This window comes from Roseateles rivi, assembly GCF_043555845.1.
Classification (GTDB): domain Bacteria; phylum Pseudomonadota; class Gammaproteobacteria; order Burkholderiales; family Burkholderiaceae_C; genus Roseateles; species Roseateles rivi.
Map to the genome: position 1 here is coordinate 1 of NZ_JBIGHZ010000004.1, position 56563 is coordinate 56563.

Annotated in this window: 50 protein-coding genes and 4 tRNA genes; 46 read left to right on the top strand and 8 right to left on the bottom strand. The window is 63.2% G+C overall.

From position 1 onward, the window contains the following. Positions 1-116: 116 nt before the first annotated feature. The 15 genes from gph to ACG0Z6_RS10240 all read left to right on the top strand — a co-directional run bounded on the left by gph (position 117) and on the right by ACG0Z6_RS10240 (position 15574). Positions 117-881, top strand: a complete 765-nt coding sequence (gene gph / locus ACG0Z6_RS10170) for a phosphoglycolate phosphatase (protein ID WP_394461015.1) — start codon at positions 117-119, stop codon at positions 879-881. 313 nt (positions 882-1194) lie between these two features. After that, positions 1195-2685 (top strand): anthranilate synthase component I, encoded by a 1491-nt coding sequence (gene trpE, locus ACG0Z6_RS10175; RefSeq protein ID WP_394461017.1) that lies wholly within the window; start codon positions 1195-1197, stop codon positions 2683-2685. A gap of 11 nt (positions 2686-2696) precedes the next feature. Beyond that, complete coding sequence (locus tag ACG0Z6_RS10180) at positions 2697-3281, top strand: anthranilate synthase component II (protein WP_394461019.1); 585 nt, start codon at positions 2697-2699, stop codon at positions 3279-3281. A 35-nt stretch (positions 3282-3316) separates the two neighbouring features. After that, a complete protein-coding gene (gene trpD, locus ACG0Z6_RS10185; protein WP_394461021.1) occupies positions 3317-4342 on the top strand; it encodes an anthranilate phosphoribosyltransferase in 1026 nt (341 codons plus the stop codon). An 11-nt stretch (positions 4343-4353) separates the two neighbouring features. Further along, positions 4354-5142, top strand: coding sequence for an indole-3-glycerol phosphate synthase TrpC (gene trpC, locus ACG0Z6_RS10190; RefSeq protein ID WP_394461023.1), 789 nt, complete (start codon positions 4354-4356; stop codon positions 5140-5142). A gap of 11 nt (positions 5143-5153) precedes the next feature. Beyond that, complete coding sequence (locus tag ACG0Z6_RS10195; RefSeq protein ID WP_394461025.1) at positions 5154-5930, top strand: uracil-DNA glycosylase; 777 nt, start codon at positions 5154-5156, stop codon at positions 5928-5930. A 95-nt stretch (positions 5931-6025) separates the two neighbouring features. Further along, entirely contained in the window at positions 6026-6979 is a 954-nt protein-coding gene (locus tag ACG0Z6_RS10200; protein ID WP_394461027.1) for a glucosamine kinase nucleotide-binding domain-containing protein, read from the top strand. Further along, positions 6979-7725: a GntR family transcriptional regulator gene (locus ACG0Z6_RS10205; protein ID WP_394461029.1), complete on the top strand. Its 747-nt coding sequence runs from the start codon at positions 6979-6981 to the stop codon at positions 7723-7725. Before ACG0Z6_RS10200 ends, ACG0Z6_RS10205 begins: the two co-directional genes overlap by 1 nt. A 12-nt stretch (positions 7726-7737) precedes the next feature. Next, positions 7738-8871 (top strand): N-acetylglucosamine-6-phosphate deacetylase, encoded by a 1134-nt coding sequence (gene nagA / locus ACG0Z6_RS10210; protein ID WP_394461031.1) that lies wholly within the window; start codon positions 7738-7740, stop codon positions 8869-8871. Continuing rightward, entirely contained in the window at positions 8849-9871 is a 1023-nt protein-coding gene (locus ACG0Z6_RS10215) for an SIS domain-containing protein (RefSeq protein WP_394461033.1), read from the top strand. The genes nagA and ACG0Z6_RS10215 overlap by 23 nt, the downstream gene beginning before the upstream one ends. A gap of 59 nt (positions 9872-9930) precedes the next feature. Further along, positions 9931-11412 carry a beta-N-acetylhexosaminidase gene (gene nagZ / locus ACG0Z6_RS10220; protein WP_394461035.1) on the top strand — a complete coding sequence of 494 codons (1482 nt, stop codon included), beginning with the start codon at positions 9931-9933 and terminating at the stop codon, positions 11410-11412. A gap of 13 nt (positions 11413-11425) precedes the next feature. Next, complete coding sequence (locus ACG0Z6_RS10225; protein ID WP_394461038.1) at positions 11426-12727, top strand: MFS transporter; 1302 nt, start codon at positions 11426-11428, stop codon at positions 12725-12727. Positions 12728-12745: 18 nt separating this feature from the next. Next, positions 12746-13702: a glycoside hydrolase family 16 protein gene (locus ACG0Z6_RS10230; protein WP_394461040.1), complete on the top strand. Its 957-nt coding sequence runs from the start codon at positions 12746-12748 to the stop codon at positions 13700-13702. Positions 13703-13779: 77 nt separating this feature from the next. Beyond that, positions 13780-14844, top strand: coding sequence for an acyltransferase family protein (locus tag ACG0Z6_RS10235; protein WP_394461042.1), 1065 nt, complete (start codon positions 13780-13782; stop codon positions 14842-14844). A gap of 22 nt (positions 14845-14866) precedes the next feature. Further along, positions 14867-15574, top strand: a complete 708-nt coding sequence (locus ACG0Z6_RS10240) for a DUF6445 family protein (protein WP_394461044.1) — start codon at positions 14867-14869, stop codon at positions 15572-15574. A gap of 109 nt (positions 15575-15683) precedes the next feature. Here ACG0Z6_RS10240 and ACG0Z6_RS10245 read toward each other — a convergent pair whose 3' ends face one another. Beyond that, complete coding sequence (locus tag ACG0Z6_RS10245) at positions 15684-18359, bottom strand: TonB-dependent receptor (protein WP_394461047.1); 2676 nt, start codon at positions 18357-18359, stop codon at positions 15684-15686. A gap of 438 nt (positions 18360-18797) precedes the next feature. On the opposite strand from ACG0Z6_RS10245, the gene ACG0Z6_RS10250 reads away from it, so the two are divergent. The 13 genes from ACG0Z6_RS10250 to rpoC all read left to right on the top strand — a co-directional run bounded on the left by ACG0Z6_RS10250 (position 18798) and on the right by rpoC (position 32993). Beyond that, positions 18798-18883, top strand: a tRNA-Tyr gene (locus ACG0Z6_RS10250). A gap of 49 nt (positions 18884-18932) precedes the next feature. Beyond that, positions 18933-19006: transfer RNA gene (locus ACG0Z6_RS10255), tRNA-Gly, on the top strand. Positions 19007-19075: 69 nt separating this feature from the next. Next, positions 19076-19150 (top strand) — tRNA-Thr (locus ACG0Z6_RS10260). A 51-nt stretch (positions 19151-19201) separates the two neighbouring features. Then, positions 19202-20392 carry an elongation factor Tu gene (tuf, locus tag ACG0Z6_RS10265; protein WP_394461049.1) on the top strand — a complete coding sequence of 397 codons (1191 nt, stop codon included), beginning with the start codon at positions 19202-19204 and terminating at the stop codon, positions 20390-20392. 18 nt (positions 20393-20410) lie between these two features. Next, positions 20411-20486, top strand: a tRNA-Trp gene (locus tag ACG0Z6_RS10270). Positions 20487-20611: 125 nt separating this feature from the next. Continuing rightward, positions 20612-20995 carry a preprotein translocase subunit SecE gene (secE, locus tag ACG0Z6_RS10275; protein ID WP_394461051.1) on the top strand — a complete coding sequence of 128 codons (384 nt, stop codon included), beginning with the start codon at positions 20612-20614 and terminating at the stop codon, positions 20993-20995. Between the two features lie 39 nt (positions 20996-21034). Further along, a complete protein-coding gene (gene nusG, locus ACG0Z6_RS10280) occupies positions 21035-21613 on the top strand; it encodes a transcription termination/antitermination protein NusG (protein WP_394461053.1) in 579 nt (192 codons plus the stop codon). Positions 21614-21900: 287 nt separating this feature from the next. Continuing rightward, positions 21901-22332, top strand: a complete 432-nt coding sequence (gene rplK, locus ACG0Z6_RS10285) for a 50S ribosomal protein L11 (RefSeq protein WP_394461055.1) — start codon at positions 21901-21903, stop codon at positions 22330-22332. 1 nt (position 22333) lies between these two features. Beyond that, positions 22334-23041, top strand: coding sequence for a 50S ribosomal protein L1 (rplA, locus tag ACG0Z6_RS10290; protein WP_394461057.1), 708 nt, complete (start codon positions 22334-22336; stop codon positions 23039-23041). 275 nt (positions 23042-23316) lie between these two features. Next, positions 23317-23835, top strand: coding sequence for a 50S ribosomal protein L10 (rplJ, locus tag ACG0Z6_RS10295; protein ID WP_394461059.1), 519 nt, complete (start codon positions 23317-23319; stop codon positions 23833-23835). Positions 23836-23886: 51 nt separating this feature from the next. Beyond that, complete coding sequence (gene rplL, locus ACG0Z6_RS10300; RefSeq protein WP_394461061.1) at positions 23887-24267, top strand: 50S ribosomal protein L7/L12; 381 nt, start codon at positions 23887-23889, stop codon at positions 24265-24267. A 356-nt stretch (positions 24268-24623) separates the two neighbouring features. After that, positions 24624-28745 (top strand): DNA-directed RNA polymerase subunit beta, encoded by a 4122-nt coding sequence (gene rpoB / locus ACG0Z6_RS10305; protein ID WP_394461063.1) that lies wholly within the window; start codon positions 24624-24626, stop codon positions 28743-28745. A 21-nt stretch (positions 28746-28766) separates the two neighbouring features. Then, on the top strand, positions 28767-32993 hold the full coding sequence (gene rpoC / locus ACG0Z6_RS10310; protein ID WP_394461065.1) for a DNA-directed RNA polymerase subunit beta': 4227 nt from the start codon (positions 28767-28769) through the stop codon (positions 32991-32993). A gap of 147 nt (positions 32994-33140) precedes the next feature. Here the strand turns inward: rpoC and ACG0Z6_RS10315 are convergent, their stop codons facing one another. The 6 genes from ACG0Z6_RS10315 to ACG0Z6_RS10340 all read right to left on the bottom strand — a co-directional run bounded on the left by ACG0Z6_RS10315 (position 33141) and on the right by ACG0Z6_RS10340 (position 37592). After that, entirely contained in the window at positions 33141-34391 is a 1251-nt protein-coding gene (locus ACG0Z6_RS10315; RefSeq protein ID WP_394461067.1) for a UxaA family hydrolase, read from the bottom strand. Beyond that, positions 34388-34717 carry a UxaA family hydrolase gene (locus ACG0Z6_RS10320; protein ID WP_394461069.1) on the bottom strand — a complete coding sequence of 110 codons (330 nt, stop codon included), beginning with the start codon at positions 34715-34717 and terminating at the stop codon, positions 34388-34390. Before ACG0Z6_RS10320 ends, ACG0Z6_RS10315 begins: the two co-directional genes overlap by 4 nt. Next, entirely contained in the window at positions 34714-35577 is an 864-nt protein-coding gene (locus ACG0Z6_RS10325) for a fumarylacetoacetate hydrolase family protein (protein ID WP_394461071.1), read from the bottom strand. Before ACG0Z6_RS10325 ends, ACG0Z6_RS10320 begins: the two co-directional genes overlap by 4 nt. Before the next feature lie 63 nt (positions 35578-35640). Continuing rightward, positions 35641-35970 (bottom strand): L-rhamnose mutarotase, encoded by a 330-nt coding sequence (locus ACG0Z6_RS10330; RefSeq protein WP_394461073.1) that lies wholly within the window; start codon positions 35968-35970, stop codon positions 35641-35643. Positions 35971-35994: 24 nt separating this feature from the next. After that, positions 35995-37137 (bottom strand): mandelate racemase/muconate lactonizing enzyme family protein, encoded by a 1143-nt coding sequence (locus ACG0Z6_RS10335; protein ID WP_394461075.1) that lies wholly within the window; start codon positions 37135-37137, stop codon positions 35995-35997. After that, on the bottom strand, positions 37134-37592 hold the full coding sequence (locus ACG0Z6_RS10340; RefSeq protein ID WP_394461077.1) for a MaoC family dehydratase: 459 nt from the start codon (positions 37590-37592) through the stop codon (positions 37134-37136). The genes ACG0Z6_RS10335 and ACG0Z6_RS10340 overlap by 4 nt, the downstream gene beginning before the upstream one ends. Positions 37593-37749: 157 nt before the next feature. Between ACG0Z6_RS10340 and ACG0Z6_RS10345 the strand changes: the two genes are divergently transcribed. The 13 genes from ACG0Z6_RS10345 (at position 37750) to ACG0Z6_RS10405 (ending at position 50779) form a co-directional block, all read left to right on the top strand. Next, entirely contained in the window at positions 37750-39006 is a 1257-nt protein-coding gene (locus ACG0Z6_RS10345; RefSeq protein ID WP_394461079.1) for a type 2 periplasmic-binding domain-containing protein, read from the top strand. Next, entirely contained in the window at positions 38999-40201 is a 1203-nt protein-coding gene (locus ACG0Z6_RS10350; RefSeq protein ID WP_394461081.1) for a CaiB/BaiF CoA transferase family protein, read from the top strand. The genes ACG0Z6_RS10345 and ACG0Z6_RS10350 overlap by 8 nt, the downstream gene beginning before the upstream one ends. Further along, positions 40198-40743, top strand: a complete 546-nt coding sequence (locus tag ACG0Z6_RS10355; RefSeq protein ID WP_394461083.1) for a MaoC family dehydratase — start codon at positions 40198-40200, stop codon at positions 40741-40743. The genes ACG0Z6_RS10350 and ACG0Z6_RS10355 overlap by 4 nt, the downstream gene beginning before the upstream one ends. After that, positions 40736-41611 carry an amidohydrolase family protein gene (locus ACG0Z6_RS10360; protein WP_394461085.1) on the top strand — a complete coding sequence of 292 codons (876 nt, stop codon included), beginning with the start codon at positions 40736-40738 and terminating at the stop codon, positions 41609-41611. The genes ACG0Z6_RS10355 and ACG0Z6_RS10360 overlap by 8 nt, the downstream gene beginning before the upstream one ends. Next, entirely contained in the window at positions 41608-42684 is a 1077-nt protein-coding gene (locus ACG0Z6_RS10365) for a Gfo/Idh/MocA family protein (protein WP_394461086.1), read from the top strand. The genes ACG0Z6_RS10360 and ACG0Z6_RS10365 overlap by 4 nt, the downstream gene beginning before the upstream one ends. A gap of 197 nt (positions 42685-42881) precedes the next feature. Further along, complete coding sequence (locus tag ACG0Z6_RS10370) at positions 42882-43946, top strand: porin (protein WP_394461088.1); 1065 nt, start codon at positions 42882-42884, stop codon at positions 43944-43946. Positions 43947-44136: 190 nt separating this feature from the next. Further along, positions 44137-45183: an ABC transporter ATP-binding protein gene (locus ACG0Z6_RS10375; protein ID WP_394461089.1), complete on the top strand. Its 1047-nt coding sequence runs from the start codon at positions 44137-44139 to the stop codon at positions 45181-45183. A 57-nt stretch (positions 45184-45240) separates the two neighbouring features. Then, positions 45241-46566 carry an ABC transporter substrate-binding protein gene (locus ACG0Z6_RS10380; protein WP_394461091.1) on the top strand — a complete coding sequence of 442 codons (1326 nt, stop codon included), beginning with the start codon at positions 45241-45243 and terminating at the stop codon, positions 46564-46566. A gap of 102 nt (positions 46567-46668) precedes the next feature. Further along, complete coding sequence (locus ACG0Z6_RS10385) at positions 46669-47547, top strand: carbohydrate ABC transporter permease (protein ID WP_394461093.1); 879 nt, start codon at positions 46669-46671, stop codon at positions 47545-47547. 23 nt (positions 47548-47570) lie between these two features. Next, a complete protein-coding gene (locus ACG0Z6_RS10390) occupies positions 47571-48413 on the top strand; it encodes a carbohydrate ABC transporter permease (protein ID WP_394461095.1) in 843 nt (280 codons plus the stop codon). 21 nt (positions 48414-48434) lie between these two features. Next, a complete protein-coding gene (locus tag ACG0Z6_RS10395; protein ID WP_394461097.1) occupies positions 48435-49199 on the top strand; it encodes an SDR family oxidoreductase in 765 nt (254 codons plus the stop codon). Between the two features lie 17 nt (positions 49200-49216). Continuing rightward, positions 49217-49876, top strand: a complete 660-nt coding sequence (locus ACG0Z6_RS10400) for an RraA family protein (protein ID WP_394461099.1) — start codon at positions 49217-49219, stop codon at positions 49874-49876. Positions 49877-49948: 72 nt separating this feature from the next. Further along, entirely contained in the window at positions 49949-50779 is an 831-nt protein-coding gene (locus ACG0Z6_RS10405; protein WP_394461101.1) for an IclR family transcriptional regulator, read from the top strand. On the opposite strand, the gene ACG0Z6_RS10410 is transcribed toward ACG0Z6_RS10405, so the two are convergent. Continuing rightward, a complete protein-coding gene (locus ACG0Z6_RS10410; RefSeq protein WP_394461102.1) occupies positions 50746-51210 on the bottom strand; it encodes a PIN domain-containing protein in 465 nt (154 codons plus the stop codon). The two genes, ACG0Z6_RS10405 and ACG0Z6_RS10410, sit on opposite strands and share 34 nt — an antisense overlap. A gap of 275 nt (positions 51211-51485) precedes the next feature. Between ACG0Z6_RS10410 and rpsL the strand changes: the two genes are divergently transcribed. From rpsL to rpsJ, 5 genes are all read left to right on the top strand, one after another. Further along, positions 51486-51863: a 30S ribosomal protein S12 gene (gene rpsL, locus ACG0Z6_RS10415; RefSeq protein WP_058933591.1), complete on the top strand. Its 378-nt coding sequence runs from the start codon at positions 51486-51488 to the stop codon at positions 51861-51863. Between the two features lie 172 nt (positions 51864-52035). Next, entirely contained in the window at positions 52036-52506 is a 471-nt protein-coding gene (gene rpsG / locus ACG0Z6_RS10420; protein WP_394461104.1) for a 30S ribosomal protein S7, read from the top strand. 70 nt (positions 52507-52576) lie between these two features. Continuing rightward, positions 52577-54679 (top strand): elongation factor G, encoded by a 2103-nt coding sequence (fusA, locus tag ACG0Z6_RS10425; protein ID WP_394461106.1) that lies wholly within the window; start codon positions 52577-52579, stop codon positions 54677-54679. A 149-nt stretch (positions 54680-54828) separates the two neighbouring features. Then, positions 54829-56019 carry an elongation factor Tu gene (gene tuf / locus ACG0Z6_RS10430; RefSeq protein WP_394461049.1) on the top strand — a complete coding sequence of 397 codons (1191 nt, stop codon included), beginning with the start codon at positions 54829-54831 and terminating at the stop codon, positions 56017-56019. Between the two features lie 88 nt (positions 56020-56107). Then, on the top strand, positions 56108-56419 hold the full coding sequence (gene rpsJ / locus ACG0Z6_RS10435; protein ID WP_127682645.1) for a 30S ribosomal protein S10: 312 nt from the start codon (positions 56108-56110) through the stop codon (positions 56417-56419). The last annotated feature ends 144 nt before the right edge of the window (positions 56420-56563 follow it).

The following is a 56563-nucleotide window of genomic DNA, read 5'->3' on the forward strand; positions in this document are numbered from 1 at the left end:
ATCCCGAACAGGACCGTGAAACGACTCAGCGCCGATGATAGTGCGGATTCCCGTGTGAAAGTAGGTCATCGTCAGGCTAATATCCCCAAACGCCCGGTCTAATACGATCGGGCGTTTTGCTTTTGGGGGTTAAATTTGTGGGCGGCAAAGGTCATCAAGGAATTGGCATGACGAGGCTCTGTTCCCCTGCAGTTTTTTCGTTGGCGTCGCCACGGGCCTTGTTGTTTGACCTCGACGGCACCCTGGTCGATACATTGGGTGATTTTTGCGCCGTGCTGGATGCGGCGTTTACCGAATGTGGCTGGCCCACGCCTTCTCGCGCGTTCGTTGCCGCGACGATTGGCAAGGGCGGCGAGCACTTGATTCGAAGTGCCCTGACCCATCAGGGCATCCCGCAGGATGCCTATGCGATGGCGGCGGAGGCGTATCAGCGGCATTACGAGCACCTCAACGGCACGCATTCGCAGGTGTTCCCTGGTGTCTCTGAAGCCTTGGCGGGCCTGCATCAGCGTGGCCTGCCTCTTGTTTGTTTGACCAACAAGCCACAGGCGTTTGCTCGAACCTTGTTGGACCGCAAGGGTTTGCTGGCGTGCTTTTCAGCCGTATGGGGCGGCGATAGCTTTGAGCGCAAAAAGCCCGACCCGCTGCCCATTGTGCGCAGCGCTGAGTTGTTGGGCTTGCGTGCGCAGCAGGTTTGGATGATTGGGGACTCCCGCAATGATGCACAGGCAGCGCGGGCGGCTGGAGCGCCTGTGATGCTTGTGGCTTATGGCTACAACCATGGCGAACCGGTGGAGCAAGCAGGAGCCGACGCCGTGCTGGAGAGTTTGCTTGAGTTGCCACCCATGCTGGACGAGGCTGCGGCTCGCGAAGCGGGTTGAGCACGCATTCAGGCGGTGTGCGGCACAAGGGGGCTGGTACACTGCCTTAGTTATGTTCATCGCACGCAAGCACATCAAAGGGTCTCACGACCGGGGAGCCTGGCCCTGGCGACCCCTGCCCGACTTCGACTGAAGCCGCTTGTTGCTTGCATGGCGCGCTAACTTTGCGCGCCACCCCAGTTGCACCACAGCCAGATTGCCGCAATGGCAGCGCAAGATCGTGTGGTGCATTCTCAGACGCAACAAGCGATTTGATACCTGCGCCGCCGGTGACGCCTCAACGGTGCGCGCCCGGGCCTCTGGGAATGACAGCGTGATCACATCAACCGAATTTGAACGACTGGCTGCGGCTGGACACAACCGCATTGCCATGGTCAGCGAGGCCTTTGCTGATCTTGAAACCCCTTTGTCGCTCTACCTCAAGCTCTGCACGGGAGATGGGCAAGAGGCTGCGCGCTACAGCTTTTTGCTGGAGTCCGTCCTCGGTGGTGAGCGCTTCGGGCGTTACAGCTTTATCGGCTTGCCTGCCCGCACGGTATTGCGCGCGCATGGCCACCACATAGAGGTGCAGCGTGATGGGCAGACCATCGAGCGCCATGAGGGCAACCCGCTGAGCTTTGTAGAGGCCTACCAGCAGCGCTTCAAAGTGGCGCTGCAGCCAGGCTTGCCGCGCTTCTGCGGTGGGCTTGCGGGCTACTTTGGCTACGACGCGGTGCGTTACATCGAGCCGCGCTTGGCGGCTGGGCATAAAGACGGCGGACTCAATACCCCTGACGTGATGCTGCTGCAGTGCGAAGAGCTTGCGGTGATCGACAACCTCTCGGGGCGTCTCTACCTCATCGTCTATGTGGACCCGCATCAGCCCGATGCTTACGGCTGGGGCCAGCAGCGCTTGGCGCAATTGCGTGCCAAGCTCAATCGCAGCGTCAGCGCGCCTGAGGTCAAGCCCAGTGCTGCGCACCCGGTACAACGCGACTTTGCCAAGGCCGACTACCTGGACGCCGTGCTGCGTGCCAAGGAGTACATCGCGGCTGGCGATTTGATGCAGGTGCAGGTGGGCCAACGTTTGCACAAGCGCTTCACGGCATCGCCCTTGAGCCTCTACCGCGCGCTGCGTTCGCTCAACCCCAGCCCGTACATGTATTTCTACGACATGGGTGACTTCCAAATCGTCGGAGCATCGCCGGAGATTTTGGTGCGCCAGGAGCGTGCTGCGCAGTCTCGCAAAATCACCATCCGTCCGCTGGCGGGCACGCGCCCGCGTGGAGCTACGTCTGAGCAAGACTTAGCCCTGGAGGCGGAGCTCAAAGCCGACCCGAAAGAGCGGGCCGAGCACTTGATGCTCATTGACTTGGCGCGCAACGACATCGGGCGCATTGCCAAGACGGGTACGGTGAAGGTCACCGATGCTTTTGTGGTGGAGCGCTATTCGCATGTGATGCACATCGTCAGCAACGTCGAAGGCGAGCTGCGCGATGGCATGAGCAGCCTCGACGTGCTGCGCGCCACATTCCCCGCGGGCACGCTCACCGGCGCGCCCAAGATCCGCGCCATGGAGCTGATTGATGAGCTCGAGCCGGTCAAGCGGGGCATCTACGGCGGTGCCTGTGGCTATTTGAGTTTTGCCGGGGATATGGACTTGGCCATTTCCATCCGGACCGGTGTGGTGCAAAACCAGACGCTGTATGTGCAGGCCGCCGCCGGTGTGGTGGCGGACTCGGTGCCCGAGCTGGAATGGCAAGAGACCGAGCACAAAGCCCGCGCGCTGCTGCGTGCGGCCGAATTGGTTGAAGCTGGTTTTTGAAGGAGGCTGCCATGCTGCTGATGATTGACAACTACGACAGCTTCACATTCAACCTGGTGCAGTATTTTGGCGAGCTGGGTGCCGAAGTCAAAGTGGTGCGCAACGACGAGATCAGCGTGGCCGAAATCGCCGCGCTCAACCCTGATCACATCGTGCTCTCGCCCGGCCCTTGCACGCCTGCTGAGGCTGGTGTGTGTGTGGAGGCCATCGCGCATTTCGCGGGCAAGAAGCCGCTGCTGGGCGTGTGCCTGGGCCACCAAAGCATGGGCGCGGCCCTGGGCGGGCGCATTGTGCGCGCACGCACGCAAATGCATGGCAAGGCCAGCACCATCAGTACCGATCAGCGTGGTGTGTTCAAGGGCTTGCCGCGCGATTTCAGCGTCATCCGCTACCACTCGCTGGTGATTGAAGAAGCCAGCCTCCCCGCAGTGCTGGAAGTCAGTGCGCGCAGCGAGGACGGCGAGATCATGGGCGTGCGCCACCGTGAGTTGGCGGGCACGGCCACACCGCTCGAAGGCGTGCAGTTCCACCCCGAGTCCATCCTGTCTGAGCACGGCCACGCCATGCTCAAGAACTTCCTTGAACTGGCGCACTGACGCCTCCCCATCCTCACCACTGCAGGAGTGCTGCCATGTCCATCACTGACTCAGAAGCGCTGACCCGTTGTATTGAGCACCGCGAGATCTTCCACGACGAGATGCTCACGCTGATGCGCCGCATCATGAGCGCTGAGATGAGCCCGGTGATGGCGGCTGCCCTGCTCATGGGGCTGCGGGTCAAGAAGGAAACGGTGGGCGAAATCAGTGCCGCCGCCACCGTGATGCGGGAGTTCTCCGTCAAAGTCGAACTGCCGCCGCTGCCGCACTTGGTGGATGTGGTGGGCACAGGCGGTGATGGGGCTCACACCTTCAACATCTCGACCTGCTCGATGTTTGTGGCTGCGGCCTGCGGTGCGCAGGTGGCCAAGCATGGCAACCGCAGTGTGTCGAGCAAGACCGGCAGTGCGGATGTGCTGGAGGCGCTGGGCGCCAACATCATGCTGAACCCTGCGCAGGTGGCCCGTTGCGTTGCCAGCGCGGGCATCGGATTTATGTTCGCGCCCAACCACCACCCGGCCATGAAGAATATTGCGCCCGTGCGCAAAGAGCTGGGCGTGCGCACGGTGTTCAACATCCTGGGTCCGCTGACCAATCCAGCGGGTGCGCCCAACATCCTGATGGGCGTGTTCCATCCGGACTTGGTGGGCATTCAGGTGCGGGTGCTGCAGCGCTTGGGTGCGCAGCATGCGCTGGTGGTGTATGGGCGCGATGGCATGGACGAAATCTCGCTGGGGGCTTCGACCTTGGTGGGTGAGCTGCGCAACGGCGAGGTGCGTGAGTACGAAATTCACCCCGAAGACTTCGGTCTGGCCATGGCCAGCAACCGCAGTCTCAAGGTCGATGGGCCTGAGCAAAGCCGCGCCATGCTGCACGCCGTGCTGAACAACGAAGCTGGTCCGGCGCGCGACATCGTGGCGCTCAATGCCGGGGCTACGCTCTATGCGGCCAATGTGGCGCCGTCCATTGCTGAGGGCTTGGCACTGGCACAGCAGGCTCTGGCAACGGGGGCGGCGCGCGCCAAGCTCGAACAGTTCGTGGCCGCCACACACCAAAGCTGAAAGCCTTGTCCATGTCAGACATCCTGAATCGCATCAACGCCGTCAAGCGCGAAGAGGTGGCTGCGGCGCGCGCCAAGCGCTCCTTGGAGTCCCTGCGCGCTGAGGCTGAGGCCCGTCGCGACACACGCGGCTTTGCCGCCGCCATGCGCAGCCACATGGCTGCTGGGCGCAGCGCGGTGATTGCCGAAATCAAAAAGGCCAGCCCCAGCAAAGGCGTGCTGCGCGAGGACTTCCAGCCCGCGCAGATTGCGCAGTCCTACGCTCAGCACGGCGCGGCCTGTCTGTCGGTGTTGACCGACGAGCCTTTCTTTCAAGGCAGTGCGCTGTATCTGGAACAGGCGCGCGCTGCCTGCGATGTGCCTGTGCTGCGCAAAGACTTTTTGGTGGATCTCTACCAGGTCTATCAAGCCCGTGTGATGGGCGCTGACGCCGTGCTGCTCATCGCCGCCAGCCTGGACGACGGGCTGATGGCCGAGCTCGAAGCCTGCGCCATGGAGCTGGGCATGGACGTGCTGGTGGAGGTGCATGACGCCGCGGAGCTGCAGCGCGCATTGCGCCTGCGCACGCCGCTGGTGGGTATCAACAACCGCAATTTGCGCAGCTTTGAGGTGAGCTTGGACACCACGCTGGCGCTGCGGGCCGAAGTGCCTGCGGACCGCGTGCTGGTGACCGAGTCCGGCATTCTCAGCGCGGCCGATGTGGCCCGCATGCGCAGCGCCGATGTGCACGCATTCCTCGTTGGCGAGGCCTTTATGCGTGCGCCCAACCCCGGCGAGGCCTTGGCCGCGCTGTTTGCCTGAGCGCTGCCGACATGACCACGGAGCCGCACCAGCAAGCTTTGTGGGGCGATGCCGCCCACGCGCTGCAGCAGCCCATAGACCAGGTGCTGGCGCAAGCGCTGAGCGACCCTGCGCTGGACGCTGCTTGGCGTGCGCCGCTACAGCGCTGGTGTGATGGCGCAGCGGGGCAGGCGTTGCTTGCCCATGTGCGGGCGCGTCAACAAGCGGGTGCCACCATCTACCCGGTCGACCCTTTCAGGGCCGTGCGGATGACGCCCCTGCACAAGGTGCGCGTGGTCATCCTGGGGCAGGATCCCTATCACGGCCCTGGTCAGGCTCAGGGGCTCGCGTTTTCGGTGCCAAAGGGGCAGGCTTTGCCGCCGTCCTTGCGCAACATCTACAAAGAACTGGCGCGCGATCTCGGGCCTCAGGCTTGGCAAACGCCAGGCCATGGTCATCTGGGCGCCTGGGCTGAGGCGGGTGTGTTGCTGCTCAACACCTGCCTGACCGTGGAAGACGGTGCTCCCGCCAGCCACGCTAAACAAGGCTGGGAAGCACTGACCGACGCCTGGATAGCCGCGGCAGCCCAGCATGCCAGCCCCAAAGTGTTTTTGCTCTGGGGCGCCCATGCACAGGCCAAGGCGACTTTGCTGGGCCAGCCGCAGCACCTGGTGCTGATGGCCAACCACCCCTCGCCACTGTCGGCCAGCCGCCCGCCACGCCCCTTCATCGGTTGCGGCCATTTCTCAAGCGCCAAAGCCTGGTTGGCCGAGCGTGGTGAGACACTGAGTTTCGAGCTCCCACCTTAGGCGCTGCACACCCGCCATGAGCGGGGCACTGGGGAAGATACCAGCATCGTACCAATTGACTGGTTTGAAATTTTGGTACTAAACTGGTATTAATCATGAGTCGTTTTCCCCTCATCCAACCTTGGGCCGCGCCTATTGCTGCCGGTCATGCCTCCATCCGTGCCCTCATTGGTGTGGACGGCGGTGGTACAGGCACCCGCGTGCGCTTGAGTGATCTGCATGGCCAACTCTTGGGCCAGGGGCAGGCCGGACCTTCAGCCTTGGGGCAAGGTGTGGCCCAGGCTTGGCAACACATCCAGCAGGCGGTGCAGCAAGCGCTGGCACAGGCTGGGCTGGAGAGCTTGAGCCTGTCGCAGCTGGGCATTGGCCTCGGGCTGTCGGGCGCGGGCGTGCCGGATCAGGCGCGTGACTTCATGGCCCTCAATCCGGGCTATGCCTTGGTGTGCTTGGAAAATGATGGCTTTACCTCCGTGCTGGGGGCCCATGGCGGCGCACCCGGTGGCGTGCTGGCAGCAGGCACGGGCACGGTGGGCGAGGCCCTGCGCAGCGATGGCAGCCGAGCCCTGGTCAGTGGCTGGGGCTGGGTCAGCGGTGATGAAGGCAGCGGTGCCTGGCTGGGTCTGCAAGCCATGCGTCTGGCGCAAAAAGCGCTGGATGGTCGCTTGCCTGCCGGGCCTCTGGCACGTGCCGTCTGGGCGCATTGCGGCGCAGTGAGCGCGCAAGGGCAGGGCAGCGTCCAGGCGCTGGCGGCCTGGGTGGCGCAGGCAGGCCAACATGCTTATGCACAAATGGCACCGCTGGTGCTGGACCATCAAACACAAGATCCCGCCGCAGCAGGCTTGGTCGAGCTGGCTGTTCAGGAGCTCGAAGCCGTGATCCGCGCGCTGGACCCTCAATCGACTTTGCCGCTGTCATTTACCGGCAGTGTGGCGCAGCGCCTGGCCTCGCAGTTCTCGGCCGGCGTGCGTGCACGCTGTGTTGCTCCGCAAGGAGATTCCGCCCATGGCGCGCTGCTTTTGGTCCGCAGCGCGCTCAGTGAGAACTGCTGATGTCCTCTGTCAAACCTCCCCTCGAGTTCAAGCCCGACGCCAAGGCTGCGTCTCCGCTGTACATGCAGCTGGCGCACAAGCTGGCGCAAGCCATTCGCGATGGCCACTATCACGCCGACGAGGCTCTGCCCTCGGAGCGTGTGCTGGCCGATTCCTTGCAGCTCTCGCGCGTTACCGCCCGCAAAGCCATTGATCGATTGGTGGAGCAGGGCTTGATCGTGCGCAAGCGCGGCTCAGGCAACTACATCGCGCCCAAGCTGGAGCAGCCTCTGTCACGGCTGACGAGCTTTTCGGAAGAGCTGCACCAACGCGGCTTCACCCCCAGCAGCCGTTGGCTGATGCGCGGCTTTGCCGTGGCGGCACCGGACGAGCAGCTCTCGCTGGGTCTGGCCACGGGCCAGCGCGTGGCGCGCTTGGAGCGCTTGCGTTTGGCCGACCAAGTGGTCATGGCCTATGAGGTCAGCGTGCTGCCCGAAGAGCAGCTGCCGGAGCCCAAGGCCGTGACGGTGTCGCTGTACGAACACCTTGCCGCTCAAGGCCGTGCGCCGGTACGCGCGCTGCAGCACATCCGCGCCATCAATGCGGACACCCGCTTGGCCGGGCTGCTGCAGGTGCCTGTGGGGCAGGCAGTGTTGTTCATCACGCGCGTGGGCTATCTGGAGTCGGGCCAAGCGGTGGAACTCACGCATTCCTATTGCCGCAGCGACTACTACGACTTCGTCGCAGAAATGCGCAGGGACGCTTGAAGGGGCATGGGCGTGCGGACTGTTGACGGATTCATCCTGACCCCTGAAGGCTTTGTGCAGGGGCAGCTTCATATCGAGCAGGGCCGCATTGCCCGTATCAGCGGCACGCCCGTGAGCGAGTACGAAGTGCGCCATGGCGCACAAGCCTTGCCCATTGTGTTGCCCGGCTTTGTCGACGTTCACGTGCATGGCGGCGGTGGCTTCGACACGATGGAAGGCGGCGAGTCCGCCCTGCGCATGGCGCGCGTGCATGTGCGTCACGGCACCACCTCGCTGCTGGCCACGACCATGACGGCGCCGCTGGATGAAATCCGCAGCGCCATGGCGGCATTGGCACAGCAGGTGCGCGAGCGTGCGCCGGGCTCGGCCCGTGTGCTGGGTGTGCATCTGGAAGGGCCCTACATCAACCCCGGCAAGCTCGGCGCACAGCCCGCATTTGCCAAGGCCGCCACCTTGGAAGAGGTGATGGACTTGCACGCGCAAGCGCCCATACGCCTCATCACACTGGCACCCGAGCTGGAAGGCAATCTGGCCTTGTTGCCACAGCTGCGCGCGGCAGGTTTTCAGGTGCAGATCGGTCACACCCTGGGCAGCTATGAAGACGGCGTGGCCGCGCTGCAGCAAGGGGCTGAAGGTTTCACCCACCTCTTCAATGCCATGCCCGGTTTGCACCACCGCGAGCCCGGCATGGTGGGCGCTGCCTTGGCGCACGCGCGCTACGCCGAAATCATTCCGGACTTGCTGCATGTACACCCGGGTGCCATTCGCGTGGCGCTGCGCAGCATTCCCTGCTTGTTCTGCGTGACGGACTCCACTGCCGCGGCGGGCATGCCCGATGGCGACTACCGCCTGGGCCGCCACACCGTCAAGAAGTGCCTGGGCGGCGTGCGCCTGCCCGACGGCACGTTGGCAGGTTCCACGCTAACCATGGACCAAGCGCTGCGCAATCTGGTGTTCCAGCTGGGGCTGGAGATTGCCGACGCTTCGCAACGTGTTTCGACGTTTGCGGCTGATTTTCTGGGGCTGGATGACCGAGGCCGATTGGCCGCGGGCGCCCATGCCGATGTTGTAGTACTGGACCGTGGCTTGCAGTTGCAACGCGTGGTCGTAGAAGGGGAAGAAATTGACCTCGCGAATGCTGGATGAGGCGCTGAGTGCGCCGCAAGTGGTGGCCCGTCAACTGGCTGCGGATCAATCCGCCTATGCTGCCCTGGGCGAGGTGTTGCGTGCGGCGCCTCCCTCGGCCTTGCTGACCGTGGCGCGAGGCAGCTCGGACCACGCCGCGCACTACATGGCCTACCTCATCATGGCGCGGCTGGGGCGTTTGGTCACCTCGTTGCCCATGTCCTTGGTCACGCTCTACCAAAGCCGCATCGAGTGCCAGGGGCTGGTGTCGCTGGCTTTCTCGCAGTCGGGCCAGAGCCCGGACTTGATTTCGCCCACGCGCTACTTCCGTGAGCACGGCGCCCGCACGGTGGCCTTTGTGAACGCCGAAGGCTCGCCTTTGGCTGAGGCGGCAGAGTTCCGCTTTGGCTTGCACGCCGGCCCCGAGCAAAGCGTGGCCGCCACCAAGAGCTATATCGCCCAGCTGCTGGCGGGCGCGCGCCTGGTGGCTGCATGGCAAGGCGACGACGAGATGGCCGCCGCGCTGCAACAGCTGCCCAAGGACCTGGAGCGTGCCGCTGGCTTGGACTGGCGCGCCGCGGTGTCGGTGCTGCAAGGCGCGGACAAGCTCTTCGTCATCGGGCGCGGCACCAGCTTGCCCATCGCGCAGGAAGCAGCCTTGAAGTTCAAGGAAACCTGCGGCATTCAGGCCGAGGCTTTCTCGGGCGCCGAAGTCAAGCACGGCCCCATGGCTTTGGTGGAAGACGGCTACCCCTTGCTGGTGTTCGCGCCGCGTGGCCCCGCACAAGCGGGCTTGGTGGCTCTGGCCGAGGAAATGCGCGGCCGCGGTGCACGCGTGCTGCTGGCAGCCCCTGCCGGCACGCCAGGTGCGGAGCTGGAGTTGGCATGCACGGGCAGTGAGGACTTGGACCCCATCGCCGCCATCCAGAGCTTCTACCCCATGGTCGAGGCGCTGGCGCAGGCGCGCGGGCTCAATCCCGATCAGCCGCGCCATTTGGCCAAGGTCACCAAAACCCATTGAAGCAGCACGCCCCTTGTGGGCGTGTGGTCGCATCTGCAACCTCACACAAGAACAACACCATGAGCACCACCTCCGCACATCCCGGCCGTGTTGTGATGGTCGACATCCAAGGCAAGCGCCTGGATGCGGCCACTGCAGCCTTTTTGCGCCAGCACCAGATTCGCGCGGTTTGCCTGTTCCGTAAAAACCTCGGCACAGAAGCCGAGGTGCGCCAGCTGTGCGCTGATTTGCGCGAGGTCATGGGCCCCGAGGCCTTGATTGGGCTGGACCAAGAGGGCGGCTCGGTGGTGCGCGCCACCTTTTTGCCCCAGCCACCATCGGCCATGGCACTGGGTGCGGGCGGCGACGCGGCCCTGGCGCGCGAGGTGGGTGCGGCCGTGGCGCGCGGCCTGCGTGCCATTGGCATCAACTGGAACTTCGCACCCGTTACCGACATCAACAACAACCCGGCCAACCCCGTGATTGCCGAGCGCAGCTTCAGCGAGCGCGCTGATGAGGTCACGCGGCTGGCTGGGGCATGGATGGCGGGCTCGCTGGAGGCGGGTGTGGCGTGCTGCATCAAGCACTTCCCTGGCCACGGCGACACGCATGTGGACTCGCACCTGGACCTGCCCACGGTGAACAAGAGCCGTGCGGAACTCGACGCGCTGGAGCTCATCCCCTTCAAGGCGCTGCGCGACCAAGCGCCCTCGGTGATGACCGCGCACATCGTCTACCCGCAGATCGATCCTGACTACCCGGCCACGCTCTCGCGCACGATTTTGGGCGGCATCCTGCGCCAGGAGTGGGGCTACGACGGTGTGGTGATCACAGACGCACTCATGATGAAGGCCATTGCCGACCGCTACGGCTACGCGCGCGCATCGGTGCTGGCACTCAATGCCGGCGCCGATTTGATCTTGGCGCAAGGCTCGCTGGAAGAGCAGGGCCAGGCCATCGGCGCTTTGCAAGCTGCGCTCTCGCTGGGCGAGCTGCCGCAGCAGCGCGTCAACGAAGCAGCGGCGCGGCTGGATGCCCTGGCGCAGCGCTTCCCGGTCGCCATCGCCAGCTACAGCGACGCGCAGCGCGCGCAGGACGACGCGCTCATGCGCCGCGCCTGGGCTGCGGGCCTGAGCACCTTGCGTGGCGCCCGCGCGCCCGGTCTGGATGAGCCCGTGCGCGTGTTGGTGCAGCAAGAGGTGCCCACCGACGGTGTGTCTGAAGCCGGCCCCACGGGCGAGCAGGTGCGTGCCTTGTTTGCGGGCCACCGCCAAGTGGAGGTGCTGGCCGTGCCCAGCATCACGGCGCTGGATTGGGCCAGCCTGCCGCAAGACGGGCGCTTCACCGTGCTGGCCTCCACCGCGCGGGCGCGCTATGGCGACGTGGCTCAGGCTTGGCGCCCGGACCTGCATCTGATTCTGTGGAACCCTTTCCAGTCGCTGGATGTGGCGGCCCCCACGGTCATCAGCTGGGGCTATGCCGACGGCGCCCTGGCCGCCCTCCAAGCCTGGCTGCAAGGCCGTCTGGATGTCCAGGCCACGGCACCTGTGACGCTCAACTGAAAGCCTTTGCACCATGACCACTCAGCGCTCGCCCATTCAATGGGTGCCCAGCCTGTACTTTGTGCAGGGCATGCAGTTTTTCGTTGTCATGCTGATCGCGGGCATGATGTTCAAAAACATGGGCGTGCCCAATGATCAGATCGCGCGCTGGACGGGTTTGATCGGCCTGGCCTGGGCCTTCAAGCCGCTGTGGAGCCCCTTCCTCGAAATCTTGCCCAGCAAGAAAAAAGTGGTGGTGGCCATGCAGTTCCTTGGCGCGGGGGGCTTGCTGGGGGTGGCGCTGGCTTTGCAGTTGCCGGCGTGGTTTGGCGCCAGCATTGCGGTGTTCTTTGTGCTGGCCTATGCCTCGGCCACGCATGACATTGCTTGCGACGGTCTTTACATGGCATCGCTCGACGCCAAGCAACAAGCGGCTTATGTGGGCTGGCAGGGGGCATTTTTCAATGCCTCCAAATTCCTCACCATGGGCGGCCTGCTCATTCTGGCCGGCTATCTGGAGCAAAGCATCGGCGTGAAGCCGGCGTGGAGCGCCATCTTCGTCGCGCTGGCGGTGGTGCTGGCGCTGCTGGCTGCCTACAACGCCCGCGCGCTGCCCGACCCGCGCCCCAGTGAGAGCGAACGCATCAGCGTGTCCCAGGTGGGCAGCACCCTGGCGGAAGTGGTGCTGGACTTCCTCAAGAAGCCCGGCATCTGGCTGTGCATCGTGTTCATCCTGCTGTTTCGCTTTGCCGAAGGCCAGGTGCAGACCATCGGCCCCTTGTTCTTGCTGGAATCGCGCGAGCAAGGCGGCCTGGGCCTGAGCACGGCGCAAACCGGCGGCGTGTACGGCACGGTGGGGACGGCGGCCTTTTTGGTGGGCAGCATCTTGGGCGGCTACTTCACGTCGAATTTGTCGCTGCGCCGTGCCATGCCGGTGTTGATTGTGGCCATGGCCGTGCCCAGCGCTACGTTCTACTACCTGGCTGCGACCCAGCCCCAAGACATGTTCCACATCGGCGCGGCCATTGCCGTGGAGATGTTTGGCTACGGCTTTGGTTTTGTCGGCATGATTTTGTTCATCATGCAAGTGGTGGCGCCTGGCCGCTATCAAACCGCGCATTACGCGCTGGGCTCGGGTGTGATGCAGCTGGGCTTCATCCTCTCGCGCACCATCAGCGGTGACGTGCAGCTGGCCATGGGCTATGAGCAATTCTTCCTCTGGACCATCCTCTGCGGCGTGCCGGCGTTGGTGCTGATGTTCTTTGTGAAGTTCCCGGCCGCGCAGGCCGCCGAGCCCACAGCGCAAGGCCAGGAACTGCCTTCGGCGGCACGTTGATGAGGGCATGAGCTCGATATGACGCAGCACACACACCCGGCCCTTCGGGGCCTGGGTTCATGCTTGAGGGCCGTTGGGGCCCTTTGGTTTTTCTCCGGTGCGGTGGCCCACAGCACCCCCGCAGCAGAGCCCGCGCGACTGATGTTCGACGACTTCAGCTACGCCGATGCTGCAGCACTGCAGGCCCAAGGTGGCTGGCGGATGCGCAGCGCGGCAGGCCACCCCGGTGTGCCGCAAGCGCGTTGGGCGCCGGAGATGGTGGATGTGGTGGCCGACCCGCAGCACGGCGCGCAGCGTTGGTTGCGCCTGCGCGCGCAAACCGATGGCACGGCAGCAGGCACGCAGCAGGCGCAGCTGTGCCATGCCCGCAAATACCTGGAAGGCACTTATGCGGCGCGCATTCGCTTCAGCGACGCACCCGTGAGCGGCGCCGACGGCGACCCCGTGGTGCAGACCTTCTACGCTGTGGCGCCGCTGCGGCACGACTTCGACCCTGAGTTCAGCGAGCTGGACTGGGAATACCTGCCCAACGGCGGTTGGGGCAGCGACAAAACGCGGCTGTATGGCATCAGCTGGCAGACCGTGCGGTTGGAGCCCTGGGCGGCCTACAACCAGTCCCACGAGGAGTTTGGCAGCCACGCGGGTTGGCGCGTGCTGGTGATGCAGGTGGCGCAGGGGCGCACGCGCTGGTATCTGGATGGCCGCCTGCTGGCCGAGCATGGCGGACGCAACTACCCGGTGGTGCCCATGTCCATCAACTTCAATCTGTGGTTCTCGCCCGGCGGTCTGCTGCCGGCGTCCACGCAGGCGCGGGCCTACGAGCAGTTGGTGGACTGGGTCTTGCATGTGCCGCAGCAAACCCTTTCTACCGAGGCCGTGTTGGCGCAGGTGCAGGCGTTGCGCCAGCAAGGCGTGAGCCAGCGCGACACCGTGGCCCCAGCTCAACCGCCGCTGCCCAGCAGCTGCGATTTCTAGGCTTTTGAATTGACCCAGCGTCCGGCGCCATCGAACCCCTCGGTGGCCCGGCAGAGACAACAAGGGGAGGCGCGCCCATGGTGAGCAACACACGATTTGCATCGGTCGATGCGCTGCGCGGCCTGGCCGTGGCAGCCATGCTGCTGGTGAACAACCCCGGCAGCTGGTCGCATGTCTATGCGCCGCTGCAGCATGCCCCCTGGCATGGCTTTACCTTGGCGGATTTGGTGTTTCCGCTGTTCCTCTTCATCGTGGGTGTGTCCATTTCCCTGTCCATGGGTGGGCGCATTGCTGCGGGCGCACCCAAGGCCCCGATGAGCCGCAACGCCCTGGTGCGGGCGGCGCGCATCGTGGTGCTGGGTTTGGTCTTGCACGCGCTGGCCTGGTGGCTGATGGACAAGCCCGAGTTTCGCCTCATGGGCGTGCTGCAGCGCATCGGGCTTTGCTTCGCCCTCGTGGCCCTGGCGGCCATTTGGTTGACGGTGCGTCAGCAGTGGCTGTTGTTCGCCGCCTTGCTGCTGGGCTATGGCGCTTTGCTGGCCAGCGCTGGCGACTTGAGCAAATCAGGCAATCTGGCCTCGCAGCTGGACAGCCTCATCTTGGGCCGTTGGAACTACGAGTGGCATGCACAGACGGGCATGGGGCACGAGCCCGAGGGCTTGCTCTCCACCCTGGGCGCCTTGGCCAGCACCTTGCTTGGCGTGCGTGCGGGCGATGTGCTGCGCCGTGCACAGCCGGCCGTGCTGGCGCTCATGGGCGGTGTGTGCCTGGCGGCAGGCTGGTGGCTGGCGGGCTATCAGCCCATGAACAAGCAGCTGTGGACACCGGCCTTTGTGCTGTGGTGCGCGGGCTGGTCTTTGCTGCTATTGACTGCAGGACATCTGCTCTTGGACCGCTTGCAGCTGCCGCCCCTGGGCCGCGCCTTTGGCGTCAACGCCATTGCGGCCTACGCCGGTGCTTGGGTGATGGCTGTGGTGATGTATGGCTTCAAGTGGCATGAGCCCGCATTTGAGGCTCTGCGCCATGCCCTGCCGAGCCTGCCCGCACCCGCTCAGTCTCTGACCTTTGCCATGGCCTTTGTGCTGCTGTGGGGCGGCGTTGCCGTGCTGCTGGACAAGCGCGGCATCTACATCAAAGTCTGATCCGGCCCCAAAGGGAATTGCCATGAGTGAGCCCATTGCCTTGCGCATGCCGCCGGACATTCAATCCGTGCAAATCGGTGAGCATCAGCTGGTCTTCATCGACGATTTTTTGGAAGACCCGCAGGCGCTGGTAGACATTGCTTGCGTCAGTGCGTTTGAGCCCTACCCAGGCTTGGCCGAACGTAAGGGCTATCCGGGTATTCGCGCCGAAGCCCCCAAGGACTACGAGCAGGTGCTGACGGCTTTGATGGACCCGCTCATCCGGCTCAACTTCGGCGTCCCTGAGCATTTGCCGCTGCGCAAAAGCATCAGCGCCTTTTCCCTGACCACTTTGGCGCCTAATGACCTGGGGCCGCTGCAGCGCACGCCGCATTTCGATGCCAGCACGCCTCACCACATGGCGGTGCTCCTCTACCTCTGCAACGAAGAGCAAGGTGGCACGGCGTTCTATCGCCACCGTGCCACCGGTATTCAGCAGGTGACCGAGCACAACCGCGAGCGCTTTCTCGACGTCTACAACCAAGAGCTGCAACAGCAGCCTCCGCCTGCGCGCTACTTTGAGCAGGGCGACCAGTTCTTCGAATTCCTCGGCCGCATGCCTGCGCGCTTCAACCGGCTGGTCATCTATCGCGGCAGTCTGCTGCACACGGCCTGCGTCAACCCCGTGCATGGCATCAGCGCCGACGCACGCCATGGCCGTTTGACACTCAACACCTTCTACGACTTCTAGCCGCTGCACGGTGGGGGTGGGGCATTGCACCGTCGATAGACCCAGTGACATGAAAAAACCCGGCCTAGGCCGGGTTTTTGTTGTGGGCTCAGTGGTTTGAGCGTGTCGATCAGAACTTCGCGCTCAGACCAATGCGGTAGGTGGTCTCGCCTTCGAAGTACCAGGTCGGGAAGCCGCCCTTGAGCGAGGGGCGCACGGTCGATGCAGCACCAGCGGCACCGTATTGCACGTCGTCTTGCTTGAGCAGGTTCACAGCGTCCAGCGACAGACGCAGGCCCTTGGCGACGTTCCAACCCAGGCTCAGATCCAGGCTGCCCGTGGAGTCGTGCATGCGGTTGCCGTACCAGCCGCTCTCACGCACCATGTACTTGGAGCGCCAGTTGTAGGCCAGACGTGCCGAGTAGCTGTCGTTCTCGTAGTAGCCCACCAGGTTGGTGTTGTGCTTGGAGGACAGCGTGAACTGGTTCAGCTCGTCTTGGTAGCTCTTGGCCGGAGCCGTAGCGTCCGAGAAGGTGTAGTTCGCCGCCACACCAAAGCCGTTGCTGAAAGCGTGGTTGGCTTGCAGTTCCAGACCCTTGATGCTGCCGCCACCTGCGTTGACGAAGCGGTTGATGGTCCAGCTGTCCACGCCCGTGTCAGGGCTCACGACGCCAACCTTCTGGTTTGTTGCGGTCTGGGTGGTGATGAAGTTGTTGATCTTCTTGTAGAAGATCGCCGCCGACACCAAGTTGCCACGGCCGTAGTAGTACTCCAGACCCAGGTCGAACTGGGTGGACTTCTGCGGCTTCAGGGTGGGTGTGCCGTAGTTGAACGCGTCATTGGCCGTGTTCTGGTCGTCAAAGCCCACCACGGTCGTGTTGAACATATTGGCGAAGTTCGGGCGCGTGATGGCTTGTGCCGCAGCAAAGCGCAAGATGGTGTTGCGCTGCACGTCAACGGCCACATTCAGGCTCGGCAGGAAGTCGCTGTAGCTGGCGCTGCGCGAGGTCTTTTCCTTGCCCCAACCGTTGTTTTGCTTAGCGTCCGTTTGCTCGCTGCCCGACCACTTGCTGCCGTCGAAGGCATAGCCCGTGGATGTGGCGCGGGTGTGGACGTAGCGCAGGCCGAAGTTGCCGTGCACCTTGTCGGCGTCAAAGTCGAACATGCCGTACATGGCACTGTTCTTCTCGTTCAACTCAGCATAGGCCGAACGGTCTTCCACCCAGCCCAGCACATTGGCGCGCGCTGCGGAGAGCATGGCGTCGATATTGGGCTGTGGCAGCGACCAGCCGCCGACCATGTCGATGCTGCCGCTGTAGAGGCCAGCCGTGTCAAACGACTTCACGTTGGCAGCAGTGGGTTGCAGGCCACGGAAAGCTTGGCGGGTGAAGGTGTGGTCGGTAGAGCGGATGCCCGTCTTGAACGAGGTCAGGACGCCCAGGTTCAGGTCCACGCTGCCGTCGAGCTGCATGAAGCTTTCGCGGTCCTTGTTGGGGCCACGGCCGTTGGCCCACAGCTCGGGCGCGGACTTGGCGGGCAGGTTGCTCACGCCCACGTTTTGATTGGACGCGGGCGACAGCACGATCTTGCTGCCGGTGGCGTCGATGGTGCCGGTCCAGATTGGCAAGGTGCCCAGTTTGGCACCTGGCTCAGCCCATTGGCCGTAGGCGAAGTTGGCCGTTTGGTCCGTGCCGCCCTCTGCCTTGGTGGTGCCCAGCGCGGTAGTCAGCTTGAAACCGTCACCTTTGAATGCACCGTCCAGCACCAGGCTGTTGGAGTTCATGGACGCCGAACGCACCCAGTTCTGCAGGAACACGTTGTGCTTGGTCGGATCCGCAGTGGTGCGGGTGTTGAGCACGCACAGGCCGTTGACGGGGTTGGTCTTCTTGCAATCGGTAGCGTCGCCGTTGCCAGAGAAGATGTAGTGGCTGGTGTTGGAGTTGTTGGCATCCAGCGCCAGACGCGTGTAGGTCAGGCCCAGGTCGATGTTTTGGGTCGGACGTGCTTGCAGCGAAACATTCAGCGCCGTGCGCTTGCGGTCTTGCACAAAGGTGGACGGCGCCACATCGCCGGACCAGCGCATATCGGCTTCAACGCCCTTGCGCACGTAGTTGCCGTTCTCAATGCCAGCAGCGACCAGCACGCCGAAAGTCTTGCCCGCGTTGCGCCAGCTGTACAGACCCGAGACGTCCTTGTTCCAGTCCTTGCTGATGCCACCCTTGCCCAGCTTCACGCCACCGTAAATGGTGTTGGGTGCCAGGTCCAGGGGCTTGCGGGTCTTGACGATCACGGTGCCGCCAATGCCGCCTTCGGTCAGGTCGGCCTGGGAGGACTTGTAGACCTCCATGCCGCCGATCAGCTCAGGGGGCAGCAGCGAGTAGTTGAAGGAACGGTCTGTGTCCTTCTGGTCGTACCAGCCGGTCGACGCCACGGTTTGGCCGTTCAGCGTGGTGTAGGTCATCTGCGGATCGGTGCCGCGGATCGACACAGAAGCGCCGACGCCGAAATCACGGCCCACCGAGATGCCAGGGATACGACCCAGCGCCTGACCCACGTCAGCGTCAGGCAGCTTGCCCACGTCTTCTGCCGTCACCGCGTCGACCACCGCGTTGGCGGCCTTTTTGATGTTGGCGGCAGATTGCATCGAGGCTCGGATGCCGGTCACGACGACCTGCTCCAACTGCTTGCCGTCGTTGGCTTCAGTGGCTGATGCGGCTTTGCTCTGGGCTTGAGCCTGGGCGCCGAGCGAGATGCTCAGCAAAACGAGTGCCGCTGCTGTGGCGACTGGGGTCTTGTTGACCTTCATAACTGCTCCTCTGATTGGCCAAATTGCTTGTGAATGGCCTGTTAAAGAAGACGAGGCCGATCCTGCTGTGCGTCGATAGACGCCCTAAGTCAGCCTTCGCTACACCTTCAAATGCAACCAATGCCATGCCACTATAGCTTTCTATAGATCCAATTAGCTACCAGTTGTTGAGCGGTACTTTCCCTGCTGTGGCGGGGGTGAGACCGTTGTTGATGGGTGATTGCAAATGGGCGACGCGTCGATCGGCGTCAGGCTTGGGGGCCAATGCGGAAGACCCAAGTCTGTCGTTGGTCAGCGATTGGTATGCATCACCGAGCCCGGGAAATTGAGCGTGCGAGCGCCGGCTGTGATTTGTGCGATTGCCGAGCTGCAGAACTGATTGCTGACAAAATTTGTTTGCGCAGTAAAAAGACCGTGCTATAGTCTAGGGCTTGCCTTGGAGGGGTGGCCGAGTGGTTAAAGGCAGCAGACTGTAAATCTGCCCGCTAACGCGTACGCTGGTTCGAATCCAGCCTCCTCCACCAAAGGCAACGCCGATGCTCGGCTTTGTTGGGTATTGGTCAGTGCTCCCGGGCGGGAGTAGTTCAATGGTAGAACCTTAGCCTTCCAAGCTAATGACGCGGGTTCGATTCCCGTCTCCCGCTCCACGGCAGGTTCTAGAGTGGTTGTTGTGTCGGCACCGGTTTGGTGATTTGGGTCTTCAAACCTGTGTCGATGCCCATGTGGCTCAGTGGTAGAGCACTCCCTTGGTAAGGGAGAGGTCACGCGTTCGATCCGCGTCATGGGCACCACCGTTTTCTTCGTCTGATCTTCGGATCTGTTCTGTACGCCAGGAGCGCATGATGGCAAAAGGCAAGTTTGAACGTACCAAGCCGCACGTGAACGTGGGCACCATTGGCCACGTGGACCACGGCAAGACCACGCTGACCGCTGCGATCGCAACGGTGCTGGCAGCCAAGTTCGGCGGCGAAGCCAAGGCCTACGACCAGATCGATGCGGCGCCTGAAGAGAAGGCTCGTGGCATCACGATCAACACTGCGCACGTTGAGTACGAGACGGCCAACCGCCACTACGCACACGTGGACTGCCCCGGCCACGCTGACTATGTGAAGAACATGATCACCGGCGCGGCTCAGATGGACGGCGCGATTCTGGTGTGCTCGGCCGCTGACGGCCCGATGCCCCAGACCCGTGAGCACATCCTGCTGGCTCGCCAAGTGGGCGTGAAGTACATCATCGTGTTCCTGAACAAGTGCGACATGGTGGATGACGCCGAGCTGCTGGAACTGGTCGAAATGGAAGTGCGCGAGCTGCTGTCCAAGTACGACTTCCCCGGCGACGACACCCCCATCATCAAGGGTTCGGCCAAGCTGGCGCTGGAAGGCGACAAGGGCGATCTGGGCGAAGCCGCGATCATGCGTCTGGCCGATGCGCTGGACAGCTACATCCCTACGCCTGAGCGCGCCATCGACGGTGCCTTCCTGCTGCCGGTGGAAGACGTGTTCTCGATCTCTGGCCGTGGCACCGTGGTGACTGGTCGCGTTGAGCGCGGCATCATCAAGGTCGGCGAGGAAATCGAAATCGTCGGTATCCGTGATCTGCAAAAGACCACCGTGACTGGCGTGGAAATGTTCCGCAAGCTGCTGGACCAAGGCCAGGCTGGCGACAACGTCGGTATCCTGCTGCGCGGCACCAAGCGTGAAGACGTCGAGCGCGGCCAAGTGTTGGCCAAGCCCGGCTCGATCAAGCCGCACACGCACTTCACCGCTGAGGTGTACGTGCTGTCCAAGGAAGAGGGTGGCCGTCACACGCCGTTCTTCAACAACTACCGTCCCCAGTTCTACTTCCGTACCACGGACGTGACGGGTGCTGTTGAGTTGCCCAAGGACAAGGAAATGGTCATGCCTGGCGACAACGTGGGCATCACCGTGAAGCTGATCGCTCCGATCGCTATGGAAACCGGTCTGCGCTTCGCGATCCGCGAAGGTGGCCGTACCGTGGGTTCGGGCGTGGTTGCCACCATCCTCGAGTAATTTTCTTTTTGAGACCACAGGGGCATAGCTCAATTGGCAGAGCGTCGGTCTCCAAAACCGAAGGTTGGGGGTTCGAGACCCTCTGCCCCTGCCAGCAGACGTTAAACCTCTGCAGGTGACTGTGGTCAAGGCAAGCCCGCGGGAGTTCTTCTCGGCGGGCTTTGCTGCTAGTGGGGTAGCAAAGCGCGAGGCGCTGCTGCCGGACAGAAAGCGATATCAATGTCGAACACTCAAGTCGAAACGGTGACCTCGGGCGCCGATAAGTTCAAACTGGTGGCTGCGGTGTTGCTGCTTGTTGGGGCTTTGGTGGCGTTTTACGCCCTCAGCGCCAAGGGTGGTCTGGTGCAGTGGGGTGCCTTGTTGGCATTGCTGGCGGCTGCATTGCTGGCATTCTTCACCTCCGAGTCGGGCAAATCCTTGATCGCCTATGGCCAGGATTCGGTGCGCGAAACTCGCAAGGTGGTGTGGCCGGCGCCTAAAGAGGCCATGCAAATGACGGGCTATGTGTTCGCCTTTGTGGTGGTGATGGCCCTGTTCCTGTGGCTGACCGACAAGACCTTGGAATGGGTGCTCTACGACCTGATCCTGGGCTGGCGCCGCTGAAGGCCCTGAGGGGCTGGTGATCAAAGAGTTAGGACCAAGATGAGCGAAGCACACAACACCGTTGCGGCCGAAGTCCCGGCCGGTCTGCCCAAGCGCTGGTACGTGGTGCATGCGTATTCCGGTATGGAAAAGGCAGTCGAGCGCAATCTGCGTGAGCGCATTGATCGCGCCGGCATGCAGGACAAATTCGGCCGTATTTTGGTGCCCACCGAAGAGGTGGTTGAGCTGAAGAATGGCAAGAAGGCTGTGACCGAGCGCCGCTTCTTCCCTGGCTATGTGCTGGTGGAGATGGTCATGGACGACGACACCTGGCATTTGGTCAAGCACACCTCCAAGGTGACGGGTTTTGTGGGTGGTGCGAAAAACCGCCCGGCTCCCATCTCCGAGGCGGAGGTGATGAAGATCGTCAACCAGATGCAAGAGGGTGTGGACAGGCCGCGCCCCAAGGTCGAGTGGACGGTGGGCGAGGTCGTGCGTGTCAAGGAAGGCCCGTTCACGGACTTCAATGGCAGCATCGAGGAGGTCAACTACGACAAGTCCAAGCTGCGCGTGTCGGTCACGATCTTTGGTCGCGCCACGCCGGTGGAGTTGGACTTCGCGCAAGTCGAGAAGGTTTGAGTCCTCGGTAGTTCCCGCGTTGATCTCTTGAGTCAGGCCCGCACCAGCGGGCTTGATGCATTTTGGGCAATGCGGTAGGATCGCGGGCTTGGCTGACGTTTGGGCTGGGTTTGGCTATGCCAAATTCAGGGCGAACGTGGGCCCGTAGTCAGTCTGCAACGAGATGCAGGCAAGAGGAGCCCGAGGGGCGTGGCTGCGGCGGTGAAGACCGCTTTCAGTCCCGGCGCCAGAGGCGTTAGCACTCAAGGCAAATCGGCGAGGCCGCCGAATTGCACTCAGGAGCATATATGGCCAAGAAGATTGTCGGCTTTATCAAGCTGCAAATCCCGGCCGGCAAGGCGAATCCTTCGCCTCCCGTCGGTCCTGCGCTGGGTCAGCGCGGTCTGAACATCATGGAGTTCTGCAAGGCGTTCAACGCGCAGACTCAAGGCTACGAGCCTGGCATGAAGTTGCCCGTGGTCATCACGGCATTCGCAGACAAGAGCTTCACCTTCATCATCAAGTCGCCTCCGGCAACTGTGCTGCTGAAGAAGGCTGCCAAGATTGAAAAGGGCTCGCCCCGCGCGCACCTGGACAAGGTGGGCAAGCTGACGCGTAGCCAGCTGGAAGAGATTGCCAAGACCAAGCAAAAAGATCTGACTGCCGCCGATATGGACGCAGCAGTTCGCACGATCGCTGGCTCGGCCCGCTCTATGGGCATCATCGTGGAGGGTGTCTGACATGGCTAAGCTGAGCAAGCGTCAAAAGGCCCTGCAGGGCAAGGTCGAAACCACCAAGCTGTACTCCCTGACCGAGGCTCTGAACCTGGTCAAAGAGTGCGCCACTGCCAAGTTCGATGAAGGTATCGACGTGGCTGTGCAGCTGGGCGTGGACGCCAAGAAGTCGGACCAAGTGGTGCGTGGCGCTGTGGTGATGCCCAATGGCATTGGCCGCACCAAGCGCGTTGCTGTGTTCGCCCAAGGCGCCAAGGCTGAAGAAGCCAAGGCTGCTGGCGCGGACGTGGTGGGCATGGAAGATCTGGCTGAGCGCGTCAAGGCTGGCGACATGCCTTTCGACATCGTGATCGCCTCGCCTGACACCATGCGTATCGTCGGTACCCTGGGTCAAATCCTGGGTCCCCGCGGCCTGATGCCTAACCCCAAGGTTGGCACGGTCACGCCTGATGTGGCCACGGCTGTGAAGAACGCCAAGGCGGGTCAGGTGCAGTTCCGTGTCGACAAGGCCGGCATCATCCACACGACCATCGGCCGTCGCTCGTTCGACACCGACAAGCTCGAAGGCAACCTGCGCGCGCTGGTTGAGGCCCTGAACAAGGCCAAGCCCGCGTCGAGCAAGGGCGTGTACCTGCGCAAGGTGGCGATCTCGTCCACCATGGGCGTGGGTGCTCGCGTTGACGTCTCCAGCATCGCTGCTGGCGGCGCAGCCTGATCGGCAAATTCAATTGAGACGCTGAGCGAGTCTGGCTCGGTGTCGATGAATTGGTGGGCCAGGCGCTGCAAGGTGCCTGGGTCATCCAAGACCGCTGGCGGGCTCTTGTAGTCCTTAATGACAGGCTCAGGCTTGTGGCCAGCGCAGATGGCGGTCCCGCTGAACGGATTCATGGCTCGGAAGTGTTCGAGTGTTGTGTTTCCTGACAGAAGGTCGCTGATTACCGGTGTGCCCGATGCCGTCAAGGCCAGGGCACGTGATGTGAGGAGTAGACCTTGAGTCTCAATCGCAACGAGAAAGCAGCCGTTGTGTCTGAAGTGGCTGCGCAAGCCGCCAAAGCTCAGACGCTGGCGTTGGCTGAGTACCGTGGCCTCACCGTTGAAGCCTTGAACAAGCTGCGCGTCACCGCGCGTGCCCAAGGTGTGTATCTTCACGTGCTGAAGAACACCCTGGCGCGCCGTGCTGTCGCTGGCACGTCGTTCGAGGCGGCTTCGGAGAGCATGGTCGGCCCGCTGATCTACGGCTTTTCGGAAGATGCTGTCGCGGCTGCCAAAGTCATCGCTGACTTTGCCAAGACCAACGACAAGCTGGTGATCAAGGGCGGTGCCTACGGCGGCAAGGCTCTGGACGTCAACGGCGTGAAGGCGCTGGCGGCTGTTCCGAGCAAGGAAGTGCTGCTGTCGCAAATCGCCGGCCTGCTCAAGTCGCCCGTGCAGCGTACCGCTGCCGTGCTGGCTGCGCTGGCTCAGCAAAAGGGTGGCGGCGCCGAAGGCGACGCACCTGCTGCGGCTTGATCGCCCCGATTACTGCGTATCCCGCAAACATTCTGAAATTAGGAAACCATCATGGCATTCGATAAAGACGCATTCCTGGCTGCCCTGGACAGCATGACCGTTCTGGAACTGAACGACCTGGTCAAGGCCATCGAAGAGAAGTTTGGCGTGTCCGCCGCTTCCATGGCTGCTCCTGCTGCTGGCGGCGCTGCCGGCGCTGGCGCTGCTGCCGCTGAAGAGAAGACCGAGTTCACCGTGGTGCTGGCTGAAGCCGGTTCCAACAAGGTGGGCGTGATCAAGGCCGTGCGTGAAATCACCGGCCTGGGTCTGAAGGAAGCCAAGGACCTGGTCGACGGCGCTCCCAAGCCTGTCAAGGAAGGCGTGTCCAAGGCTGACGCCGAAGCCGCCAAGAAGAAGCTGGAAGAAGCTGGCGCCAAGGTCGAACTCAAGTAAGACCTGCGTCAATCCCCTGGGCCAGACCTTGGCTCACGGGGATTTGCATCTGGCAAGGGGTGGTCCGCTGGGCCACCCCTTCACTCTTTAGTGTTACCACTGATTGCAGTATCGCAATGAAGTGGAGCAGTTGAAAGCATCCTGCGTTATCATGCAGGGTTCTTTCAAGTGTTCTCTGATCCGACTGCAGAGAACCAGTTTGGTCGGGCCTTGGTGCAATGCCGAGGTTGTCCGCCAGCGGTTGGTAGTGGCCAACCACCAAGCTTCGGCGCCTCCGTTCTGGAAGCCGCCCGAATAGCCAGTCGCCGACGAAGCCTGTCCCCCGGCCAGGGGCGAGTTCTCGACACGGAGTGTTTATGGCGCAAGCAACCCCCTACAGCTACACCGAGCGCAAGCGCATTCGCAAGAGCTTCGGCAAGCGTGTGAGCGTGCTCAACGTTCCCTACTTGCTGACTATGCAGAAGGACTCATACGTCGCCTTCCTGCAAAAAGACCTTCCGCCCGCTAAGCGCAAGCCCGAGGGGCTGCAGGCGGCATTCGTTTCCACCTTCCCGATCGTTTCGCACAACGGGTTTGTGGAGATGAAGTTCCTGGAATACAACATCGCCAAGCCGCCGTTTGACGTGCGCGAGTGCCAGCAGCGCGGCTTGACCTTCGCTGCGGCCGTGCGTGCGCGCTTGCAAATGATCATCTATGACCGGGAAAGCCCACAGCCCAAGACGGTCAAAGAGATCAAGGAGCAAGAGGTCTACATGGGCGAAGTGCCCCTGATGACCGACTACGGCTCATTCATCATCAACGGCACCGAGCGTGTCATCGTTAGCCAGCTGCACCGTTCGCCGGGCGTGTTCTTCGAGCACGACAAGGGCAAGACCCACTCCTCGGGCAAGCTGCTGTTCAGCGCACGCATCATCCCTTACCGCGGCTCTTGGCTGGACTTCGAGTTCGACCCCAAGGACGTGCTGTACTTCCGCGTGGACCGTCGTCGCAAGATGCCGGTCACGATTTTGCTCAAGGCCATTGGCCTGAACCCCGAGCAAATCCTGGCGCACTTCTTCGTCTTCGATAACTTCCGCCTGATGGACTCCGGTGCACAGATGGAGTTCGTGGCCGAGCGCTTGAAGGGCGAGGTCGCACGCTTTGACATCACCGACAAGAGCGGCAATGTGCTGGTCGAGAAGGACAAGCGCATCACGGCACGCCATGTGCGCCAGCTCGAGCAGTCTGGCACCCAGCACATCACCGTGCCTGAAGACTTCCTGGTCGGTCGCGTGCTGGCCAAGAACATGGTCGACGGCGACACCGGCGAAATCATTGCCAAGGCCAACGAAGAGCTGACCGATGCGCTGCTGAAGAAGCTGCGCACCGCAGGCATCAAAGACATCCAGTGCTTGTTCACCAACGAGCTGGACGAAGGTGCTTACATCAGCCAGACCCTGGCTTCGGACGAAACGGCAGACCAGCTCGCCGCGCGCGTGGCCATCTACCGCATGATGCGCCCTGGCGAGCCGCCCACGGAAGACGCCGTCGAGTCGCTGTTCAACCGCCTCTTCTACAGCGGTGATACCTACGACCTGTCGCGTGTGGGTCGCATGAAGTTCAACGCCCGCGTGGGCCGCGACACGCCTGAAGGCGCGATGACCCTCTCCAACGAGGACATCCTCGACGTGGTGAAGATCCTCGTCGAGCTGCGCAATGGCCGTGGCGAAGTGGACGACATCGACCACTTGGGTAACCGTCGTGTGCGTTGCGTGGGTGAGTTGGCTGAAAACCAATACCGCTCGGGTCTGGCTCGTATCGAGAAGGCCGTCAAGGAGCGTCTGGGTCAGGCCGAAACCGAAGCGCTGATGCCGCATGACCTGATCAACTCCAAGCCCATCTCTGCGGCTTTGAAGGAGTTCTTCGGGGCCTCGCAGCTGTCGCAGTTCATGGACCAGACCAACCCGTTGTCGGAGATCACGCACAAGCGTCGTGTCTCCGCTCTGGGCCCAGGCGGTCTGACGCGTGAGCGTGCAGGCTTTGAGGTGCGTGACGTGCACCCCACCCACTACGGCCGCGTCTGCCCGATTGAAACGCCGGAAGGCCCGAACATTGGTCTGATCAACTCGCTGGCGCTGTACGCCCGCTTGAACGACTACGGCTTCCTGGAGACGCCTTACCGTCGCGTGATCGACGGCAAGGTGACCAATCAGATCGACTACCTCTCGGCCATCGAAGAAGGCAAGTACGTCATCGCCCAGGCCAACGCCACGCTCAACGAGCAGGGCGCGCTGGTGGACGAGCTGGTGAGCGCGCGTGAAAGCGGCGAATCGGTGCTGACCAGCCCCGAGCGCATCCAGTACATGGACGTGGCGCCGACGCAGATCGTGTCGGTGGCGGCCTCGCTGGTGCCCTTCCTGGAGCACGATGACGCCAACCGCGCACTGATGGGCGCCAACATGCAGCGTCAAGCTGTGCCGACACTGCGCCCCGAAAAGGCCATGGTCGGTACCGGCGTGGAGCGCGTGGCGGCCAAGGACTCGGGCACGGTGGTGGCAGCACGCCGCGGCGGTGTGGTCGACTATGTCGACACCAACCGCATCGTGATTCGCGTCAACGATGACGAGACCGTGGCCGGTGAGGTCGGTGTCGACATCTACAACCTCATCAAGTACCAGCGTTCCAACCAGAACACCAACATTCACCAGCGTCCCATCGTCCGTCGTGGCGACAAGGTGGCGGCCGAGGACATCATTGCCGACGGCGCTTCCACCGACCTGGGTGAACTGGCTCTGGGCCAGAACATGCTGGTGGCCTTCATGCCCTGGAACGGCTACAACTTCGAAGATTCGATCTTGATCAGCGAGCGCGTGGTGGCCGAAGACCGCTACACCTCCATCCACATCGAAGAGCTGGTGGTCAACGCGCGTGACACCAAGCTGGGCTCCGAAGAAATCACCCGTGACATTCCCAACCTTTCCGAGCAGCAACTGGCGCGCCTGGACGAGTCGGGCATTGTCTACATCGGTGCTGAAGTCGGCCCTGGCGATGTGCTGGTGGGCAAGGTCACGCCCAAGGGCGAGACCACGCTGACGCCGGAAGAGAAGCTGCTGCGCGCCATCTTCGGCGAGAAGGCTTCGGACGTGAAGGACACCTCGCTGCGCGTGGACCAAGGCACGTCGGGCACCGTCATTGACGTGCAGGTCTTCACCCGCGAAGGCATCCAGCGCGACAAGCGCGCTCAGCAGATCATTGACGACGAGCTCAAGCGCTTCCGCCTGGACTTGAACGACCAGCTGCGTATCGTCGAGGCCGATGCCTTTGACCGTATCGAGAAGCTGCTCACCGGCAAGGTGGCCAACGGCGGTCCTAAGAAGATTGCCAAGGGCACCGTGATCAGCAAGGACTACCTGGCTGAGGTCGAGCGCTTCCACTGGTTTGACATCCGTCCTGCCGAGGACGAGGTGGCCAATCAGCTGGAGTCCATCAAGAACTCGCTGGAGCAAACCCGCCACAGCTTCGACCTGGCTTTCGAAGAGAAGCGCAAGAAGCTCACGCAAGGCGACGAGCTGCCCGCGGGCGTGCTCAAGATGGTCAAGGTCTACCTGGCCGTCAAGCGTCGTCTGCAGCCTGGCGACAAGATGGCCGGCCGTCACGGTAACAAGGGTGTGGTGTCCAAGATCGTCCCGATCGAAGACATGCCCTATATGGCCGACGGCACACCCGCTGACATCGTGTTGAACCCGCTGGGCGTGCCCTCGCGGATGAACGTGGGTCAGGTGTTGGAAGTGCACTTGGGCTGGGCAGGTAAGGGCATTGGTCAGCGCATCGGCGACATGCTGCAGCGCGAGGCCCGTGTCTCCGAGCTGCGCGAGTTCATGGAGCAGCTCTTCAACCAAAGCGGCGGCAAGCAAGAAGACCTGAGCGAGCTCAGCGACGTTGAAGTGCTGGAGATGGCCAAGAACCTCACCAGCGGCGCGACCTTCGCCACGCCGGTGTTCGACGGTGCCAAGGAAGAAGAAATCCGCGGCATGCTCAAGCTGGCCTACCCCGAAGATGTGGCTCAGCGCAAGGGTCTGACCGACACGCGCACCCAGGCCTATCTGCACGATGGCCGCACGGGTGAGCGCTTCGAGCGTCCCACCACGGTGGGCTATATGCACGTGCTCAAGCTGCACCACTTGGTGGACGACAAGATGCACGCGCGCTCGACTGGCCCGTACTCGCTGGTGACGCAACAGCCGCTGGGCGGTAAGGCCCAGTTCGGTGGCCAGCGCTTCGGTGAGATGGAAGTGTGGGCGCTGGAGGCCTATGGCGCTTCTTATGTGCTGCAGGAAATGCTCACCGTGAAGTCCGATGACGTGAATGGCCGTACCAAGGTGTACGAGAACATCGTCAAGGGCGAGCACTCGATCGACGCGGGCATGCCCGAGTCCTTCAACGTGCTGGTGAAGGAAATCCGCTCGCTGGGCATCGACATCGAGCTCGAGCGTAACTAAGCATAGGAACAGGAGAGACACATGAAAGGTTTGCTGGACCTGTTCAAGCAGTTCACCCCGGATGAACACTTCGACGCGATCAAGATCGGGCTGGCTTCGCCCGAGAAGATCCGTTCCTGGTCTTTCGGTGAGGTGAAAAAGCCTGAGACCATCAACTACCGCACTTTCAAGCCGGAGCGCGATGGTCTGTTCTGCGCCAAGATCTTCGGCCCGATCAAGGACTACGAGTGCCTGTGCGGCAAGTACAAGCGCCTGAAGCACCGCGGCGTGATCTGCGAGAAGTGCGGCGTTGAAGTCACCCAGACCAAGGTGCGTCGTGACCGCATGGGTCACATCGACCTGGCCGCGCCTTGCGCTCACATCTGGTTCCTGAAGTCCCTGCCTTCGCGCTTGGGCCTGGTGCTGGACATGACGCTGCGTGACATCGAGCGCGTGCTGTACTTCGAAGCCTACGTGGTGGTGGACCCCGGCATGACGCCGCTGAAGAAGTTCAGCATCATGTCCGAGGACGACTTCGACGCCAAGCGCACCGAGTACGGCGACGAGTTCATCGCGCTCATGGGCGCTGAGGGCATCAAGAAGTTGCTGGAGGAGATGGATCTCGACGTCGAGATCGATCGCCTGCGCAACGACATGACCGGCTCCGAGCTCAAGATCAAGAAGAACTCCAAGCGCCTCAAGGTCATGGAGGCCTTCAAGCGTTCGGGCATCAAGCCGCACTGGATGGTGATGGACGTGCTGCCCGTGCTGCCGCCGGACCTGCGTCCGCTGGTGCCGCTGGACGGCGGTCGCTTCGCGACTTCGGACTTGAACGACCTCTACCGTCGCGTCATCAACCGCAACAACCGTCTGGCCCGTCTGCTGGAGCTGAAGGCTCCCGAGATCATCGTGCGCAACGAAAAGCGCATGCTGCAAGAAGCCGTGGACAGCTTGCTGGACAACGGTCGTCGCGGCAAGGCCATGACGGGCGCCAACAAGCGCGCGCTCAAGTCCCTGGCCGACATGATCAAGGGCAAGAGCGGTCGATTCCGTCAGAACTTGCTGGGCAAGCGCGTCGACTACTCGGGCCGTTCCGTCATTACCGTGGGCCCGACGCTCAAGCTGCATCAGTGCGGTCTGCCCAAGCTGATGGCGCTGGAGCTGTTCAAGCCCTTCATCTTCTCGCGCCTGGAAGCCATGGGCATCGCCACCACCATCAAGGCGGCGAAGAAGGAAGTGGAAGCCGGCACCCCCGTGGTGTGGGACATCCTGGAAGAGGTCATCAAGGAGCACCCGGTTCTGCTGAACCGCGCACCGACGCTGCACCGTCTGGGCATTCAGGCTTTCGAGCCCGTGCTGATTGAAGGCAAGGCGATTCAGCTGCACCCGCTGGTTTGCGCGGCGTTCAACGCCGACTTCGACGGTGACCAGATGGCCGTTCACGTGCCGCTGTCCATCGAAGCGCAGATGGAAGCGCGCGTGCTGATGCTGGCCTCGAACAACGTGTTGTTCCCGGCCTCGGGCGAGCCCTCCATCGTGCCGTCGCAAGACGTGGTGCTGGGCCTGTACTACGCCACACGCGAGCGCACCAACGGCAAGGGCGAAGGCATGATCTTCTCCGACCTGGCCGAGCTGCAACGCGCGCTGGACAACGGCGTGGTGGAAATCACCGCCAAGATCAGCGTGCGCATGGTGCAGTACACCAAGGGCCAGGAAGAGGGCGAGTGGATCCCCGAAACCAAGCTCGTGGACACCACCGTGGGCCGCGCGCTGCTGTCGGAAATCCTGCCCAAGGGCCTGCCTTTTGAGCACATCAACAAAGCGCTCAAGAAGAAGGAAATCTCGCGCCTGATCAACACCTCCTTCCGCAAATGCGGTCTGAAGGAAACCGTGGTGTTGGCCGACAAGCTGCTGCAGTCGGGCTTCCGCCTGGCCACGCGTGCGGGCATCTCCATCGCCATCGATGACATGCTCGTGCCCAAGCAAAAGGTCGAGCTCATTGAGCGCGCCGAGAAGGAAGTCAAGGAGATCGAGCAGCAGTACGTCTCGGGTCTGGTGACGGCCGGTGAGCGCTACAACAAGGTGGTGGACATCTGGGGTAAGGCCGGTGACGAAATCGGCAAGAAGATGATGGAACACCTCAAGGTGGAAAAAGTCATCGACCGCCACGGCAAGGAAGTCGACCAGGAGTCCTTCAACTCCATCTACATGATGGCCGACTCCGGGGCGCGGGGTTCTGCAGCGCAGATCCGCCAGCTCGCCGGTATGCGGGGTCTGATGGCCAAGCCTGACGGCTCCATCATTGAGACGCCCATTACCGCGAACTTCCGCGAAGGCCTGAACGTTCTGCAGTACTTCATCTCCACCCACGGTGCCCGTAAGGGTCTGGCGGATACGGCCTTGAAGACAGCGAACTCGGGTTACCTGACGCGTCGTCTGGTGGACGTGACGCAAGACTTGGTCGTGACCGAGTCTGACTGCGGCACCGACAACGGCATCGCCATGCGCGCCCTGGTGGAGGGTGGTGAGGTGATCGAGTCGCTGCGCGACCGTATCCTCGGCCGCGTCACCGCCATCGACGTGCTGCACCCGGAAACGCAAGGTCTGCTGTTGACCGCCGGCAAGATGCTGGACGAAGACACGCTGGACATGCTCGAAGCCGCCGGTGTGGACGAGGTCAAGGTGCGTACGCCGCTGACCTGCGCCACGCGCTTTGGTTTGTGCGCCAAGTGCTATGGCCGCGACCTGGGCCGCGGCGGCCTGGTCAACACCGGCGAGGCTGTGGGCGTGATTGCGGCCCAGTCCATCGGTGAACCCGGCACGCAGCTGACCATGCGGACCTTCCACATCGGTGGTGCGGCATCGCGTGCAGCGGTGGCCTCCAGCGTGGAAGCTAAGTCGGACGGCATCATCGGCTTCAACGCCACGATGCGCTACGTCACGAACGGCAAGGGCGAGTTGGTGGTGATTTCGCGTTCCGGCGAAATCGTCATTGCCGACCCGCACGGCCGTGAGCGCGAGCGTCACAAGGTGCCTTACGGCGCGACCCTCAACGTCAAGATCGATGCCACCATCAAGGCCGGCACCGTGTTGGCGAACTGGGACCCGCTGACCCGCCCCATCATTACCGAGTTCGCCGGTCAGGCGAAGTTCGAGAACGTGGAAGAAGGCGTCACCGTGGCCAAGCAGGTGGACGAAGTCACCGGTCTGTCGACCCTGGTGGTGATCGATCCCAAGCGCCGTGGCTCGGCCAAGGTGGTGCGCCCGCAGGTCAAGCTGCTGGACGCCAACGGCCAGGAAGTAAAGATCCCTGGCACCGACCACTCGGTGACCATTGGCTTCCAGGTGGGCTCGCTGATCCAGATCCGCGACGGCCAAGACCTGGCCCCCGGTGAGGTGCTGGCGCGTATCCCTGTGGAAGGTCAGAAGACCCGAGACATTACCGGCGGTCTGCCGCGTGTGGCCGAGTTGTTCGAAGCCCGTTCGCCCAAAGACAAGGGCGTGCTGGCCGAGCAGACCGGTACCGTGTCCTTCGGTAAGGAAACCAAGGGCAAGGTGCGTATGCAGATCACCAGTCCTGAAGGTCAGGTCTGGGAAGAGCTGGTGCCCAAGGACAAGAACATCCTGGTGCACGAAGGTCAGGTGGTCAACAAGGGTGAGCACATCGTCGACGGCCCGGCAGATCCGCAGGACATCCTGCGCCTGCTCGGTATCGAAGAGCTGGCTCGCTACATCGTTGACGAAGTGCAGGACGTCTACCGCTTGCAGGGCGTGAAGATCAACGACAAGCACATCGAGGTGATCGTTCGCCAGATGCTGCGCCGCGTGCAGATCACCAACCCTGGCGACTCCAGCTACATCGCGGGCGAGCAAGTCGAGCGCTCCGAGCTGCTGGACACCAACGACCGCCTGCGCGGCGAGGGCAAGCTCACGGCCACGCACGCCGATGTGCTCTTGGGTATCACCAAGGCTTCGCTGTCGACCGACTCCTTCATCTCCGCGGCTTCCTTCCAGGAAACCACCCGCGTGCTGACCGAGGCTGCCATCATGGGCAAGCGCGACGAGCTGCGCGGTCTGAAGGAAAACGTCATCGTGGGTCGTCTGATCCCGGCCGGTACCGGCATGGCCTTCCACCAGGCACGCCGTGCCAAGGAAGAGATGGACGACGCCGAGCGCCGCGCCATCGCCATGCAGGAAGCCGAGGAATTGGCCGCCATGCAACTGGCTGCGGTGGACGAGCAGTCCTCCAACGACTCGTCTGCTGACTGATCGATAGCGCCTCACGGTGCGTGGCCCTAGGGCTGCGCACCGGCCGAAGCCCCCAATCAAAAGCCGCCAATCAGCCCAGTGCTGGTGGCGGCTTTTTTCATGCTGGCCCCGCGGCGGGGGCGGGGCGTTTGTGGGGCCGCGGCGGCCTCAGGCCAGGCAGGCCCGGGCGCTGGGGTCGAAGTACTTGTAGCCCAGCAAAAACTCCTGGTGGCCTTGCACCTCAGACAGGCTGGGCCGGCCGCTGGCCACGTCCAGCACCTGCTGCACGATTTCCGCGCCCACCTCGTCCAGGCTGGTGTGGCCTTGCAGAATGCGCCCGGCGTTGACGTCCATGTCCTCGCTCATGCGGGCATAGGTGTCGGGGTTGGCGCAGACCTTGATGACGGGGCTGATGGCCGAGCCCACCACGCTGCCGCGCCCGGTGGTGAACAGCGTCATGTGCGCGCCGCAGCTGATGAGCTCGACGATTTCAGCCGTGTCGCTGATGTTGGGAAAGCCCCAGCGCACTTCACCGTCGGGCACCACGTCCAGCAGATAGAGACCACCGCGCCCGGTCTCGGGCACCGGGGTGCCGGGGGTGATGATGCCGTCGATCAGGCTGGCGCCGCTTTTGGCGTAGGCCCCCATAGACTTTTCTTCCTGGGTGGTGAGCCCACCATCGGCGTTGCCTGGCGCAAAGCTGCCGTGGCCCAGCACGCTGTAGTAGCGCGCGGCCTTGGCCACGCAGGCGGTGAGGGCCTCAGCCAGCTCGGGGCTGCGGGCGCGGGCGGCCATGTGAGGCTCGCAGCCGACGAGCTCGCCGGTTTCCTCAAAAATGCAGCGAGCGCCGTGGGCGATGAGGCTGTCGAAGGCGCGGCCCACGGCCGGGTTGGCGGTGATGCCGCTGGTGCCATCAGAGCCGCCGCAGACGGTGCCGATCACCAGGTCTTGCACGCCCATGCTCACGCGCATTTGGCGCGCCATGATTTGGCGGGCCTGCGCCACCCAGCTGCGGCCTTGGCCGATGGTGGCGTTGGTGCCACCGCTGCGCTGGATGGTGAGGGTGTGGACGGGCCGCCCGCTGGCTTTGATGACTTCCTCGAGGCGGTGCTTGTTAAAGCCTTCGCAGCCCAGCGAGACCAGCAAGGCGCCGCCCACATTGGGGTGGGTCAGCAGTGCTTCGAGCAGCTCTTGCGCGTAGGTGTTGGGGTAGCAGCCGGGAAAGCCGATGAGGTGCACGGGTGGGCCGTCGTCTTGCTCGCGAAAGGCTGTGACGATGTCGCGCGCCACATGGTGAGCGCACTCCACGAGGTAGACCACAGCCAGCACATTGCGTATGCCTTTGCGGCCGTCGGCGCGCAGCCAGCCTTGCCAGTGGGCGTCGGGCAGGGTGGGGCGGGGGGAAGCGTAAGGGGTCATGGAGCAGCCTTGGAGGAATCAGAAACAAAGCGCTGCCCCGCGTCTAGCGTGTAGGTGGGCAGGTAGTCGCTGCGCAGGTTGTGCAGGTGGATGTGCTCGCCCGGCGCAATGGCGTGGGTGGTGGAGCCAATGGGCGAGCCCCAGCGCAGCACCTTGGTGCCAGGCGCCATGGCCTCCAGCGCCACTTTGTGGCCCAGCGGCACGGCGCTGCCCAGGCGCAGGGTCTGGCCCGCGAACTCGATGACTTCGCCCGCGCTGAGGTTGCGCAGGGCGATGGCGCAGTTGTCTTGCGGCGCCAGCTGCAGGAGTGCCGCGCCCTGGCTCACAGGGCCTCCACGCTGTCGGCGCTCACACACAGCTGCTCTTGCTCACCCAGCCCGGCAATGCCCAGGCGCACGCGGTCGCCAGCTTTCAAATACCAGGGCTCGGGCTTTTGCCCCAGGCCCACACCTGCGGGCGTGCCGGTGGAGATGATGTCGCCGGGCTGCAGGCTCATGAACTGGCTGATGTAGCTCACCAGGGTGGGCACATCAAAGATGAGGTTGCTGGTGTGGCCGTCTTGCTTGCGCTGGCCGTTGACGTCCAGCCACAGCGCGAGCTGCCCCGGGTCGGCCACTTCGTCACGCGTCACCAGCCAGGGGCCGACGGGGCTGAAGCTGTCGCAGCCCTTGCCCTTGTCCCACTGCCCGCCGCGCTCGAGCTGGAAGGCGCGCTCGGACACGTCGTTGATGAGGCAGTAGCCCGCCACATGCGCCATGGCCTGGTCGCGCGAGACATAGCGCGTTGTGCTGCCGATGACCACGCCCAGCTCCACTTCCCAATCGGTCTTGAGGCTGCCGCGGGGAATGATGATGGGGTCGTTGGGGCCGCTCAGCGAGCTGGTGGCTTTGAGGAAGAGCACGGGCTCGGCCGGGGGCTCCATGCCGGATTCTTTGGCGTGGTCGCGGTAGTTCAGCCCGACGCAGATGATCTTGCCAATGCCCGCAATCGGGCAGCCCAGGCGCGGCGAGCCCGTCACCAGCGGCAGGCGCTCCAGGTCCAGACCACTCAGGGCCTGGAGCGCGGCGGGCGCCAGCAGGGCCGGGGTCAGTTCGGGCAGCAGCACGGAGAGGTCGCGCAACTGGCCTTGGGCGTCAAGAACGGCGGGTTTCTCGGCCCCAACGGGGCCCACACGTAGCAGCTTCATGGAAGTGAATTTCCTTTGGGTACGAAAGTCAAACGAGAGCGAAGGTGGTGAGCGCGCCGGGGCTCAATCCATGTGGAAGACCTCTTGCATGGCCGCCCAGTGCTCGCCCTCGGCGCGGCTGGCCAGGGGCTGTTGGCAGGGGCTGCAGACCGCCCACCAGGCTTGGGTCTGCGGGTCGGCGGCCATGGCGGCCCAGTCTGCTTCGAAGTCCTCTCCGACGTAGACGAAGTGAGAGAACAGCAGCATTTCGGGCTCGCGCAGGTAGATGGTGAAATCCCGCACATGGCTGCGGCGCAGCTGCTCCAGCACGGCGGGCCAGACGGCCGCATGCAGGCGTTTGTAGTCCTCCACCCGTTCCGGGCGGATGCCGATGACCATGCCAAAGCGCTTCATGCGGGGCTCCTTAACTCTTGAGGTTCAACGCGCGGCCACTTGCCAGCGCTGCAGGGCCAGCGTGCTGATGGCGTCCCAGTCCCATTCAATGCCCAGGCCCGGCGTGTCGGGTGCATGGGCACGGCCGTTTTCAATGCGCAGGCGGCTCTTGGCAATGCGGTCGAGCTGTGGGATGTATTCCACCCACGAGGCATTGGGCACGGCGCAGGAGAGGCTCACGTGCAGCTCCATCAGGAAGTGCGGGCACACGCTCACGTTCATGCACTGGGCCATGTGGGCCACCGCCAGCCAGGGCGTGATGCCACCCACGCGTGCCACGTCCACCTGCACGATGTGGGCGGCGCGGGCTTGCAGTACATCGGCAAACTGGCCGGGGCTGTAGAGCGACTCGCCCACCGCAATGGGCATGGGCGCGTGGGCACACAGCTCCTGGTGCCCGGCCAGGTCGTCGGCGGGCAGGGGTTCTTCCAGCCAGGCCAGCTGCATTTCACCCAGGGCGCGGGCGCGGCGCAGGGCTTCGCTGCGGCTGAAGGCCTGGTTGGCGTCCACCATCAGCTCAAAGCCCGAACCCACGGCCTGGCGCACGGCGCCGATGCGCGCCACGTCCTCGCTCAGGTGGGGCTTGCCGACTTTGATCTTGGCTCCGGCAAAGCCGGCCTCGCGTGCGGCCAGGGTCTGCTCGACCAAGGCGCTGGCGGGCAGCTGCAGCCAGCCGCCTTCGGTGGTGTAGACGGGCACGCTGTTTTGCGCGCCACCGGCCAACTTCCACAAGGGCAGGCCTTGCACGCGGGCGCGGCGGTCCCACAGCGCGGTGTCGATGGCGGCCAGCGCCAGGCTGGTGATGGCACCCACCGCGGTGGCATGGGTGGAGAACAGCAAGTCGCGCCAGATGGCTTCCAGCCGCTCGGGGTCTTGCCCCATGAGGCGGGGCAGCAGGTGGTCCACCAACAGGGCCGCCACCGAGGAGCCGCCCGTGCCAATGGTGTAGCTGTAGCCCACGCCTTCGCTGCCGTCGCTCATGCGCAAACGCAAGATGGGGGTTTCCTGGGCCACGAAAGCCTGGATGGCGTCGGTGCGCACCGTCTGGGGTTCCAGCCGCACCATCAAGAGTTCGGCGGAGGTGATGCGCACGGGCGCGGCGGCGCTGCTGGAGGAGGAGTGGCTCATGGTTGCTGGGGCTCCAAGGTCAAAGCGTGGCGACGGACAACGAGATAGAGGTGCTCGCAGGCCAGCACGGTGTGGCCGTGCTGGTTGCGAACCTCGGTGCGCTCGCGCACCAAACCATGACCAGGACGTTTGGCGACGTCTTCTTTCTCAGTGATGGTGAATTCCGTAGTCAAAGTGTCTCCAATGAACACGGGTTTTATAAATCTCAACTTGTCGTAGCCATAGCTGAAGGCGTGTTCATTGATTTCGTCAGCCCCCTGACCCACGCCTATGGAGAACACCAAGGTGCCGTGGGCCACCCTTTGTCCGAAGGGATGCTGTCGCATGAATTCCACATCCATGTGGTGCGGAAAGAAGTCTCCCGTCTGGCCGGCGTGCAGCACAAGGTCGGCTTCGGTCAGGGTGCGACCGCAGCTGCGGCGCGTGCGCCCGAGCGGAATTTCTTCGAAGTACATGGGGATGTTGCTAGGCATGTGGTTCGATCGGGTTTTTGCTTATGGAACAAATTTTCGCTGGCAACAAAATTGTTTTCGTGAAAACACTTTTCGCCTATAGCGTTAGCCCCATGTTGCCACTGCCTTCCACACAGCCCTCAGCCGCCGGGCGGGTCCTATGAGCGGGGCCAAGATTGAGCTGCGCGGCGTCAGCTGGGGGCACACCCGCGGCATGCTGCCCCTGCACGCCACGGCCATGGCATTGCAGGATCAAGGCCAGCCCCTGCAGGTGCAGTGGGAGGTGCGCTCGCTGCAGCACTTTGCGGACCAGTCGGTGGCACAGCTGGCGCAGCGCTATGACTTGCTGGTGATTGATCACCCCAGCATTGGCGAGGCGGTTCACGCCGGTGCCTTCCTGCCCTTGGACAAGTGGGTGCCGGCGCAGGCCTTGCAGGATTTGGCGCGCCACAGTGTGGGCGTGTCGCACTGGAGCTATCAGTACCCCGACGAACAAGGGCAGGTGCGCCAGTGGGCGCTGGCGCTGGATGCGGCCACGCCCGTGGCGGCTTGGCCCCAAGGGCAGACTCAGCGGCCCGCAGACATTAGCGACTTGCTGGAATGGGGCCGTGCCGGGCGCCTGTCCATGGCGGCGTGGCCGCTGGACATGCTCATGCACTTCTATGGCATTTGCGAGGCCCTGGGCGAAGCACCCTTTTTGCGGCCCAGTGCCTTGGTGGCAGCTGAGGTGGGTGAACAGGCGCTGGTGTTGCTGCGCTCGATCAGCGACGCCTGCGGGCCGCAGGCGCAGCAGAGCAACCCCATCGCCGCTTTGCGCCGCCTGGCTTTGCAGCCCGGCAAGGCCCTGGCGCCGCAGTTCTGCCCCATGGCCTATGGCTATAGCAATTACGCGCGGCGGCCCCTGCCGGGTCAGCGCCGGCTGAGTTTTGGCAGCGTGCCCACCTTGGGTGGGCGGCCTTGGCGTACCACGCTGGGTGGTGCGGGCATTGCGGTGTCGGCGCACTGCGCCAACCCTGAAGCGGCCGCGCAGCACGCGTTGTGGTTGGCGGGCGCGCAGGTGCAGACCGGGCTTTACACCGAAGCCGGTGGGCAGCCCGGCCACCGTCAGGCGTGGTTGGACGAGTTCAACAACGACATGACGGGCGGCTACTTCCGCGACACCCTGGCGCAGCTCGACAGCGCTTACCTGCGCCCACGCTACCCCGGATATATCGAATTCCAAAGCGAAGGCACCGAGGTGATGGCGCGCTACCTGCGCCACGAACTCGACACCAAAGCTGCACTGGCGCAGCTGCAAGAAGCGGATGTGCGCCACCGCAAGGGCTGGCTCAACCACGACGACGCTCGGCTGCACGCGCTGGCGCAGGCGCTGCGCGCCGCGCCCGGTGTGGAGAGCGAAGGGGGCACGCATGACTGAGCGCACGCAAGTCCTGCCGGAGGCCGAACTGCCGCTGCAGGGCCTTTTGGTGCTGGACTTCAGCCAGTTTCTCAGCGGCCCCTCGGCGGCGCTGCGTCTGGCGGACATGGGGGCCACGGTCATCAAGATCGAACGCCCGCAAGTGGGCGAGCTGTGCCGCCAGCTCTACATCAGCGCGCTGCAGCTCGATGGCGACAGCACGCTGTTTCACACCATCAACCGCAACAAGCGCTCCTACGCCGCGGACTTGAAGAACCCGCAGCACCTGCAGAAGTTGCGCCAGCTCATCGCCAAAGCGGACGTGATGATTGCCAACTTCCGCCCGCAGGTGATGGAGCGCCTGGGCCTGGATGCCGCCAGCTGCCATGCCATCAATCCGGGCTTGGTGTACGGCAGCGTCACGGGCTACGGCAGCACCGGCCCCTGGGTGGACCTGCCCGGGCAGGACTTGCTGGCGCAGGCGCGCTCGGGCTTGGTGTGGCTCAACGGTGATGCCGAGCAAGGCCCCGTGCCCGTAGGTTTGGCGCTGGCGGACATCCTCACCGGCTCGCACCTGGTGCAGGGCATTCTGGCGGCGCTGCTGCGCCGCGGCCGCACCGGCAAGGGCGCGCATGTGGAGGTGAGCCTGCTGGAGTCCACGCTGGACTTTCAGTTCGAAGTGCTGACCACCCACCTCAACGACGGCGGGCAGCTGCCCCAGCGCGCCGCCGTGCGCAACGCCCATGCCTACTTGGGCGCGCCCTACGGCATCTACAGCACTGCCGATGGTGAGCTGGCACTGGCCATGGGTTCGCTCCACACCCTGGCGCAGGCTCTGGACTGCCCGGCCTTGCTGCCCTTTGCCGATCAAGGCGGCGATGTGGCCTGGCGCCAGCGCGACGACATCAAACGCCTGTTGGCCCAGCACTTGCGCCAGCACAGCACAGACCACTGGTTGGCGCGCTTGCAGGCGTTGGACTACTGGTGTGCGCCCGTCATGACCTGGCACGAATTGCTGCAGCACGAGGGCTTCAAAACCCTGGACTTTTTGCAAACCGTACAGCGCGACAACGGCGTGCAGCTGCGCACCACGCGCTGCCCCATCCGGGTGGACGGCAAGGTGCTGAAAAACGGGCGCGGCTCGCCGCACGTGGGCGAGCACAACGCCTGGGTGGAAGCGCAGTTCGGCTTGAACGACAAGGAGTCCCAAGCATGAGCCAGATGAAGCCTCCCGCCGCGCCGCAGCAAACGCCGGCGGCTCAGCACCAGTCCATTCCGATCTGGAATGCCGAGGACTGGTATTGGGAAGACATCCAGATCGGGCGCCAGATTCGCTCCATCAGCCGCACCATCAGCGAGGGTGAGAGCATGCAGTTCAACGCCCTGGTGATGGACCTGCACCCCTATGTGGCGGACGAGCCCTTTGCCCGCACCGAGGGCGTGTTCGGCCGCCGTCTGGTGGCTGGTGCCATGGTGTTCTCGCTGGGCTTGGGGCTGGTGGCCACCAACTGCCGCAACGCCTTCAGCTACGGCTACGACAAGCTGCGCTTTCGTCGCCCGGTGTTCATTGGCGACACCATCTACACCATCAAGACCGATCTCGACAAAAGCCGCAAAGCCGGTGAGATGGGTCTCTACCGCGCCAGCTACGAGATTTTCAACGCCGATCAAGAACTGGTGCTGTATTGCGAGCACCTGCAAACGGTGAAGTACCGCGACCCCGCCAACGGCCTGGCCACGGGAGCGTCTCATGCGTGAGTGGACCGACACCCATCTGCACCTGCTCGAGCCCGAGCATCTGCACTACGACTGGACGGCCGACTTCGCGCCGCTGCAAGGGCGCTTTGGGTGGGAGCGCTATGCCGCACAGGCGCAGGTGCTGGGCATCACCCGCGTGCTGCACATGGAGGTGGATGTGCGTGAGTCGCAGATGGAGGCGGAGTCCGACTTCATTGCCGCGCTGGCCCAGACCACCGAGCAGCCGCGCATCGTCGGCTTGATTGCGCCCTGCCGGCCCGAGCATGCAGACTTCCCGACCTATGTGGCGCGCCAAAAAGCGCAGCGCCCCCTGGTGCGCGGCTTTCGGCGCGTGCTGCACACCCAGGCCGATGAGCTCTCGCAACAAGCCGGGTTTGCCCAGCATGTGGCGCAGCTGGGTGCGCAGGGTTACAGCTACGACCTGTGCGTGGCCGCGCGCCAATTGCCGCTGGCCTTGGCCCTGGCACGTCAGGCGCCTCAGACCAACATCGTGCTGGACCACTGCGGCGTGCCCGATGTGGCGGGGCAGGGCCTGGACCCTTGGCGCCAGCAGCTGCGCGAGCTCGCCGCACTGCCGCACGTCCACTGCAAGATCTCCGGCGTGATTGCCTACGGCCGAGCCGCCGACTGGACCGACTTGCCCAGCATTGCCCGCGATCTGCGGCCCTTTGTGGAGCACGCCATCGACTGCTTCGGCTGGGACCGTGTGGTGTGGGGCAGTGACTGGCCGGTGTGCGAAGTGACGCGCCATTTGAGCGACTGGATGGGTGTCACCCAGCTGCTGCTGCAAGGCTGCTCGGGCGACGAAATCGACCGTTTGGCGCACCGCAACGCGCAGCGCATCTACCGCTTGGAGGCTGAGGCATGAGCAGCGTTTTGGACATCAACAGCCTGCAGCAGCACTGGCCGCTGCCCAGCGCGCCGCGGCCCATCGTGATTGTGGGCACGGGCGGCATCGTCAACGACGCGCACATGCCGGCCTACCGCAAGGCCGGGTTCAAGGTGGTGGGTCTGGTGGATGTGGACGCCGGGCGCCTGGCCCAGGCCGCACAGCGCTGGGAGGTGGCTGATACGGACACCGATGTGGCCGCCATGGCGGCGCGCCACCCTGATGCAGTGTTCGATGTGGCCGTGCCACCGGCAGCCATCTGCGCGGTGCTGCAGCAGTTGCCCGATGGGGCTTGCGTGCTCATCCAAAAGCCCATGGGCAGCGACTGGGCCCAGGCCCGCGACATCCTGGCGCTGTGCCGCTGCAAGAGCCTGATGGCTGCGGTGAACCACCAGCTGCGCTTTGCGCCCTACATGCTGGCTGTGCGCGACGCGCTGCAGCGCGGCTGGCTGGGTGAGCTCAGCGATGTGGACATGCACCTCAATTGCGCCGACCCCTGGCACCTCTTTCCCTTTCTTGAGGGCATGGCGCGGGTGGAGATCCAGGTGCACTCCATCCACTACCTGGACCTGATCCGCTCATTGCTGGGTGAGCCTCAGGGCGTCTACGCCCTGACCCTGGCCGACGCGCGCTACCCCAAGTTGGCCAGCACGCGCTCGTCAGTGATCCTGAACTACGGCGCCACATCGCGTGTGAGCCTTTCGCTCAATCACAACTACGCCCATGGCGAGCAGGGCCAGTGCGCACTGTTCAAGTTCGAGGGCACGCAAGGCGTGATCTTTGTGCAACTCGGGGTGATGCTGGACTACCCCCAAGGCCGTCCCGACAGCCTGCGCTTGAAGCACGCCAGCGGCGATTGGCAGGACCTGCCGCTGCAAGGCAGTTGGTTCCCGGACGCCTTCGTTGGCCCCATGGCCAATCTGCAGCGCTTTGCAGCGGGGCAGGACCCGCAGTTGCTCACCGCGGTGGGCGATGTAGTTCACACCATGGCCTTGGTGGAGGCGGCCTACCAGTCCAGTGCGACAGGGGGGCAGCGTCTGCCCAGCCTGTGAGTGGCAGGTCTTGGCATCTGCCCCCGCCTTGGAGTCATCGCAGTACCCGTAGTGAGTGCTTCCCCTGCAGCACGGTGCAAGTGCAGCAGGTGGGGCTCTTGGCAAGAAAAGAAAAGACAGTTCGCGCCCTCGATCACGAAGCCTATGGGCTTCACACCCGCAAGCAACACCGCATTGAGAACACGGAGACACGCGCAATGAAACTCAAACACGCATACGCAGTGCTGGCGCTGGGCGCCATGGCCGGAATGGTCCATGCCCAGGATGCAGACAAAGCCAGCGTCACCCTGTGGGGGGTGGCTGACGTCAACTACGGCGTGACCACCAACGTGGCAGGCAAGGGCACGCAGGTGGCCGCTGGCCAGGGTGGCATGTACGGCAGCCGCCTTGGGGTCAATGGCAAGTCCGCCAAGATGGCCAATGGTCTGCGCGCCATCTTCAGCGCCGAAGGGGCGGTCAACCCACCCTACCCCAGCGCTTTCAACTTCAACCGTTATGCCTTTGTGGGCCTGGAGGGTGACTTCGGCCGCCTGCGCCTGGGCACCACCATGCGGCCGTATGACGACACCGCATGGAACTACGAGGCACTGGACAGCATGGCCTTTTCCTTGGGGCCGGTGAGTTCCTGGCGAGCCTTTGGCGCCAACACCAAGGCCATTCGCTACAACACCAATGACCTGGGTAACAAGACGGTGCTGGACATGTTCCTCAGCGCGGGCGGTGTGGCGGGCAAGTCCTCGGCCGGTACGCGCTACGGCGCTCAAGTGACCACGACTTTGGGGGTCACTGATGTGCTGGCCTACTACGAACGCTCCAACGACGCAGATGGCAAGCAGACGCAGACCACCCAGGGCTGGAACGATTCCACCGGCAATGTGCTGGCCTTGATGACCCGCACCAACATCGACAACGTCAAGCTCTATGCCGGTGTGCACCGCTATGGCGCACCTGATGCGGCGCCCACCGACCCCACCCGCACGCAAATCTGGCATGTGGGGGCCTCTGTGCAGGCGACCACGGACTTGAACCTCAAGCTGGGCTATTACGCGCTGAGCCACGCCGGCCATGGCGTGACCAAGGCCGGAGCCAAAACCTTTGCCGCAGCGGCGCAATACAACCTGGGTTTTGCCTGGGTCTATGCGGTGGCTGGGCATCTGGCCAACGAGGCCAACGGTACCGTGGACATCACCGGCGCCAATGGCGCGCAGCCCAAGGGCTCGTCGCAAAACGGTCTGAAAGTGGGCCTGACCTATGTCTTCTGAGGTCTGAACGTCGGCCGCGCTGCTCCAGGGTGCGCGGCTGGCTCCAAGTTGCACTGCGATGGGGTCAGCTGTCAGGGCTCCAGCGGTTCATGCCGAGTTGAGGGCCGATGTGAACCGCTCGCGTTTGAGGCGCCTGGCACGGCGTGCCGGGTCAGGCGCCCCTTTTTTTCTCGCCTTCAAGAACGACACCATGGCCAGCGTCAGCATTCGCAATATTCACAAACGCTACGGCAGCATTGCCGTGCTCAAGGGCGTCAGCATCGACATCCCCGATGGCGACTTCACCGTGTTGGTGGGCCCCTCGGGCTGCGGCAAGTCCACCTTGCTGCGCATGATCGCGGGCCTGGAGGACATCAGCAGCGGTGAGATTCACATCGGCGATCGGGTCGTCAACGACCTGGCTCCGCGTGAACGCGACATCGCCATGGTGTTCCAGAACTACGCGCTGTACCCGCACATGACGGTGCGCGAGAACATGTCCTTCGCGCTGCGCCTGATGAAGCTGCCCGAGGCCGAGGTGCGCAAGCGCACCGAAAGCGCGGCGCAGATTCTGGGCCTGGGGGCACTGATGGACCGCTACCCGCGCCAGCTCTCGGGCGGGCAGCGCCAGCGTGTGGCCATGGGCCGCGCCATCGTGCGCCAGCCCCAGGCCTTTTTGTTCGATGAACCCCTCTCCAACCTCGACGCCAAGCTGCGCGTGAGCATGCGCACCGAGATCAAAGCGCTGCACCAGCGGCTGCGCACCACCTCGGTCTATGTCACGCACGATCAGGTTGAGGCCATGACCATGGCCGACACCATCGTGGTGCTCAACGATGGGCATATCGAGCAGCAGGGCGCGCCGCTGGAGCTGTATGACGACCCCGTCAATCGCTTTGTGGCGCAGTTCATCGGTTCTCCCTCCATGAACCTGCTGCCCGCCAAGGTCCAGGGTGAACAGCTGCAGGTGGGGGCGGATTGGGTGCCCTCTCCAGCGGCCTCGCTGACACAGGGGCGGCGCGTGCAGCTGGGGGTTCGCCCTGAGCACTGGCAGGTGGTGGGCGAGGGCGGTTTGGCCGCGCAGGTGCGCGTCATCGAGCCCACCGGTGCTGACATCCTGGTGTACGTGGAGCTTGCCGGACAAGAAGTGTGTGTGCTGCTGCGCGAGCGCCTGCCGCTGCAGATCGGCCAAGTCCTTCGTCTGCAGCCCCAGCGCAGCTTTGTGTTTGATCCGGACACCGGACGGCGCATCCGGTAGTTCTGCCAGCAGTACGCGCCTCTTTCTCACCAAACCTCAACAATCGGAGACACCTCCATGGCTATCTCAACCAAGCTGTTGGCATTGACGGCAGCAGTGTTCGGCGCCCATCTGCTGACTGCGGGCAGCGTCCAGGCGCAGGACTTCAAGGGCTACACGCTCAAGGTCAAACTCATCGGCGGCGCGCAGTACGAGCCGCTCTACACGCTGATCCCCGAGTGGGAGAAGAAGACCGGCGCCAAGGTGGAAATCCTCTCGCGCAAAAACCACTTCGAGCTGGACAAGGAAATCAAGCAAGACATCGCCGCGGGCAAGATCGACTACTGCGTGGCCTCCAACCACACCAGCTTCGCGCCGCAGTACGGTGATATCTATCGCGACCTCAAGGCCGAGCTGCCCGCGTCCTACCTCGGCAACTTCCTGCCCCTGGTGCTGCAGCACTCCACGGTGGATGGCAAGCTCGTGCAGCTGCCGCGCCATTCCGATGTCAGCACGCTCTACTACAACAAGAGCTTCTACGAGAGCGCCGAAAACCAAAAGGCCTACAAAGCCAAGTACGGCAAGGTGCTGGCACCGCCCCAGACCTGGGCTGAGTTCTCACAGCAAGCCAAGTTCTTCGCCAAGCCGCCCGCCACCTACGGCACCCAGTTCCCCGGCAAGGACGAGGCCCTGAACGGCCGCTTCTACGAGATGGTGATTGCCGAAGGCGGCCAGATGTTCGACGCCAAGTGGAACCCTGTCTTCAACAGCGAAGCCGGCGTGCGCGCGCTGAACTTCTTTGTCGACCTCTACAAGAGCGGCGCCGTGCCCAAGGGCGTGCCCAACTACCTGTGGGACGACCTGGGTCAGGGCTTTGCCAGCGGCAACGTGGCGCTGGACCTGGACTGGGGCGGCTGGGCTGCCTTCTTCAACGACCCCAAGAACTCCAAGGTCGCCGGCAAGATCGGCATCGTGCGCGCACCCAAGGGCAGCAGTGGCAAGCGTACTGGCTGGGCCGGTTCGCACAGCTTCTCCATCACCAAAGGCTGCGACAACCCCAAGGCGGCGGCCGACTTCGTGATGGCGCTGACCTCGCTGGACGCTCAGCTCATGGAAGGTCGCAAAGGTCTGATGCCCACACGCAAGGATGCCCAGCAAAAGACGCTGGCTGAGTTCAAGGCCAAGGGCGACACCTACATGGTCGAGATCTTCAGCACCTTCTCTGCCGCCATGGCCGAGGACGCTTTCACCCCGCCGCTGGTGTCGGAGTGGATCGAGGTGTCCAACAAGCTGTGGCCTGAGCTGCAAAAAGCCATCGTGGGCGAGAAGAGCGCCAAGGCAGCTTTGGACGACGCAGCCAAGAAGGTGCGTGAAGTGATGAAGGAGTCCGGGCGTCTGAAGTAAAGCGCCCAAGCGCTCAGGCGCCGGTGACCCGCACCATGCCGCGGTGTGGGTCACCCCGTTTTATTGCAGTTGCTGTTTGAGTTACGGAACTCCCAAGTCATCATGCGTTTGCCTACCCCCATCAAGCTGCTGCTACCGGCGGTGTTGGTGTTGAGTTTTGTGATTGCATTGCCGCTCTTGCTGTCGGCATGGTCCAGCCTCACGCCCTACAAGCTCACCAAACCTGCCACGCTGTGGCATTTCATTGGCTGGGACAACTACCTCGCCTTGTTCAGCAACGAGGACTACTGGTGGGCGTTTGGCCGCACCGTGTTCTTCCTCACCGTGGTGCTCAACCTTGAGCTGCTGCTCGGGCTGGGCCTGGCCCTGCTGATCAACGAAGTCACCCGCGGCCAGCGCGTGCTGCGCACGGTGCTGATGTTCCCCATGATGTTCTCGCCCATCCTGGTGGGCTTTCAGTTCAAGTTCATGCTCAACGACAACACGGGGGTCGTGAACTACTTGCTGCACCAGTGGTTTGGCGTGGAGCAGGCCGTGCCCTGGCTGGTGGACGCCTCGCTGGCGCTGACTTCGCTGGCGGTGGCAGAGATTTGGAACTCCACCTCGGTCTTTGCCATTTTGCTGCTGGCCGGTTTGATGGCTATGCCCAAAGACCCGCTGGAAGCTGCCAAGGTCGATGGCTGTAACGCGTGGCAGAGCTTTCGCCATGTCACGCTGCCCTTCCTGATGCCCTTCATCTGGATCGCCATGACCATCCGCTCGCTGGACATCGGGCGGGCCTTTGACATCGTCAAGATCATGACCAACGGTGGCCCTGGCGGGCGCACCGAACTGCTGTGGACGCTGCTGGCGCGCGTGGGTTACGAGGACGCGCGCATGGGCGTGGCCAATGCCATGGGCTATGTGGCCATTCTGCTGTCCATCGGTTTCACCATCCACTTCTTCAACAAGCTGCAGACCGCGCGTGAGCATCTGGGCTGAGCGCCGCACTAGGAATTCGAATCATGCGTAATCGCTGGCATCAAGCCTGGGTTTTGCTGGGCGTGTTTATCGCCATGAGCTTCATCTGCCTGCCGGGCTTATGGGTGGTGCTCAATGCCTTTCGCCCCAACATCGCCATCCTCAGCAACGAAAGTCCGCTGAACTTCTCCAGCTACACGCTGGACAACTTCCGCAACATCATGGGCTGGGGCGAGATGGCCGCGCTGCCCGTGGTGGCGTACTTCCGCAATTCGCTGCTGGTGGCGCTGGTGAGCACCGCCGCGGCCATGGTGGTGGGTGTGGCCGGGGGCTATGCCTTCGCGCGCTACGAGTTCCGCTGGAAGAAGCAGTTCTTCATCGGCCTCATGCTCACGCGCGCCATTCCCGGTGTGGCCTTGTCGCTGCCGGTGTTCATCATGTGGTCCTGGCTGGGTCTCATCGACACCCACCTGGGCCTGATCCTGGTCTACCTGGCGCTGAACATCCCGTTCTCGATTTGGTTGATCGACGGCTTTTTCCGCCAGATTCCCGGTGAGCTCTACCAAGCCGCCGAGATCGACGGCTGCACACGCTGGCAAGCGTTTTGGATGATTGAGCTGCCGCTGGCGCGCAGCGGCATTGCGGCCGCGGCCATCTTCTCCTTCCTCACCAGCTGGAATGAGTTTGCGCTGGCCAGCAACCTCACCCGATCGTCCTCCACCAAATCCCTGCCCGTGGGTTTGATGGACTTCACCTCCCAGTTCACCATCGACTGGTCGGGCATGTGCGCCATGGCTGTGATCATCATCGTGCCCGCACTGGTGCTGACCTTCATCGTCCAAAAACACCTCATCGCCGGACTCACATTTGGCGGCGTCAAAGGCTGATGCCACCCTAAGGAAGCACTCATGAACTCACAACGACTCAAGGGCAAGCATGTCCTCGTCACGGCAGCAGCGCAGGGCATAGGGCGTGCTGCGGTCTTGGCCATGGTGGCCGAAGGCGCGCAAGTGCTGGCCACCGATCTCAACGAAGAGGCCCTCGAGGCCCTGCGCCTGGAGGCACCTGACCATGTGCAGACGCGCGTGCTCAACGTCTGCGATGCAGCACAAATTCAGCAAGTCGTCAGCACGCGTGAGCACTGGGACGTGCTCTTCAACTGTGCAGGCTATGTGCACCACGGCAGCTTGCTCGATTGCGACGACGCCGCCTGGGACTTGAGCTTTGACCTCAACGCCAAAGCCATGGCGCGCACCATGCGCGCCGTGCTCCCGGGCATGCTGGCCCAGCGCCGCGGCTCCATCATCAACATGGCCTCGGTGGCCTCCAGCATCAAGGGCGTGCCGCTGCGCTGCGCCTATGGGGCTTCCAAAGCCGCCGTCATCGGCCTGAGCAAATCCGTGGCAGCCGATTTTGTGCAGCAGGGTGTGCGTGTCAATGTGGTGTGTCCGGGCACTGTGGAGTCCCCCTCTTTGCGGCAACGCATCGCCGAACAGGCCGACAAAAACGGTCAGTCCGTCGACACCGTGGAAGCCGCATTTCGCGCGCGCCAACCCATGGGGCGTTTGGGCACAGCCGAAGAAATCGCGCAGCTCGTGGTCTATCTGGCCAGCGACGAATCCAGCTACACCACTGGCACTGTGCACATCATCGACGGCGGCTGGTCGAACTGAGAAAAGGACGGCACCCTATGCAAGACGAACAAAGCTTGCGCGCTGGTTTGGCGCGCTGCTATGGCGGCATCCTGCACGACGTCATGCGCGCGCGCGGCCTCACCGACTTCACGCTGCCGCCCACGCTCACGCCGCTGGAAGACTGCAGCACACCGCTCTTTGGCCCCGCCTTCACCATGCTGGGGCGCCCGCAGCCAGGAGCGGGTGAACACGCGACCCTGCTGGCTTGGACGGGCTTTCTGTCGCGTGCGCCCAGCGGGCATGTGGTGGTGATTCAGCCCAACGACAACGAAGTCGCGCACATGGGCGAGCTCTCAGCCGAAACCCTGAAACTCAAAGGCGTGGCGGGTGTGGTGGTGGATGGCGGCGCACGCGATGTGAGCTTCATCCGCAGCATCGGGCTGCCCGTGTGGTCGCGCTACCGCACACCGCGCGACGTGGTCAACTACTGGCTCCCGGAAGCCTTCGATGTGCCGGTGCAAATCGGCGCCGTGCGTATCGTGCCCGGTGATTGGATCTTTGCCGATGCCGACGGTGTGCTGTGCTTGCCTCAGGCGCACGCACAGGCGGTGGTGGCCAGGTCTTTGGAGCTCATCGAAACAGAGAACCTCGTGCGCCGCGATATCCTGCAGGGCATCGATCCGCAGGAGGCGTATTTGCGCCACCGCAAGTTCTGAGCCGTCATGGCGCGCCTGGCGCGTTTGGCGGATCCACTAAAGTGCATATCCCCCAGTGAAGAGCTTTTGAGAATGCCCAGAAAAGCGACCAGCGAGCAAAACTCCGATAACGCCCGCGACAACAAGTACGCTGCCCCCGCGTTGGAAAAAGGGCTGGACATTTTGGAGGCCTTGGCCGACGAGGCCGTCGGGCTGACCCAGTCTGAGCTGGCCCAACGACTGGGTCGCTCCACCAGCGAAATCTTCCGCATGGTGCAGACCTTGCAGCGTCGGGGTTGGGTGATGGTGATGCCCGGCGACCGCTACCGCCTGTCCCTGCACATGTTTGAGCTGTCGCACCGCCAACGGCCGCTGCGCTCGCTGGTGGAGGCGGCACTGCCGCTGATGCAGGACGTCAGCCGGCGCCTGCTGCAGTCTTGCCATCTGTCTGTGGCTGAGTCGGGGCGGCTCATGGTCGTGGCCCAGACCGACTCACCGGGCATGCTGTGTTTTGCCGTGCGCACCGGCGCTGTGCTGGGTTTGCTCAACACATCCTCCGGCCATGTGCTGCTGGCCTTTGCCTCCGATGCTGAGCGCGAGCGCATCATTGACGCCCACATCATGCTCTCAGGCGGTTTGATCAAACGCCCGGCCGGGCTGGACGATGTGCTGGACGAGGTGCGTCGGCAGGGCTATGCCCAGGAGCGCAGCGAGCAAGTTTTTGGCGTCACCAACCTGGCCTTCCCGGTGTTTGACCGCTCCGGCCTGCCGGTGGCCTCTATGGTCATCCCGTTCCTGGAGGGGCTGGGTGGGCCGGACCGCGAGACCCAAATCCAGGAGGCCCTGGGGCTGTTGGGGCAAACTGCCGCGGCCTTGTCGCGCCGCCTGGGCTATGTGGCGGCTGAGGCCGAGCTGCAGGCCTGAGAGATAGACAAACGCAGCGCGTCCAGCACGTTTTCGGCCGGAGCAACCCACAGCCCACGTGCGCGTGCGCGCTTGGCCAAGGCGCGCAGGTCTTTGTCGCGGGTCAAGAGCGCAAAGCAGCCTTGGGCCAGTGCGAAGTCGATGAACTTCTGGTCGTCCCCATCGCGACAGCGCAGGCGCATATCTGTCTGGGCCTCGGCCAGCTCCGTGCAGTGGCTCGCGAAGGCGGCCTCAATGGCCGCCAAGTCTGGGTTCCAGCGCTGAGCCACGCCACGCCCCAGTACATGCAAGAGCTCTTCGCGCATGGCGGGGCAACCCAGCCAACGCAGCTGCCCGTTCCCCAGGGCCTGTCCCAGCTCCAGCCCTATCGGGTCGCGAAACACCAACCATTCCATCAGCGTCTGGGTGTCGATCACCACTGGCCAGGGCATGGCTTGGGGTAGGGGCAGCGGAGGGGGTGTGGCAGGCAAGAGCAGGGCCTATGGGTGGGGTAAGGCTGCTCATTGTCCGGGTAAAGCCGCACGATCTAGGCCTGCTGCACGAACGCAGCTTGCATGCAATGCCACAGCCGGCCTACAATACTCGGCTCTTCGGCCTACGGGTGCCGTGCTTGGGTCTGCGCGTTTGGTGGCTTACACCGGGCGGGGCGGGCAGTGCGGTACAGCAGCGGGCCGGAGTTGTGACTTCAAACGGGAACAAGTTACTTATGCCAACCATTAACCAGCTCGTTCGCCACGGTCGCGAGACCGAGGTGACGAAATCCAAGTCGCCGGCCATGCAGTCCTGCCCACAACGTCGTGGCGTCTGCACCCGCGTTTACACCACCACCCCGAAGAAGCCGAACTCGGCGCTGCGTAAGGTGGCCAAGGTGCGTCTGACCAACGGTTTTGAGGTCATTTCCTATATCGGCGGTGAAGGCCACAACCTGCAAGAGCACAGCGTCGTGCTGGTGCGCGGCGGTCGTGTCAAGGATCTGCCCGGTGTGCGTTACCACATCGTCCGTGGCTCGCTGGACCTGCAAGGCGTGAAAGACCGCAAGCAGTCGCGCTCCAAGTACGGTGCCAAGCGCCCCAAGAAGGCTTAATTGCCAAAGTTTTGGAGTTTGCCGGGCACATCGCCCAGCGTCTCTCCAAGTTTTGCGGAGCCGGTGCTGTTTGGCACCTCAACCGAGTAAGTGGATCCCCCTGAGTCGTTCGGTGGTGGTCCGCGGTGTAGGGCAAAGCCCTCGCCAACTGAAGCATTGAAGGAAGATTCCCATGCCACGTCGTCGCGAAGTACCCAAGCGCGAAATCCTGCCGGATCCCAAGTTCGGCAACGTTGATCTGTCCAAGTTCATGAACGTCATCATGGAATCGGGCAAAAAAGCGGTCGCAGAACGCATCATCTACGGCGCTCTCGAGCAAATCGAGAAGAAGGTCGGCAAAGACCCGCTGGAAGTGTTCATGGTCGCCCTGAACAACGTCAAGCCCATGGTCGAAGTGAAGTCCCGCCGTGTTGGCGGTGCGAACTACCAAGTTCCCGTGGAAGTTCGTCCCGTTCGCCGCGTGGCTCTGGCCATGCGTTGGCTGAAGGAATCGGCCCGCAAGCGTGGTGAGAAGTCCATGGCTCAACGCCTGGCCAACGAGCTGCTGGAAGCAGCCGAAGGCCGCGGTGGCGCCATGAAGAAGCGCGACGAGGTGCACCGCATGGCAGAAGCCAACCGCGCCTTCTCGCACTTCCGCTTCTAAAATCCACCACTTCAGCCGCCTCGGGTATTCACCTACCCGCTGGCGGCTCACTGCCATCTGGAGTGACACCATGTCCCGCAAGACCCCCATCGAGCGTTACCGCAATATCGGTATCTCGGCGCACATCGACGCTGGTAAGACCACCACGACCGAGCGCATCCTGTTCTACACCGGCGTGAACCACAAAATCGGCGAAGTGCACGATGGCGCGGCCACCATGGACTGGATGGAGCAAGAGCAAGAGCGTGGTATCACCATCACCTCCGCTGCGACCACCTGCTTCTGGAAGGGCATGGACCTGTCCTACCCTGAGCACCGCTTCAACATCATCGACACCCCGGGCCACGTGGACTTCACCATCGAGGTGGAGCGTTCCATGCGCGTGCTCGACGGCGCTTGTATGGTGTACTGCGCTGTGGGTGGCGTGCAGCCCCAGTCTGAAACTGTGTGGCGTCAGGCCACCAAGTACAAAGTGCCCCGTCTGGCCTTTGTGAACAAGATGGACCGCACCGGTGCCAACTTCTTCAAGGTCGTCGACCAGATGAAGACGCGCCTGAAGGCCAACCCCGTGCCCATCGTGATCCCCATCGGCGCTGAAGAAAACTTCAAGGGCGTGGTGGACCTGCTCAAGATGAAGGCCATCATTTGGGACGAGGCTTCTCAGGGCATGAAGTTCGAGTACCACGACATCCCCGCTGAGTTGGTCGACACGGCCAACGAATGGCGCGAGAAGATGATCGAGGCGGCGGCCGAGGCCAGCGAAGAGCTGATGAACAAGTACCTCGAAACCGGCGAGCTGACCGAGGAAGAGATCAAGGGCGCCATCCGCACCCGCACGATCGCGACCGAAATCCAGCCCATGCTGTGCGGTACCGCGTTCAAGAACAAGGGCGTGCAGCGCATGCTCGACGCCGTGATCGACTTCCTGCCCAGCCCGGTGGACATTCCGCCTGTGTCTGGCACTGACGAAGACGACAAGGAAGTCACCCGCAAGGCCGACGACAACGAGAAGTTCGCTGCGCTGGCATTCAAGCTGATGACCGACCCCTTCGTCGGCCAGCTGACCTTCGTGCGTGTGTATTCGGGCGTGCTGAACTCCGGCTCCACCGTCTACAACCCCATCAAGGGCAAGAAAGAGCGTATCGGCCGTATCCTGCAGATGCACGCCAACCAGCGTGAAGAAATCAAGGAAATTCTGGCGGGCGACATCGCTGCTTGCGTGGGCTTGAAGGAAGTGACCACGGGCGAAACCCTGTGCGATCCGGACGCCGTGATCACCCTGGAAAAGATGGTCTTCCCTGAGCCCGTGATCTCGCAGGCCGTGGAACCCAAGACCAAGGCTGACCAGGAAAAGATGGGCGTGGCGCTGGGCCGTCTGGCTGCAGAAGATCCGTCCTTCCGCGTGCGCACCGACGAAGAGTCTGGTCAGACCATCATCTCCGGCATGGGCGAGTTGCACCTGGAGATCATCGTCGACCGCATGAAGCGCGAATTCAGCGTGGAAGCCAACGTTGGCAAGCCGCAAGTGGCCTACCGCGAAACCATCCGCAAGACCGCTACCGACGTCGAAGGCAAGTTCGTTCGCCAGTCCGGTGGTAAGGGCCAATACGGCCACGTCGTGCTGACGGTCGAGCCGCAAGAGCCTGGCAAGGGCTTCGAATTCGTCGACGCCATCAAGGGCGGTGTGGTGCCTCGCGAGTACATCCCTGCGGTGGAAAAGGGCGTCATCGACACCCTGCCGAACGGCGTGCTGGCGGGCTACCCCGTGGTGGACGTGAAGGTCACGCTGACCTTCGGTTCCTACCACGATGTGGACTCGAACGAAAACGCCTTCAAGATGGCTGCTTCGATGGGTTTCAAGGAAGCTTGCCGTCGCGCCAGCCCCGTGATCCTCGAGCCGATGATGGCTGTGGAAGTCGAAACGCCGGAAGACTATGCTGGTACGGTGATGGGCGATCTGTCCAGCCGCCGCGGCATGGTGCAGGGCATGGACGACATGGTCGGTGGTGGCAAGGTCATCAAGGCCGAAGTGCCGCTGTCTGAAATGTTCGGCTACTCGACCTCGCTGCGCTCTGCAACGCAAGGTCGTGCGACGTACACGATGGAGTTCAAGCACTACAGCGAAGCTCCCAAGAACGTGGCTGACGCCATCATCACTGCTCGCGCCAAGTGAGTTTGTTAGCGCTGCCCGGCGTGTCCGGGTGGCGCTGACTTCAGATCGTCTTCGCAGCAGGCCGCCCATTTGCCAGTCGATGGGAATCACGGACGCTGCGGAAACGCTAAACCAACAGACTGGGTAAATGCTCTTTTTGGAGAATTGAAATGGCAAAGGGTAAGTTTGAACGTACCAAGCCGCACGTGAACGTGGGCACCATTGGCCACGTGGACCACGGCAAGACCACGCTGACCGCTGCGATCGCAACGGTGCTGGCAGCCAAGTTCGGCGGCGAAGCCAAGGCCTACGACCAGATCGATGCGGCGCCTGAAGAGAAGGCTCGTGGCATCACGATCAACACTGCGCACGTTGAGTACGAGACGGCCAATCGCCACTACGCACACGTGGACTGCCCTGGTCACGCTGACTATGTGAAGAACATGATCACCGGCGCGGCTCAGATGGACGGCGCGATTCTGGTGTGCTCGGCCGCTGACGGCCCGATGCCCCAGACCCGTGAGCACATCCTGCTGGCTCGCCAAGTGGGCGTGAAGTACATCATCGTGTTCCTGAACAAGTGCGACATGGTGGATGACGCCGAGCTGCTGGAACTGGTCGAAATGGAAGTGCGCGAGCTGCTGTCCAAGTACGACTTCCCCGGCGACGACACCCCCATCATCAAGGGTTCGGCCAAGCTGGCGCTGGAAGGCGACAAGGGCGATCTGGGCGAAGCCGCGATCATGCGTCTGGCCGATGCGCTGGACAGCTACATCCCCACGCCTGAGCGCGCCATCGACGGCGCCTTCCTGCTGCCGGTGGAAGACGTGTTCTCGATCTCTGGCCGTGGCACCGTGGTGACTGGTCGCGTTGAGCGCGGCATCATCAAGGTCGGCGAGGAAATCGAAATCGTCGGTATCCGTGATCTGCAAAAGACCACCGTGACTGGCGTGGAAATGTTCCGCAAGCTGCTGGACCAAGGCCAGGCTGGCGACAACGTCGGTATCCTGCTGCGCGGCACCAAGCGTGAAGACGTCGAGCGCGGCCAAGTGCTGGCCAAGCCCGGCTCGATCAAGCCGCACACGCACTTCACCGCTGAGGTGTACGTGCTGTCCAAGGAAGAGGGTGGCCGTCACACGCCGTTCTTCAACAACTACCGTCCCCAGTTCTACTTCCGTACCACGGACGTGACGGGTGCTGTTGAGTTGCCCAAGGACAAGGAAATGGTCATGCCTGGCGACAACGTGGGCATCACCGTGAAGCTGATCGCTCCGATCGCTATGGAAACCGGTCTGCGCTTCGCGATCCGCGAAGGTGGCCGTACCGTGGGTTCGGGCGTGGTTGCCACCATCCTCGAGTAAATCTTTTGCGTGACGCGCCAGGCCGCTTTGTCGACCTGGCGTCAGTCGAATGCGGCTTCACCGCCGCTCGCTCTTTGAAGGAATAGTCATGCAAAAGCAAAAAATCCGCATCCGCCTGAAGGCGTTTGATTACAAGCTGATCGACCAATCGGCTCTGGAAATCGTTGACACCGCCAAGCGTACCGGCGCCATCGTCAAGGGCCCCGTGCCCCTGCCGACGCGCATGGAGCGTTTTGACATCCTGCGCTCGCCGCACGTCAACAAGACCAGCCGCGACCAGTTTGAAATCCGCACTCACCAGCGCCTGATGGACATCGTCGACCCGACCGACAAGACGGTTGACGCCCTGATGAAGCTGGACCTGCCCGCAGGCGTGGACGTCGAGATCAAACTGCAGTGATGACTGCTCGCCGAGCCGGTGCTGCGACTGATAGTCAAGGTGCCGAACCCGGCGAAACAGCGTACTGAGCAAAAGCAGCCTTCGGGCTGCTTTTGTGCTTTTGGGGTGCAGGTGATCGTGGGCCTTGCGTCCACCCCATACATG

What these genes read in the sequence shown, in the direction of transcription:
- ACG0Z6_RS10180 (WP_394461019.1), top strand. Translation starts at nt 2,697, where the DNA reads ATGCTGCTGATGATTGACAACTACGACAGCTTCACATTCAACCTGGTG.
- trpD (WP_394461021.1), top strand. Translation starts at nt 3,317, where the DNA reads ATGTCCATCACTGACTCAGAAGCGCTGACCCGTTGTATTGAGCACCGC.
- trpC (WP_394461023.1), top strand. Translation starts at nt 4,354, where the DNA reads ATGTCAGACATCCTGAATCGCATCAACGCCGTCAAGCGCGAAGAGGTG.
- ACG0Z6_RS10195 (WP_394461025.1), top strand. Translation starts at nt 5,154, where the DNA reads ATGACCACGGAGCCGCACCAGCAAGCTTTGTGGGGCGATGCCGCCCAC.
- ACG0Z6_RS10200 (WP_394461027.1), top strand. Translation starts at nt 6,026, where the DNA reads ATGAGTCGTTTTCCCCTCATCCAACCTTGGGCCGCGCCTATTGCTGCC.
- ACG0Z6_RS10205 (WP_394461029.1), top strand. Translation starts at nt 6,979, where the DNA reads ATGTCCTCTGTCAAACCTCCCCTCGAGTTCAAGCCCGACGCCAAGGCT.
- nagZ (WP_394461035.1), top strand. Translation starts at nt 9,931, where the DNA reads ATGAGCACCACCTCCGCACATCCCGGCCGTGTTGTGATGGTCGACATC.
- ACG0Z6_RS10225 (WP_394461038.1), top strand. Translation starts at nt 11,426, where the DNA reads ATGACCACTCAGCGCTCGCCCATTCAATGGGTGCCCAGCCTGTACTTT.
- ACG0Z6_RS10230 (WP_394461040.1), top strand. Translation starts at nt 12,746, where the DNA reads ATGACGCAGCACACACACCCGGCCCTTCGGGGCCTGGGTTCATGCTTG.
- ACG0Z6_RS10235 (WP_394461042.1), top strand. Translation starts at nt 13,780, where the DNA reads ATGGTGAGCAACACACGATTTGCATCGGTCGATGCGCTGCGCGGCCTG.
- ACG0Z6_RS10240 (WP_394461044.1), top strand. Translation starts at nt 14,867, where the DNA reads ATGAGTGAGCCCATTGCCTTGCGCATGCCGCCGGACATTCAATCCGTG.
- ACG0Z6_RS10245 (WP_394461047.1), bottom strand. Translation starts at nt 18,359, where the DNA reads ATGAAGGTCAACAAGACCCCAGTCGCCACAGCAGCGGCACTCGTTTTG.
- tuf (WP_394461049.1), top strand. Translation starts at nt 19,202, where the DNA reads ATGGCAAAAGGCAAGTTTGAACGTACCAAGCCGCACGTGAACGTGGGC.
- secE (WP_394461051.1), top strand. Translation starts at nt 20,612, where the DNA reads ATGTCGAACACTCAAGTCGAAACGGTGACCTCGGGCGCCGATAAGTTC.
- nusG (WP_394461053.1), top strand. Translation starts at nt 21,035, where the DNA reads ATGAGCGAAGCACACAACACCGTTGCGGCCGAAGTCCCGGCCGGTCTG.
- rplK (WP_394461055.1), top strand. Translation starts at nt 21,901, where the DNA reads ATGGCCAAGAAGATTGTCGGCTTTATCAAGCTGCAAATCCCGGCCGGC.
- rplA (WP_394461057.1), top strand. Translation starts at nt 22,334, where the DNA reads ATGGCTAAGCTGAGCAAGCGTCAAAAGGCCCTGCAGGGCAAGGTCGAA.
- rplL (WP_394461061.1), top strand. Translation starts at nt 23,887, where the DNA reads ATGGCATTCGATAAAGACGCATTCCTGGCTGCCCTGGACAGCATGACC.
- rpoB (WP_394461063.1), top strand. Translation starts at nt 24,624, where the DNA reads ATGGCGCAAGCAACCCCCTACAGCTACACCGAGCGCAAGCGCATTCGC.
- rpoC (WP_394461065.1), top strand. Translation starts at nt 28,767, where the DNA reads ATGAAAGGTTTGCTGGACCTGTTCAAGCAGTTCACCCCGGATGAACAC.
- ACG0Z6_RS10315 (WP_394461067.1), bottom strand. Translation starts at nt 34,391, where the DNA reads ATGACCCCTTACGCTTCCCCCCGCCCCACCCTGCCCGACGCCCACTGG.
- ACG0Z6_RS10325 (WP_394461071.1), bottom strand. Translation starts at nt 35,577, where the DNA reads ATGAAGCTGCTACGTGTGGGCCCCGTTGGGGCCGAGAAACCCGCCGTT.
- ACG0Z6_RS10330 (WP_394461073.1), bottom strand. Translation starts at nt 35,970, where the DNA reads ATGAAGCGCTTTGGCATGGTCATCGGCATCCGCCCGGAACGGGTGGAG.
- ACG0Z6_RS10335 (WP_394461075.1), bottom strand. Translation starts at nt 37,137, where the DNA reads ATGAGCCACTCCTCCTCCAGCAGCGCCGCCGCGCCCGTGCGCATCACC.
- ACG0Z6_RS10340 (WP_394461077.1), bottom strand. Translation starts at nt 37,592, where the DNA reads ATGTACTTCGAAGAAATTCCGCTCGGGCGCACGCGCCGCAGCTGCGGT.
- ACG0Z6_RS10345 (WP_394461079.1), top strand. Translation starts at nt 37,750, where the DNA reads ATGAGCGGGGCCAAGATTGAGCTGCGCGGCGTCAGCTGGGGGCACACC.
- ACG0Z6_RS10350 (WP_394461081.1), top strand. Translation starts at nt 38,999, where the DNA reads ATGACTGAGCGCACGCAAGTCCTGCCGGAGGCCGAACTGCCGCTGCAG.
- ACG0Z6_RS10355 (WP_394461083.1), top strand. Translation starts at nt 40,198, where the DNA reads ATGAGCCAGATGAAGCCTCCCGCCGCGCCGCAGCAAACGCCGGCGGCT.
- ACG0Z6_RS10360 (WP_394461085.1), top strand. Translation starts at nt 40,736, where the DNA reads ATGCGTGAGTGGACCGACACCCATCTGCACCTGCTCGAGCCCGAGCAT.
- ACG0Z6_RS10365 (WP_394461086.1), top strand. Translation starts at nt 41,608, where the DNA reads ATGAGCAGCGTTTTGGACATCAACAGCCTGCAGCAGCACTGGCCGCTG.
- ACG0Z6_RS10370 (WP_394461088.1), top strand. Translation starts at nt 42,882, where the DNA reads ATGAAACTCAAACACGCATACGCAGTGCTGGCGCTGGGCGCCATGGCC.
- ACG0Z6_RS10375 (WP_394461089.1), top strand. Translation starts at nt 44,137, where the DNA reads ATGGCCAGCGTCAGCATTCGCAATATTCACAAACGCTACGGCAGCATT.
- ACG0Z6_RS10380 (WP_394461091.1), top strand. Translation starts at nt 45,241, where the DNA reads ATGGCTATCTCAACCAAGCTGTTGGCATTGACGGCAGCAGTGTTCGGC.
- ACG0Z6_RS10385 (WP_394461093.1), top strand. Translation starts at nt 46,669, where the DNA reads ATGCGTTTGCCTACCCCCATCAAGCTGCTGCTACCGGCGGTGTTGGTG.
- ACG0Z6_RS10390 (WP_394461095.1), top strand. Translation starts at nt 47,571, where the DNA reads ATGCGTAATCGCTGGCATCAAGCCTGGGTTTTGCTGGGCGTGTTTATC.
- ACG0Z6_RS10395 (WP_394461097.1), top strand. Translation starts at nt 48,435, where the DNA reads ATGAACTCACAACGACTCAAGGGCAAGCATGTCCTCGTCACGGCAGCA.
- ACG0Z6_RS10400 (WP_394461099.1), top strand. Translation starts at nt 49,217, where the DNA reads ATGCAAGACGAACAAAGCTTGCGCGCTGGTTTGGCGCGCTGCTATGGC.
- ACG0Z6_RS10405 (WP_394461101.1), top strand. Translation starts at nt 49,949, where the DNA reads ATGCCCAGAAAAGCGACCAGCGAGCAAAACTCCGATAACGCCCGCGAC.
- ACG0Z6_RS10410 (WP_394461102.1), bottom strand. Translation starts at nt 51,210, where the DNA reads ATGCCCTGGCCAGTGGTGATCGACACCCAGACGCTGATGGAATGGTTG.
- rpsL (WP_058933591.1), top strand. Translation starts at nt 51,486, where the DNA reads ATGCCAACCATTAACCAGCTCGTTCGCCACGGTCGCGAGACCGAGGTG.
- rpsG (WP_394461104.1), top strand. Translation starts at nt 52,036, where the DNA reads ATGCCACGTCGTCGCGAAGTACCCAAGCGCGAAATCCTGCCGGATCCC.
- fusA (WP_394461106.1), top strand. Translation starts at nt 52,577, where the DNA reads ATGTCCCGCAAGACCCCCATCGAGCGTTACCGCAATATCGGTATCTCG.
- tuf (WP_394461049.1), top strand. Translation starts at nt 54,829, where the DNA reads ATGGCAAAGGGTAAGTTTGAACGTACCAAGCCGCACGTGAACGTGGGC.
- rpsJ (WP_127682645.1), top strand. Translation starts at nt 56,108, where the DNA reads ATGCAAAAGCAAAAAATCCGCATCCGCCTGAAGGCGTTTGATTACAAG.